The 56,884-nt window shown below is 36.2% G+C and carries 68 protein-coding genes (2 of these 68 running past the window's edge); 8 read left to right on the forward strand and 60 right to left on the reverse strand.

Translation table 11 applies throughout. The features are described from left to right. The 4 genes from cysS to LACWKB8_RS06495 form a co-directional block, all read right to left on the reverse strand. Window positions 1–1,335: the 5' portion of a cysteine--tRNA ligase gene (gene cysS, locus LACWKB8_RS06480; protein ID WP_038523594.1), read on the reverse strand. The gene continues 90 nt to the left of window position 1, outside the view; the window shows 1,335 of its 1,425 coding nt (coding positions 1–1,335); its start codon is at window positions 1,333–1,335; its stop codon lies off the left edge, out of view. Between the two features lie 165 nt (window positions 1,336–1,500). Beyond that, the gene (gltX, locus tag LACWKB8_RS06485) at window positions 1,501–3,000 is read right to left on the reverse strand and encodes a glutamate--tRNA ligase (protein WP_038523597.1); all 1,500 of its coding nucleotides are present in this window, start codon (window positions 2,998–3,000) and stop codon (window positions 1,501–1,503) included. A 74-nt stretch (window positions 3,001–3,074) separates the two neighbouring features. After that, window positions 3,075–4,451 carry a DNA repair protein RadA gene (gene radA, locus LACWKB8_RS06490; RefSeq protein ID WP_038523600.1) on the reverse strand — a complete coding sequence of 459 codons (1,377 nt, stop codon included), beginning with the start codon at window positions 4,449–4,451 and terminating at the stop codon, window positions 3,075–3,077. Further along, window positions 4,452–5,003 carry a dUTP diphosphatase gene (locus LACWKB8_RS06495; RefSeq protein WP_038523602.1) on the reverse strand — a complete coding sequence of 184 codons (552 nt, stop codon included), beginning with the start codon at window positions 5,001–5,003 and terminating at the stop codon, window positions 4,452–4,454. 114 nt (window positions 5,004–5,117) lie between these two features. On the opposite strand from LACWKB8_RS06495, the gene LACWKB8_RS06500 reads away from it, so the two are divergent. Then, entirely contained in the window at window positions 5,118–5,432 is a 315-nt protein-coding gene (locus LACWKB8_RS06500) for a hypothetical protein (protein WP_038523604.1), read from the forward strand. Window positions 5,433–5,561: 129 nt separating this feature from the next. Continuing rightward, entirely contained in the window at window positions 5,562–6,908 is a 1,347-nt protein-coding gene (gene pepC / locus LACWKB8_RS06505; protein ID WP_038523607.1) for an aminopeptidase C, read from the forward strand. A gap of 94 nt (window positions 6,909–7,002) precedes the next feature. On the opposite strand, the gene galT is transcribed toward pepC, so the two are convergent. The 9 genes from galT to LACWKB8_RS06545 all read right to left on the reverse strand — a co-directional run bounded on the left by galT (window position 7,003) and on the right by LACWKB8_RS06545 (window position 14,648). Then, complete coding sequence (gene galT / locus LACWKB8_RS06510; protein WP_038523610.1) at window positions 7,003–8,481, reverse strand: UDP-glucose--hexose-1-phosphate uridylyltransferase; 1,479 nt, start codon at window positions 8,479–8,481, stop codon at window positions 7,003–7,005. Between the two features lie 12 nt (window positions 8,482–8,493). Further along, entirely contained in the window at window positions 8,494–9,660 is a 1,167-nt protein-coding gene (locus LACWKB8_RS06515; protein ID WP_038523613.1) for a galactokinase, read from the reverse strand. A gap of 140 nt (window positions 9,661–9,800) precedes the next feature. Continuing rightward, a complete protein-coding gene (locus LACWKB8_RS06520) occupies window positions 9,801–10,736 on the reverse strand; it encodes an AAA family ATPase (RefSeq protein ID WP_038523616.1) in 936 nt (311 codons plus the stop codon). Window positions 10,737–10,825: 89 nt separating this feature from the next. After that, entirely contained in the window at window positions 10,826–11,500 is a 675-nt protein-coding gene (locus LACWKB8_RS06525; RefSeq protein ID WP_038523618.1) for a 2,3-diphosphoglycerate-dependent phosphoglycerate mutase, read from the reverse strand. Window position 11,501: 1 nt separating this feature from the next. Beyond that, on the reverse strand, window positions 11,502–11,678 hold the full coding sequence (locus tag LACWKB8_RS09280; protein ID WP_222711717.1) for a hypothetical protein: 177 nt from the start codon (window positions 11,676–11,678) through the stop codon (window positions 11,502–11,504). Between the two features lie 18 nt (window positions 11,679–11,696). Further along, the gene (locus LACWKB8_RS06530) at window positions 11,697–12,584 is read right to left on the reverse strand and encodes a cation diffusion facilitator family transporter (protein WP_038523621.1); all 888 of its coding nucleotides are present in this window, start codon (window positions 12,582–12,584) and stop codon (window positions 11,697–11,699) included. A gap of 54 nt (window positions 12,585–12,638) precedes the next feature. Next, entirely contained in the window at window positions 12,639–13,319 is a 681-nt protein-coding gene (locus LACWKB8_RS06535; protein ID WP_038523624.1) for a histidine phosphatase family protein, read from the reverse strand. A gap of 428 nt (window positions 13,320–13,747) precedes the next feature. Beyond that, window positions 13,748–14,383, reverse strand: coding sequence for an SdpI family protein (locus LACWKB8_RS06540; protein ID WP_038523627.1), 636 nt, complete (start codon window positions 14,381–14,383; stop codon window positions 13,748–13,750). Further along, window positions 14,370–14,648 carry an autorepressor SdpR family transcription factor gene (locus tag LACWKB8_RS06545; RefSeq protein WP_038523630.1) on the reverse strand — a complete coding sequence of 93 codons (279 nt, stop codon included), beginning with the start codon at window positions 14,646–14,648 and terminating at the stop codon, window positions 14,370–14,372. Before LACWKB8_RS06545 ends, LACWKB8_RS06540 begins: the two co-directional genes overlap by 14 nt. Before the next feature lie 319 nt (window positions 14,649–14,967). Here LACWKB8_RS06545 and LACWKB8_RS06550 point away from each other — a divergent pair, with 319 nt between their 5' ends. From LACWKB8_RS06550 to LACWKB8_RS06560, 3 genes are all read left to right on the forward strand, one after another. Next, on the forward strand, window positions 14,968–15,624 hold the full coding sequence (locus tag LACWKB8_RS06550) for an HAD family hydrolase (RefSeq protein WP_038523632.1): 657 nt from the start codon (window positions 14,968–14,970) through the stop codon (window positions 15,622–15,624). 36 nt (window positions 15,625–15,660) lie between these two features. Continuing rightward, complete coding sequence (locus tag LACWKB8_RS06555; RefSeq protein ID WP_038523635.1) at window positions 15,661–16,245, forward strand: DJ-1 family glyoxalase III; 585 nt, start codon at window positions 15,661–15,663, stop codon at window positions 16,243–16,245. Between the two features lie 660 nt (window positions 16,246–16,905). After that, entirely contained in the window at window positions 16,906–17,940 is a 1,035-nt protein-coding gene (locus LACWKB8_RS06560) for a linear amide C-N hydrolase (protein WP_052059670.1), read from the forward strand. 291 nt (window positions 17,941–18,231) lie between these two features. Here the strand turns inward: LACWKB8_RS06560 and LACWKB8_RS06565 are convergent, their stop codons facing one another. The 3 genes from LACWKB8_RS06565 to LACWKB8_RS06575 form a co-directional block, all read right to left on the reverse strand. After that, entirely contained in the window at window positions 18,232–20,829 is a 2,598-nt protein-coding gene (locus tag LACWKB8_RS06565) for a cation-translocating P-type ATPase (RefSeq protein ID WP_038523638.1), read from the reverse strand. Window positions 20,830–21,284: 455 nt separating this feature from the next. Beyond that, the gene (locus tag LACWKB8_RS06570; RefSeq protein WP_038523641.1) at window positions 21,285–22,616 is read right to left on the reverse strand and encodes a PTS sugar transporter subunit IIC; all 1,332 of its coding nucleotides are present in this window, start codon (window positions 22,614–22,616) and stop codon (window positions 21,285–21,287) included. 13 nt (window positions 22,617–22,629) lie between these two features. Beyond that, entirely contained in the window at window positions 22,630–23,991 is a 1,362-nt protein-coding gene (locus LACWKB8_RS06575; protein ID WP_038523644.1) for a glycoside hydrolase family 1 protein, read from the reverse strand. A 127-nt stretch (window positions 23,992–24,118) separates the two neighbouring features. Here LACWKB8_RS06575 and LACWKB8_RS06580 point away from each other — a divergent pair, with 127 nt between their 5' ends. Next, complete coding sequence (locus tag LACWKB8_RS06580) at window positions 24,119–24,832, forward strand: GntR family transcriptional regulator (protein ID WP_038523647.1); 714 nt, start codon at window positions 24,119–24,121, stop codon at window positions 24,830–24,832. Window positions 24,833–24,893: 61 nt separating this feature from the next. Here the strand turns inward: LACWKB8_RS06580 and LACWKB8_RS06585 are convergent, their stop codons facing one another. The 9 genes from LACWKB8_RS06585 to LACWKB8_RS06625 all read right to left on the reverse strand — a co-directional run bounded on the left by LACWKB8_RS06585 (window position 24,894) and on the right by LACWKB8_RS06625 (window position 36,195). Next, window positions 24,894–26,825, reverse strand: coding sequence for a BglG family transcription antiterminator (locus LACWKB8_RS06585; protein ID WP_038523650.1), 1,932 nt, complete (start codon window positions 26,823–26,825; stop codon window positions 24,894–24,896). 53 nt (window positions 26,826–26,878) lie between these two features. Then, entirely contained in the window at window positions 26,879–29,500 is a 2,622-nt protein-coding gene (locus LACWKB8_RS06590; protein WP_038523653.1) for a glycoside hydrolase family 38 C-terminal domain-containing protein, read from the reverse strand. A gap of 8 nt (window positions 29,501–29,508) precedes the next feature. Beyond that, complete coding sequence (locus LACWKB8_RS06595) at window positions 29,509–32,181, reverse strand: glycoside hydrolase family 38 C-terminal domain-containing protein (RefSeq protein WP_038523655.1); 2,673 nt, start codon at window positions 32,179–32,181, stop codon at window positions 29,509–29,511. A 63-nt stretch (window positions 32,182–32,244) separates the two neighbouring features. Beyond that, window positions 32,245–33,342 (reverse strand): PTS fructose transporter subunit IIC, encoded by a 1,098-nt coding sequence (locus LACWKB8_RS06600; protein WP_038523658.1) that lies wholly within the window; start codon window positions 33,340–33,342, stop codon window positions 32,245–32,247. Window position 33,343: 1 nt separating this feature from the next. Continuing rightward, entirely contained in the window at window positions 33,344–33,661 is a 318-nt protein-coding gene (locus LACWKB8_RS06605) for a PTS fructose transporter subunit IIB (protein ID WP_038523661.1), read from the reverse strand. 2 nt (window positions 33,662–33,663) lie between these two features. Beyond that, window positions 33,664–34,113 (reverse strand): PTS sugar transporter subunit IIA, encoded by a 450-nt coding sequence (locus tag LACWKB8_RS06610; protein ID WP_038523664.1) that lies wholly within the window; start codon window positions 34,111–34,113, stop codon window positions 33,664–33,666. Between the two features lie 264 nt (window positions 34,114–34,377). Continuing rightward, window positions 34,378–35,244 (reverse strand): DUF4097 family beta strand repeat-containing protein, encoded by an 867-nt coding sequence (locus tag LACWKB8_RS06615; protein ID WP_038523667.1) that lies wholly within the window; start codon window positions 35,242–35,244, stop codon window positions 34,378–34,380. Between the two features lie 20 nt (window positions 35,245–35,264). After that, on the reverse strand, window positions 35,265–35,888 hold the full coding sequence (locus LACWKB8_RS06620) for a DUF1700 domain-containing protein (protein WP_038523670.1): 624 nt from the start codon (window positions 35,886–35,888) through the stop codon (window positions 35,265–35,267). Beyond that, complete coding sequence (locus LACWKB8_RS06625; protein WP_038523673.1) at window positions 35,872–36,195, reverse strand: PadR family transcriptional regulator; 324 nt, start codon at window positions 36,193–36,195, stop codon at window positions 35,872–35,874. Before LACWKB8_RS06625 ends, LACWKB8_RS06620 begins: the two co-directional genes overlap by 17 nt. A 270-nt stretch (window positions 36,196–36,465) precedes the next feature. Here LACWKB8_RS06625 and LACWKB8_RS06630 point away from each other — a divergent pair, with 270 nt between their 5' ends. Further along, window positions 36,466–37,149 carry an ABC transporter ATP-binding protein gene (locus LACWKB8_RS06630; RefSeq protein WP_038523676.1) on the forward strand — a complete coding sequence of 228 codons (684 nt, stop codon included), beginning with the start codon at window positions 36,466–36,468 and terminating at the stop codon, window positions 37,147–37,149. Continuing rightward, on the forward strand, window positions 37,146–38,411 hold the full coding sequence (locus LACWKB8_RS06635; RefSeq protein WP_038523680.1) for an ABC transporter permease: 1,266 nt from the start codon (window positions 37,146–37,148) through the stop codon (window positions 38,409–38,411). Before LACWKB8_RS06630 ends, LACWKB8_RS06635 begins: the two co-directional genes overlap by 4 nt. 201 nt (window positions 38,412–38,612) lie before the next feature. Here LACWKB8_RS06635 and LACWKB8_RS06640 read toward each other — a convergent pair whose 3' ends face one another. The 35 genes from LACWKB8_RS06640 to rplC all read right to left on the reverse strand — a co-directional run. Then, window positions 38,613–38,969 (reverse strand): DUF6176 family protein, encoded by a 357-nt coding sequence (locus tag LACWKB8_RS06640; protein ID WP_038523682.1) that lies wholly within the window; start codon window positions 38,967–38,969, stop codon window positions 38,613–38,615. A gap of 97 nt (window positions 38,970–39,066) precedes the next feature. Then, on the reverse strand, window positions 39,067–39,462 hold the full coding sequence (rpsI, locus tag LACWKB8_RS06645; RefSeq protein ID WP_034980394.1) for a 30S ribosomal protein S9: 396 nt from the start codon (window positions 39,460–39,462) through the stop codon (window positions 39,067–39,069). Between the two features lie 11 nt (window positions 39,463–39,473). Beyond that, window positions 39,474–39,917 carry a 50S ribosomal protein L13 gene (gene rplM, locus LACWKB8_RS06650; RefSeq protein ID WP_038523686.1) on the reverse strand — a complete coding sequence of 148 codons (444 nt, stop codon included), beginning with the start codon at window positions 39,915–39,917 and terminating at the stop codon, window positions 39,474–39,476. A 106-nt stretch (window positions 39,918–40,023) separates the two neighbouring features. Further along, window positions 40,024–40,809 (reverse strand): tRNA pseudouridine(38-40) synthase TruA, encoded by a 786-nt coding sequence (gene truA / locus LACWKB8_RS06655; protein WP_038523688.1) that lies wholly within the window; start codon window positions 40,807–40,809, stop codon window positions 40,024–40,026. Next, window positions 40,809–41,606, reverse strand: a complete 798-nt coding sequence (locus LACWKB8_RS06660) for an energy-coupling factor transporter transmembrane protein EcfT (RefSeq protein WP_038523691.1) — start codon at window positions 41,604–41,606, stop codon at window positions 40,809–40,811. The genes truA and LACWKB8_RS06660 overlap by 1 nt, the downstream gene beginning before the upstream one ends. 4 nt (window positions 41,607–41,610) lie before the next feature. Further along, a complete protein-coding gene (locus LACWKB8_RS06665) occupies window positions 41,611–42,456 on the reverse strand; it encodes an energy-coupling factor transporter ATPase (protein ID WP_038523694.1) in 846 nt (281 codons plus the stop codon). Next, window positions 42,432–43,283 carry an energy-coupling factor ABC transporter ATP-binding protein gene (locus LACWKB8_RS06670; protein WP_038523696.1) on the reverse strand — a complete coding sequence of 284 codons (852 nt, stop codon included), beginning with the start codon at window positions 43,281–43,283 and terminating at the stop codon, window positions 42,432–42,434. The genes LACWKB8_RS06665 and LACWKB8_RS06670 overlap by 25 nt, the downstream gene beginning before the upstream one ends. 508 nt (window positions 43,284–43,791) lie before the next feature. After that, entirely contained in the window at window positions 43,792–44,175 is a 384-nt protein-coding gene (gene rplQ / locus LACWKB8_RS06675; RefSeq protein WP_038523699.1) for a 50S ribosomal protein L17, read from the reverse strand. A gap of 25 nt (window positions 44,176–44,200) precedes the next feature. Continuing rightward, window positions 44,201–45,139, reverse strand: coding sequence for a DNA-directed RNA polymerase subunit alpha (locus tag LACWKB8_RS06680; protein ID WP_038523702.1), 939 nt, complete (start codon window positions 45,137–45,139; stop codon window positions 44,201–44,203). 45 nt (window positions 45,140–45,184) lie between these two features. Then, on the reverse strand, window positions 45,185–45,568 hold the full coding sequence (gene rpsK / locus LACWKB8_RS06685) for a 30S ribosomal protein S11 (protein WP_038523704.1): 384 nt from the start codon (window positions 45,566–45,568) through the stop codon (window positions 45,185–45,187). A gap of 19 nt (window positions 45,569–45,587) precedes the next feature. Then, complete coding sequence (gene rpsM, locus LACWKB8_RS06690; protein WP_034980405.1) at window positions 45,588–45,938, reverse strand: 30S ribosomal protein S13; 351 nt, start codon at window positions 45,936–45,938, stop codon at window positions 45,588–45,590. Window positions 45,939–45,959: 21 nt separating this feature from the next. After that, window positions 45,960–46,076, reverse strand: coding sequence for a 50S ribosomal protein L36 (gene rpmJ / locus LACWKB8_RS06695; protein WP_003647815.1), 117 nt, complete (start codon window positions 46,074–46,076; stop codon window positions 45,960–45,962). A 14-nt stretch (window positions 46,077–46,090) separates the two neighbouring features. Continuing rightward, complete coding sequence (gene infA / locus LACWKB8_RS06700) at window positions 46,091–46,312, reverse strand: translation initiation factor IF-1 (RefSeq protein ID WP_034980408.1); 222 nt, start codon at window positions 46,310–46,312, stop codon at window positions 46,091–46,093. A gap of 65 nt (window positions 46,313–46,377) precedes the next feature. Further along, on the reverse strand, window positions 46,378–47,034 hold the full coding sequence (locus tag LACWKB8_RS06705) for an adenylate kinase (protein WP_038523710.1): 657 nt from the start codon (window positions 47,032–47,034) through the stop codon (window positions 46,378–46,380). Between the two features lie 10 nt (window positions 47,035–47,044). Next, window positions 47,045–48,340, reverse strand: coding sequence for a preprotein translocase subunit SecY (gene secY / locus LACWKB8_RS06710; protein WP_038523712.1), 1,296 nt, complete (start codon window positions 48,338–48,340; stop codon window positions 47,045–47,047). After that, on the reverse strand, window positions 48,340–48,780 hold the full coding sequence (gene rplO / locus LACWKB8_RS06715) for a 50S ribosomal protein L15 (RefSeq protein ID WP_038523715.1): 441 nt from the start codon (window positions 48,778–48,780) through the stop codon (window positions 48,340–48,342). Before rplO ends, secY begins: the two co-directional genes overlap by 1 nt. Window positions 48,781–48,803: 23 nt before the next feature. Beyond that, window positions 48,804–48,989, reverse strand: a complete 186-nt coding sequence (gene rpmD, locus LACWKB8_RS06720) for a 50S ribosomal protein L30 (RefSeq protein ID WP_038523718.1) — start codon at window positions 48,987–48,989, stop codon at window positions 48,804–48,806. Window positions 48,990–49,002: 13 nt separating this feature from the next. Continuing rightward, a complete protein-coding gene (rpsE, locus tag LACWKB8_RS06725; protein ID WP_038523721.1) occupies window positions 49,003–49,509 on the reverse strand; it encodes a 30S ribosomal protein S5 in 507 nt (168 codons plus the stop codon). Between the two features lie 16 nt (window positions 49,510–49,525). Then, on the reverse strand, window positions 49,526–49,885 hold the full coding sequence (gene rplR, locus LACWKB8_RS06730; protein WP_038523724.1) for a 50S ribosomal protein L18: 360 nt from the start codon (window positions 49,883–49,885) through the stop codon (window positions 49,526–49,528). Between the two features lie 23 nt (window positions 49,886–49,908). Continuing rightward, window positions 49,909–50,439, reverse strand: coding sequence for a 50S ribosomal protein L6 (gene rplF, locus LACWKB8_RS06735; protein WP_038523728.1), 531 nt, complete (start codon window positions 50,437–50,439; stop codon window positions 49,909–49,911). 24 nt (window positions 50,440–50,463) lie between these two features. Next, the gene (gene rpsH / locus LACWKB8_RS06740; protein ID WP_038523731.1) at window positions 50,464–50,862 is read right to left on the reverse strand and encodes a 30S ribosomal protein S8; all 399 of its coding nucleotides are present in this window, start codon (window positions 50,860–50,862) and stop codon (window positions 50,464–50,466) included. Window positions 50,863–50,884: 22 nt separating this feature from the next. Continuing rightward, complete coding sequence (locus LACWKB8_RS06745) at window positions 50,885–51,070, reverse strand: type Z 30S ribosomal protein S14 (RefSeq protein WP_038523734.1); 186 nt, start codon at window positions 51,068–51,070, stop codon at window positions 50,885–50,887. 12 nt (window positions 51,071–51,082) lie between these two features. Beyond that, the gene (gene rplE, locus LACWKB8_RS06750; protein WP_038523737.1) at window positions 51,083–51,625 is read right to left on the reverse strand and encodes a 50S ribosomal protein L5; all 543 of its coding nucleotides are present in this window, start codon (window positions 51,623–51,625) and stop codon (window positions 51,083–51,085) included. A gap of 14 nt (window positions 51,626–51,639) precedes the next feature. Beyond that, window positions 51,640–51,903 (reverse strand): 50S ribosomal protein L24, encoded by a 264-nt coding sequence (gene rplX / locus LACWKB8_RS06755; RefSeq protein ID WP_038523740.1) that lies wholly within the window; start codon window positions 51,901–51,903, stop codon window positions 51,640–51,642. Window positions 51,904–51,920: 17 nt separating this feature from the next. Next, window positions 51,921–52,289 carry a 50S ribosomal protein L14 gene (gene rplN / locus LACWKB8_RS06760; protein ID WP_034980437.1) on the reverse strand — a complete coding sequence of 123 codons (369 nt, stop codon included), beginning with the start codon at window positions 52,287–52,289 and terminating at the stop codon, window positions 51,921–51,923. A 32-nt stretch (window positions 52,290–52,321) separates the two neighbouring features. Beyond that, window positions 52,322–52,588 (reverse strand): 30S ribosomal protein S17, encoded by a 267-nt coding sequence (gene rpsQ, locus LACWKB8_RS06765; RefSeq protein ID WP_038523743.1) that lies wholly within the window; start codon window positions 52,586–52,588, stop codon window positions 52,322–52,324. Window positions 52,589–52,606: 18 nt separating this feature from the next. Further along, the gene (gene rpmC, locus LACWKB8_RS06770; RefSeq protein WP_034980443.1) at window positions 52,607–52,804 is read right to left on the reverse strand and encodes a 50S ribosomal protein L29; all 198 of its coding nucleotides are present in this window, start codon (window positions 52,802–52,804) and stop codon (window positions 52,607–52,609) included. Continuing rightward, on the reverse strand, window positions 52,794–53,234 hold the full coding sequence (rplP, locus tag LACWKB8_RS06775) for a 50S ribosomal protein L16 (RefSeq protein ID WP_038523747.1): 441 nt from the start codon (window positions 53,232–53,234) through the stop codon (window positions 52,794–52,796). The genes rpmC and rplP overlap by 11 nt, the downstream gene beginning before the upstream one ends. After that, a complete protein-coding gene (gene rpsC / locus LACWKB8_RS06780) occupies window positions 53,234–53,905 on the reverse strand; it encodes a 30S ribosomal protein S3 (RefSeq protein WP_038523750.1) in 672 nt (223 codons plus the stop codon). The genes rplP and rpsC overlap by 1 nt, the downstream gene beginning before the upstream one ends. A 13-nt stretch (window positions 53,906–53,918) precedes the next feature. Beyond that, window positions 53,919–54,272 (reverse strand): 50S ribosomal protein L22, encoded by a 354-nt coding sequence (gene rplV, locus LACWKB8_RS06785; protein ID WP_038523752.1) that lies wholly within the window; start codon window positions 54,270–54,272, stop codon window positions 53,919–53,921. Between the two features lie 19 nt (window positions 54,273–54,291). Beyond that, the gene (rpsS, locus tag LACWKB8_RS06790) at window positions 54,292–54,573 is read right to left on the reverse strand and encodes a 30S ribosomal protein S19 (RefSeq protein WP_038523755.1); all 282 of its coding nucleotides are present in this window, start codon (window positions 54,571–54,573) and stop codon (window positions 54,292–54,294) included. An 18-nt stretch (window positions 54,574–54,591) separates the two neighbouring features. Continuing rightward, window positions 54,592–55,428, reverse strand: a complete 837-nt coding sequence (rplB, locus tag LACWKB8_RS06795) for a 50S ribosomal protein L2 (protein ID WP_038523758.1) — start codon at window positions 55,426–55,428, stop codon at window positions 54,592–54,594. A gap of 15 nt (window positions 55,429–55,443) precedes the next feature. After that, window positions 55,444–55,755: a 50S ribosomal protein L23 gene (gene rplW / locus LACWKB8_RS06800; protein WP_038523761.1), complete on the reverse strand. Its 312-nt coding sequence runs from the start codon at window positions 55,753–55,755 to the stop codon at window positions 55,444–55,446. Continuing rightward, entirely contained in the window at window positions 55,752–56,384 is a 633-nt protein-coding gene (gene rplD / locus LACWKB8_RS06805; RefSeq protein ID WP_038523763.1) for a 50S ribosomal protein L4, read from the reverse strand. The genes rplW and rplD overlap by 4 nt, the downstream gene beginning before the upstream one ends. Before the next feature lie 14 nt (window positions 56,385–56,398). Beyond that, window positions 56,399–56,884, reverse strand: the 3' portion of a protein-coding gene (rplC, locus tag LACWKB8_RS06810; protein ID WP_034980468.1) for a 50S ribosomal protein L3. Its footprint extends 144 nt past the window's final position; the window shows 486 of its 630 coding nt (coding positions 145–630); the start codon falls outside the window, past its right edge; its stop codon occupies window positions 56,399–56,401.

The following is a 56,884-nucleotide window of genomic DNA, read 5'->3' on the forward strand; positions in this document are numbered from 1 at the left end:
CCAATCTTTATTTTTACGTGCTTCTTCTCGCTCTTGAATTAATTTTTCAACTTGACTATCATCATTTTGTTTATCAGAAATAGTTAACTTTTCAGTATCTATTCCAAAAATTGCCAGCCATTTGGTTAAATTTTTTTGAACTTGTTTAAGAGCGTTTTTATCAGAATTTTTAGCATTAACATTGTCATTGATTTTTGGCAGTAAATCATAGATTGCACTCAGCGCATTTTGTACATTAAAATCATCGTCCATAGCACTGATAAATTTTTGTTCAGTTTCCTTAATTGCGGCAATTAAATCTATTGAGGTCTGACTTTTGGAATTATCTTTTAGTCTATAAGCAACATTAATCAGAGTATTTTTGAACCTTTGCAAAATGACCTGCGCCTGCTTCAAATTATCAGAAGAATAATTAATTTGCCTTCTGTACTGCACACTCGCCATAAAGAAACGCAAAACCTGCGGGTCAATTTTTTGTAGTAGATCATGGACGGTTACAAAATTATGTAAGGACTTAGACATTTTCTCTTGACTTGTGCCCACGGTTACAAATCCATTGTGCATCCAATAATGAACGAACTTTTTCCCAGTTGCAGCTTCACTTTGGGCAATTTCATTTTCATGATGAGGAAATTCTAGATCTTGTCCACCACCATGAATATCAATTGTATCTCCTAAATATTTTGTTGCCATAACTGAACATTCAATATGCCAACCCGGGCGGCCTTTTCCCCAAGGTGAATCCCACGCAATTTCATCTGGCTCCTTTTGTCTTTTCCATAATGCAAAATCTATGGGATCTTCTTTGCGCTTTTGCTCCTCAACATTTATATGCTCAGAAGCGCCCTCCTCAAGTTCTGCCACATTTTGACTGCTGAGCTGACCGTAATTTTTAAACTTTTTAGTATGATAATAAACGTCACCGTCTGATTCATAAGCATAACCCTTAGCAATTAGTTTTTGGATAAACTTAATAATTGCACTAATTTCATGAGTAGCGCGGGGATTTGTAGTTGCCTGTTCAACATTTAATGCTTCAATATCTTCACAATAAGCCTTAATATAGCGTTCAGCTAAATCTGGGACAGTTACGTTTTCCGCCTTTGCCTCAGCAATCATTTTGTCATCAACGTCAGTAAAATTAGACACATAGTTGACCTTAAAGCCTTTAAACTCCAAATAGCGCCTTATTGTATCAAATGCAATAACACTTCTGGCATTACCGATATGAATGTAGTTATATACAGTAGGACCACAGACATACATAGTAATGTTACCAGGCGTTATCGGCTTAAATTCTTCCTTAGTTTTGGTTAAAGTATTGTATATTTTCACTGCGGCTAGCTTGCCTTTCTCAAAATATTTTTATCTTCATTCTAACAGAAACAAGAACAGATTCTAGTATATAAATAATCTGTTCTGATCATTTTAAGCGAGTTCATGATTCAATTTAAAATAAAAACGCATTATCCAATTAATTGAATAACACGTTGTTTTTTTCTATAAGCCGTTTGCGCTCATTTGCTTAAGAGTCAATTCCAAATGTTCCAGTACCCGCTTTTTGCCTAAAAGTTCCATTGCTTCTCCAATTCCGGGACCAACCATTGACCTGGTCGTAGCAATTCTGATTGGCATAAACAAACGTCTACCCTTAATTCCCGTTTCCTGACGAGTTGCTTGAACAGCGTTCATAATTTGCGGAGCCGTAAACCGGGGGATTAAATTAACTTGCTTTTTAAATTCTTCAATTACCGGTCTGGCATCATCGTTACGAATTTCTTCAATTTCCTTGTCACTTAAATCTTTAGGCGCAGCGAAAAATATTTTAGCCAGGTCAACAATTTGCTTTGTGTAAGACATCTGCACAGAATAAATATTCACTAATTGTCTAACCCATTCCATCTTTTCAGGGGTCGGATCGTTTTCAACCAAACCTGCTTCCTGCAAGTTATTAAGTGCCAAATCTAAGAGCGTATCACGATCAGCCTTTTTAATATACTGGTTATTAATCCACTCCAACTTCTTCTGGTCAAAAGCTGCTGGTGAATTTGACAGACGTGAAGGATCGAATTGCTTGATCAATTCTCTCTGGCTAAAAATTTCGTTTTCACCTACCGGTGACCAGCCAAGTAACGTAATAAAATTAAACATTGCATCAGGCAGATAGCCAAGGTCTCTGTATTGCTCGATAAACTGTAAAACAGATTCATCACGCTTAGAAAGTTTCTTACCAGTTTCAGCATTAATAATCAAAGTCATGTGACCAAATTTGGGTGGCTGCCAGCCCAAAGCTTCATAAACTGCTAATTGTTTGGGCGTATTTGAAACGTGATCATCCCCCCGCAAAACATGGGTAATTTCCATAAGGTGATCATCAATTACAACAGCAAAATTATAAGTTGGCATGCCATCCCGTTTTTGAATGACAAAATCGCCACCGATAGTGTCGGATTCAAAACTAAGATGTCCTTTAACAATATCATCCCAGGAATATGTTTCCATTTCTGGAATATGGATACGAACAACCGGTTTTAAGCCCTTCGCTTTTGCTTCTTCTTGCTTTTGCTCAATTTCAGCAGCAGTCATACCTTCATATTCATAAGTATAGTGCGGTGCGATTCCCATCGCACGTTGTTCTTCACGCTGTTCTTCTAGTTCTTCCTCAGTTTTATATGAATAGTAGGCTTTACCCTCATCAATTAGCTGCTTAATATACTTGTTGTATATATCTTTTCTTTCAGATTGACGATACGGACCATAGTCTCCGCCTTTATCAGGTCCTTCGTCCCAATCAATTCCCAACCAATGTAAGTTTTCCATTTGTGACTTTGAGCCACCTGCAACATTACGTTTCTGGTCAGTATCTTCAATTCTTAAAACAAAAGTCCCCTTATTATGACGCGCAAATAAGAAATTAAATAGCGCCGTCCGTGCATTACCAATGTGTAAGTGCCCTGTTGGACTTGGGGCATACCTTACTCGAATTTTTTGTTTAGCCAAAATTCATGCCTCTTTCAAAAAGTAAATATAAACAATTTAAGTTTACGCGTAATAGCAAAAAAGTTCAATATTCGTTACCCTAAAACCACTTTTAAGGCCTGCGGAATACTTGCTACTGGAATCACTTCAATTCCCGAGTTTTTAAGACTAGCACGCATATTATGTTTGGGAATAAAAATACGTTTGAAACCAGTCTTAACAGCTTCTTTAATACGCGCATCTATTTGATTGACTCTGCGCACCTCACCAGTTAAGCCGACTTCGCCCACAAAACAGTCTGTAGGCAAAATTTCCTGATTTTTATAACTTGAGGCAATTGCCATGACAACTGCCAAATCAACTGCCGGTTCGTTCAAACGAATTCCTCCAGTGGCAGTTAGATAAACGTCTTGATTTTGCAGCATCAAGTTGCCTCTTTTTTCCAAGACAGCTAGCAATAGTCCAGCTCTATTGTAGTCAATCCCCGAAGTGGTTCTTTTTGCATAACCAAAAGCAGTCGGTGTCACTAATGCCTGAATTTCCGCCAAAATTGGCCTTGTTCCTTCAAGCGATACGACTATCGCCGAACCGGTAGATTGGGGCAACCGTTCATCTAAGAATACGGCTGAAGGGTTAGTTACTTCTTGCAAACCTTTGTTAACCATTTCAAACATGCCGATTTCATTTGCAGCACCAAACCGATTTTTAACAGAATGTAAAATACGGTAGGCATGATGTTCATCACCTTCAAAATAAAGGACTGTATCTACCATGTGCTCCAGAATTTTAGGACCTGCAATCGCACCTTCTTTTGTCACGTGACCAATAACAAAAACGGTAATCGCATCCATTTTAGCGATTTTCATCAATTCGCTTGTGACTTCCCTTACTTGTGACGCCGAACCGGTCATCGAGTCAAGACTGGGTTCATTCATGGTCTGAATGGAGTCAATCACGACAAAATCGGGCTCTAAATCAGCAATTTGCTGACGAATATCTTCCATATCTGTTTCTGGATAAAGCATCATGTCATTAGCAGGAAGACCTAAGCGATCTGCACGGAGCTTGATTTGATTAGCAGATTCTTCCCCTGAAACATACAGCACTTTATATTGATCAGCCAATTCGCTCATGATTTGTAACATTAAAGTTGACTTACCGATTCCAGGGTCACCACCGATTAAAACCAGTGAACCGGGAACAATACCGCCGCCTAAAACCCTGTTCAGCTCCGCCATACTTGTTTTGATGCGCTCTTCTTTTTCAGCCTTCACATTCCCCAATTTAACCGGTTCGCTAATTCCGGTTTTCTTGATGAGCCTGCTGGGACTGCCTTTAGTTGAACGGTTTTGCACTGCTTCAGTTTCTTTTTCAAACTGATTCCAAGCACCACAATTAGGACAGCGTCCTAAATAGCTGGCAGAGATATAACCACAAGAACGGCATTTATATTTTGTTTTCAGTTTTGCCATTTAGCTTCCCTTCTTATTTGTTGAGCCAAAACCATTTATTCTTTGTCTATTAATAGGAAGATCATTATCTGACTTTAGATAATGAACGAAAATTCCTTGTCCTATTCGTTCACCCTTGCGAATTTGAATAGGTCTAACTCCATAATTAATTAATTGAACAAAAATTTCTCCTTCATTTTGATCATTATTATAATAATCTGAGTCAATGACTCCTATTCCGTTTGGTAGTGCCAGATTTCTTTTAAAAGTGTTAGAAGAACGATTTGCTAGTAATAATACTTCGTCTTCCGGCATGTATGCTTTTACACCAGTTGGAATTAGAAATGGCTTGAGAACGTGCTCTGCCATTTCATAGTCTTGTTCGTATAACTGGTGACCATTTCTGATTAGACGAAAAATACGCACAAAGTTAAGCCGCCAAATACTGGGAAGCAAAACATCTTTAGCCGCCTCTAAATCATAACCAGCACTGGCAATAGTCTGCCTTCTTGGCAAAGTAATATTTTTATTGTGGTATTTAGATACTACCTCAAAGCCCCTTATTTTATTCATGCTGTCTCCTTTAAAAATCTTCAAACACTATTTTACATTAATTTGCGGATTATATTTTAAATCTAATATAATTAGTTACGTAAAAATTATTCCATTTTTTTGAAGGGAGATTAAATGTTTAACATAGATGACCCCCACCAGTGTTTTCGAGAAGACGATGATCAGGGAGAAATGATCTGTCATTGGACGATGGATAAAATTGAGCGTAAAGATGCTACTGTCTGGATCATGAATCACCTTTTTATTAATCCCAATAAAGATAGTAAAAAGATTTTACACGATCAAATGCAAACAGTAATGAATATTGCTCAAAAATCGCAACTTCCTGTGTGGCCACTTGATCCAGTAGTTATCAATTATTTTGATGAACATCCTGAATTTGCTGGCATTTGGTATCATCGTCCAAATTCTGAAAACAAATCTATTTAGAAACTAGTTTAATGAAATTAGAAGCTTAGAAACAAATATTTTTTTAACGATAATTAAATTTTCAAGGATAGACTACTTTAAATATATAAGTTAAAATAATATTAATTTGTTTAAGGAGGACTTATTTACATGACAAAAGAAATCACAAATGCAGCCATTGATAATTTTACTAAAGACTTAGCAAATCATGCTGGGATTAACATTGCCAGCCACGCTGCGCAAGAAAATGGCATTTTCAAGGCCAGCCAGAATTTACAATCAAAAATTGATTTGACTCCAACTTTTTCTGTTGAAATTAACACGGGCAAGCCGGCAGACCAGAAACAATCAGGTCGTTGCTGGATGTTTTCCGCATTAAACACTATGCGTCACCCGTTACAAAAAGAATATAAGATTAAGGACTTTGAATTATCCCAAAATTACACTAACTTCTGGGATAAGTTTGAAAAGTCAAACTTCTTCTTTGAGAACGTTATCGCTTCCGCCAAGAAACCTCTTGGTGACCGTAAAGTAAGCTTCTTATTCGCTACCCCACAACAAGATGGTGGTCAATGGGATATGCTTTGTGGCTTGGTTGAAAAATACGGCATTGTACCTAAATCAGTTTATCCGGAAACTGCAAATTCAAATAGTTCTGGCGCTTTAAACGATACTCTGAATACTCTTTTACGTAAAGACGGTTTGGAACTACGTGCTTTAGTTAATGCTGGTAAAACAGAAGATGAAGTTGAACAACGTAAAGCTGAATTTTTAAATGATGTCTTCAGAATTTTGGCAATCTCATTAGGCGTGCCACCAAAGAAGTTTGACTTTGAATACAAAGATGATGATGGTAATTATCACCGTGAAGCTGGTATTACTCCTAAAGAATTCTTTGACAAATTCGTAGGCATGAACTTAGAAGACCATGTTTCAATTATTAATTCACCTACAGATGATAAGCCATACCACAAGGTATTTTCAGTTGAATATTTAGGTAACGTTGTTGGCGGTCGCCAAGTTCGTCACCTTAATGTCAAAATTTCAGAAATGAAAGATTTAATCATTAAACAACTTAAAGCGGGAGAAGTTGTTTGGTTTGGTTCAAATGTTGGTAAAGATTCAGAAAGACAGCTCGGCTTACTTGATACCAATATTTACAAGCGTGACGAGTTATTTGACGTTGATTTTTCAATGTCTAAGGGTGATAAACTTGATTCTAGCGAAAGCATGATGGATCATGCTATGGTTATTACCGGTGTTGACTTAGTAGATGACAAGCCAACTAAGTGGAAGATAGAAAATTCATGGGGAGAAAAGCCTGGCTTTAAGGGCTACTTTGTAATGAGTGACTCCTGGTTTGACCAATTTGTTTACCAAGCAGTTATCAACAAGAAATTCTTACCTGATGATTTAAGAACAGCCTTTGATGAAGGAGCTAAGGACCCGATCCAATTATTACCATGGGACCCAATGGGTGCTTTGGCTTTTAAATAAATTAATTACCGCTGAAAATTAATTAAAAAGCACTGAGAAAGTTTTCTCAGTGCTTTTTTATCTATTTTAAGATTAATACAGCCTGTATAAAAATTTAATTTAGCCCTACTTCATTAACAAAACGCATAAAGGCTGCTTCACCCTCTGTTGTTTGTTTGAAAACACCGGCATCTTCTAAGACTTGAGCAAAGACTAGTCCTAGTTCTCGTTGCAAAATTTGCTTAACGTTTGCGCTATTAATTTGATATTTTGTCTTAATATGACGGGCCCAGTCAAGATGCATTGGGGCAATATCATTAGGTTGGTCGAGTAAATACTTTTTGACCTCAAGTAATTCGGGTTTTAATCGTGGTGGAAAGATTGCCAGACCCATTACTTCAATCAAACCGATATTTTCCTTTTTGATATGTTGAACAGCGGGATGCGGGTGAAAAATGCCATCAGGATATTTGGCAGAAGTTTGATTATCACGTAAAACCAGATCAAGCTCATAAGTCTGACTATGTAAACGCGCAATTGGCGTGATTGTATGATGGGGAATGTGCTCTGTAAACGCCCGAATATCTACTTTTTCATCACTATAATTTTGCCATTTACGCAAGATCTTGTTTGCTAATTCGACTATGCTTTTTGGGTTTTGACCACGTAACCGAATCACAGACATAGGCCATTTGACTATGCCAGCTTCTATATCACTAAAACCAGCAAAACTTAGTTTTTTATTGATTGGCGCCTTTTCCATTGGGAAACTGTGTCTTCCCCCTTGGTAATGCTCATGCGCTAAAATCGAGCCTCCGACAATTGGCAGATCAGCATTGCTACCGGCAAAGTAACCAGGAAACTTGCTGACAATCTCCAGTAAGTTTACAAAAGTCTGTTCACTTATCTTCATTTTTTCATGAACAGGCGCCAAGAAAATGCAGTGCTCGTTAAAATAGGCATAAGGAGAATATTGAAAGCCCCAAGTTTCATTTCCGAGTTTAAAGCGGATAATACGGTGATTTGTCCGAGCAGGATAATTGCTATGTCCGAGATATCCCTCGTTTTCCATGCACAACTGACATTGAGGGTATGAAACAGCCTTTTTATATCTGGCAGCAGCAATGTCTTTAGGGTCTTTTTCTGGCTTAGACAGATTTATTGTGATTTCAAGATCACCGTATTTACTATCCGCAGTAAAATATATGTTTCTGGCAATGGCTCTAGTCTTAATGTAGTCACTTGCTTTACTCATTTGGTAAAAATCAGCGATCGCTTTTTGTGGCGAATGCTCGTAACTTTCCCAGAACTTTTGATTCACTATACTTGGTCTAGGTACAATAAAATTCAATAATTGTGCGCCCAAGATATCGTAAGCAGAATTGCTGTTTGCAATTAACCCATTATTCTGAGCAGCACCAATTAACTCGTCTTTCAGATCAAGCAAATTGTCACTCGTAGTTTCAACTTTCAGCGCTTCATCGCCTACGAGCGCCAAAATTCTGTTACGCAAATAAATACGATCAAGTTCAGTAAAATCGCTATTAGCAATTATTTGTGTGATAAATTCTTCAACTAAATTCTTTTTACCCATCTCAAATCCCGTTTATCGTAAAACTTTCGTACCGTCAGCAGTTTCTGCAATATAAAATGAAGGTAGATAGCCTATTTTTTCTTTATATACGTTTGCGACTTGTTTCTGAAAGTCTTCTACCTGATTCTTAGCAACTAGTGCGATGGCGCAACCACCGAAACCGGCTCCAGTCATACGTGCTCCTAGAACACCAGGTTGTTTCCATGCGGTATGCACTAACGTATCTAACTCTTTACCGGTTACTTCGTAATCATATTCCAAAGAAACGTGCGAAGCATTCATTAAGTGACCAAATTCAGTTAAGTCACCCTTTTGTAGTGCCTTTTCAGCGTTTAAAGTACGCTCATTTTCCCAGACGGCGTGACGGCAACGCTTAAGCAATTTTTCGTTTGGCAAAAGATAACTGTTTTCATCAAACACTAAATCATCCAACTCTCCCAATGATTTAATGTCTAGTTTTTCCTGCAAAAATCGCAGACCCTTTTCGCATTCAGTCCTGCGTTCATTGTACTTTGAGTCTGCCAGAGTACGTTTTTTGTTAGTGTTCATAATGACAATCACATTATTTTTCAGGTCTAAAGGTACTAATTCGGATTTTATTTTATCAGTATCAAGCAAAATGGCATGATCCTTTTTACTCATAGCCACCGTATATTGATCCATGATGCCAGAGTTAACACCGATAAATTCATTTTCGGTTTTAACACCCATTTTCACAATGTCTAATTTGGCAAAAGACAACTGGTATTGATCTTGCAATATGACACCAATTAACATTTCCAAGGCAGCAGAGGAAGATAGTCCCGCACCATCAGGGATGTTACCGTTAATATAGATATTTAAACCATGCTCAATTTTGGCGCCATTAGCAAGCATAAAGTGTAACATGCCTTTAGCATAATTAGCCCAAGAATCTTCTTTAACAAACTTCAATTCATGGAGGTCTGTTTCAATTACTCCCATATCGGCAAAGTTTGCTGAATAAAAACAAAATCTTTCATCATCACGAGGACTAGCAGCACCATAAATTCCTAAAGAAATGGCACATGGAAAAACGTGCCCACCATTATAATCAGTATGTTCGCCAATCAAGTTAATTCTTCCGGGAGAAAAATAACAGCCAGTAGGTGTCTGATGATAGATATTACTAAATTCTTGCTTAAGTTCTTCAATCTTCATTTGTATTCATTTCCTTCTAAAAGCGCTATCAAAATGCTGACAATTCAATTATACTTCATTATAATTCACCAGCAATGTTTGAAAAGAAATTCCCAATATTTAAAAAGAGTTTCGGTTTTCCGAAACTCTTTTCATAGTTGTTACCAAATATGCAATAACCTGTCAGGTTGTAATTTGCTTAGATTGAATTGGTGTACATGTTGCGGCTGACTTTGGGGAAATACCTCCAAAAAGTCAGCGGGATTGACTAGCCCCGTCGAATAGGACCAAACACTTTTTACTTTTTTAATTGGATCAAGCATTTCATTTCTAATAGGATATGCCGAAATTAAAAAGTGCTTGTGATGAAATTTAAATACAAAAAACGGTAACCGAAATTGATTAACAACTTCATCTTGAGTTTTACCAATTGTCACAACATTTCTGTAAGTACCATATTTTTCAGTAAAAAGATCGTTAAAAGAAAAATAAAAGTTAGAAATATGCACATGGGGAAAATCTTCTTCCGCAACCTTGTCTGGCACTGCTACTACATGTGCAAAATGATCTAAATTACTTTCCTTTTGCGAAAGTGCCTTACCTAATTGATTAGGTGTAATAACGTGTGCCCATTCCGGCAGTGTTAAATTTTCCTGATATGATAAATACATTTCTCTAATGACACCCGGCTTAACCCAATCGTATTGCCTGCGAATCTCATTGCGATTAAGCAAATTACGCAAACTCTTATGGTACATTAGATCAACAACAAATAATTCGTAACGATAACGTTCAATCCACGGCTGATAATGCTCAATATTCTCAGGAAAAATATGCGTACTATCTACTATGACCGTTTCGCCACGTTTCATCTTTTCTTCTACAAGGTAATCCACCACTTGCTCCGTGCGTTCATTCGCATAGCGCGGAATTACTTGATGTAAGCAATCGGTATCTTCTTCATAATAATAGGTTAAATTCGCCAATAACAATCTAATTTGATCACGACTAATCGCATATGGCTGTAAGTGATGACGAGAAATAAAAGAAGATTTACCGGAGCCTGGTGCGCCTCGTAATAAAAATATTTTACGCATTCCTCTACTCCAAACTAAGAATGATAATTCAAATGATATCGTAATAAATTTTAACATACATCTGAAAAATTCCTTACTAAGAACCAAAGTCAATGTAAAATCTTTTTATCAATTATTTCCAATTGCGGATTGAAGGTATAGATGATAGGCTCCGCATTGGGTACTTCTAATTTTATAATATCTTGATCATTGATATTTTCTAGTTTTTTGATTAATGCACGCAAGCTTGAACCATGTGCCACAATTAATTGATCTTCTCCCATTTTTAGTCTATTAGCAACATGATCCTGATAATAGGGCCACACTCTGAGTTGGGTTTGATAAAGACTTTCAGCACGTGGTAAAAGGCGATAGTCACAATTGGCATATCGTCTGGAGCTAACTTTTTTGCCTGCAGGTGGAATTGCATAAAAACCACGTCGCCACTCTAATACCTGCTCCTTACCAAAAATTTTTTTCGATTCTTCTTTATTAATTCCCCGTAAATTGCCATAATGTCTTTCATTTAGACGCCAGGTCTTGGTAAGCGGTAAATATAAAAAATGACAGGTGTCCGCCACGATATTTGCGGTGACAATCGCTCTCATTAAAACCGAAGTATGAATATGCGTAGGGTCATATTGTGGTATCAGATTTATTAAATTACCGGCTGCTTCAGCTTGGGCTCGGCCTTTTGCAGTCAAAGCAACATCATTCCAGCCAGTATAGACATTTGCCTTATTGGCAAGACTTTCTCCATGTCTCAAAAGCACCAACTTTACCATTTCACTTCACCCAGTGCATTACTATTAAGACCAATCCGCTAATTGTAAAAATTATGCCCAACACCATAAAGGGTGTAGCACCATGGTTATGATTGCGATATCGACGGTTGTAAGCATAAGCAATGTCATAAAGTCCAACTATCAACACGATCACTGCAGTAAAAATACTAACTCTCAAAATTATTTTTTCTCCTAGCTACTCACGACTACGATCAGTTACAATCATTTTATCATTTTTTCCACGGTTACACTCTGCTTGGAAGTTGATATGGTTAATTCCCAAATCTTTTAACTTAGAACTAATTTGTTGCGTTAATTGCTCGAATTTTCCAGCTGTTAAATCGGGATTAACATTGACATGTGCGTCAAGCATGACATAACGGTCGCTATAACGCCACACATGAACATGATGAATATTATTTATTTCAGGAAAAGACAAGACAATCCGATTTACTTCGTCTAAATCAATATCTGGATTAGATTCCATTAAAACATTGGCAGCTTTACCGGTTATTTCACAAGCTTCATGAAAGACAAAAATAGATACTAATAAAGTCATTAACGGATCAATCCAGCTGATGTGCCAATAGTAAATAAAAATGGCGCCAATAACAACTGCTACACTAGACAAAGCATCGCTTAACATATGGACGAAAGTAGAGCGGACATTTAAATTCTTTTGACCACTTTGTCTCATTACCAGCATTGAAACAACATTAGCAAGAAGTCCAATAATAGAAACAACAAGCATAATTCCGCCACTAATTTCGGTCGGTTGCCAAAACCGTTCAATTGCTTCAATAAATAAAGCAATACTGATTAAAATTAAAATTATACCGTTAGTAAAAGCTGCTAGTGTTTCTGCTCTATCATAACCGAAGGTCTTCTTCTTATTCCTGCTTCTATTGCTAATAACATGTGCAATAAATGAAATGACAATAGCACCTACATCACTCAGATTGTGGACCGCATCTGATAACAGCGACAATGAACCTGAAACAAAGCCACCAATAAATTCAGCGACTGTAATAATAATATTTAGTACTGTCACGTAAGCATACCGTTTTGTTGTATGATCCTTCATCTTTTTTCCCTTCAAATCTTAATAACAAAAAAAGTCCTACTATTAAGCAGGACTTCACATATTTTCAGCATCAACGTTATAATCTACAATCTCAAAATCACCATTCTCATGGAGTATACCACGGGTAACACTGCCATTATTAGGAAAAATGATGTCATGTAAACCATCGCTCTGGTTCCAGTATTTAATAGCCAATGTTTTAATAAAATCTCCGTGTGAAACTAACAAAATTCTTTTGTCACCTACTGCTAACTCATGTAACACGCTAATTGCCCGTACCATTCGTTCATCAAGCTCTTTTTTATTTTCAGCCAAATGACGAGGATCAGCTTTTTTAGTAGCTTCCCGAAATTCATATATTCCAACTTGATTGATAATCTTCGTTACATCTGTTTCAGGACCAATACCTGCTGCCAAGGCAATCTGCTTCCAGGTTTCTTCAATGTCATCACCTTCAAAGGAGCCAAAAAATACTTCTCGGAATTCCGGTAACTTTTTAATTTTACCTATTTCTGATACCTGATTAGCAGCTTTCATTAGGTGTACAGTATCTATGGCACGCTTTAAATCGGAAGAATACATATCGTCAAAATGCACCTGGCTTAACGCCTGTGCAGTTATCTTCAAGTCATTAATGCCCTTGACAGTCAAAGGAGAATCACACCATCCTTGAACTTTGTTTAGTTGGTTAAACATTGTTTCACCGTGGCGTACAAAATAAACTTCTGTTGCCAATTTGCATTCCCCTTTCTATTATAACGTGCTTTAAACTATAACATATATGCCTTATAAATGAAATACCCTGCTTAAATAAAAGCTAGAGCCGCAATAGAAACATGGATGCAGCAAAAAAGAAGTGTATGTAAAATATCCATACCAAAATGACTAGTATACATACCCATGACTATGTTGCAGCGCAAAAAGTTTTTGTGATAAAGCTTTTATCGTATTTATCTAAAACAGTTAACCTATCTTATTTGCCATTCCAGAAAGTGGTGACACATACAAAAAACAACAGTGCTTCTTACTTAGAACTTTATTACCAGCTTTAGTTTTACTACCTTTACACCTATTTTAAAATGATTAAGAAACATAAAACCCCACAATATAGATTTCAGTCTCTCATTGTGGAGCTTTTTCATATTTAAATTATGCTACGCGTTTTAATAACCGTTTTTACTAAGCGAATAAGAATAACAAGTTATTAACAAAATATCTATAATTACGACAGCGATAACAATCCAATACATTTCCCAATAAGAGGTCAAAAGCAAAACAATGCCACTGATGAAAAAGAGCCATCCAGCAAAATGTTGCGTTCTGTGCCAATTAGTCGAGTTACGCAAAGTCCATGGTAGTCTAATGCCAACGGAACGATTGGGACTAACTTTAGGTAAATAATTACCAAAAATAATAAAGAACAGGCCCAAAAAAGCACTAAGTATAAAGGAACCTTTTACTTTATGACCCAGTGCATAGGCATAAAGTGACAGATTTACGATATTAGTAATAACAGGAACAAGCCAAAGTGTAATATTAACTATCTTAAAATCAAGATTTTTGGTTTCTTTTTGATTGCGTAAGATCAAAAATACCATTACTTGAAGGATAATTCCCAAAAAAGGCAGACCAATAATGACCCATAATTTATTGCTAAAAGCATTTGGCATATTAGTCATCCCAAAGTGTGTAGCCATTTTTTGCGGCAAACGATTATATAAAAATATTCCGGTCAAAACTGGAAATAAAATTAGCAGAAGCGAGATTAGTTCAGTTTGACGAATACTATTCTTTTTCATCATGATCTCCTTTCAGATCAACCAGCCAACTCATAATTTCTTCTATAATAGAAGTGTTTAGCGAATAATAAATAAAGTTTTTTTCATGTTCTTCTTCAATTAAATCAGCCTTTTTCAGCATATTAAGATGGTAGGAAATAGTAGCTTTTGTCATATTAAAATGATTAGCAATGTCTCCTGCCGACATTGGTCCATTTTTTAAAAGCTGCAATATTTTGCGACGCACTGGATCGGACAATGCTTTAAAACTAGTTTCAAAACTCACATTAGTTCCTCTTCCTTTCTATTTAGATAAAGTTCTAATTAGATGTTTATCTAAATAGTATCATATTTGTATAAAAAAGCAATGACTAACTATTATAAAATTATGTTTTTTTAGTGATGTTTGAAGTAAAAAACAGGTTTGGCGGTTTTTTATTTAGAACACATAAATGATATAGATTAATCCTCAGCTGATGTTTTAAATAACGGTTTGTTCGCAAAAGTATCATTAAACCCTGTAAGTTTGATTTTAATGAGCTACTTTAAATCGCTATAGTAGATCGCTATAATGCAGATAGGTATTGGGAGAAAGGAAATTAAAATTGGCAAAATTTCAAACATTAATTTTTATTCTTGAGGGCAGTTTATTAGATGAAAAGATTGCTGAACAAAATGCATTAAAGCAAACTTTAAAGTCAACTGGCAGAGATTTTGGTCCCAGTGAACGTTTAAAATATAATTCTGTACGAGAAAACAATAAGTTGCTTGGCTTTGAAGACCGCATACAGTTAATTTTACAAACATTTTTTCATGAAAATTGGCAAGATGCAGGGCAGATTTTTATCAAAGAGTTACAAAAGCAAAATCGCTTGAATAAAGAAGTTTTGCCATTTTTAGATAAAGTTAACGGTAAGGTTAAACTAATTCTGCTGGCAAAAGAGAACAAAAAAATAGCATTGCAGCGCATGAAGAACACAGAACTGGTTGATTATTTTCCGCGTGCTTATTTTAAAGATGACTTTACGGAAAAATTGCCACATAAAAAAGTTTTGACCAGCATATTGCAGAAACAAAACTTGGCGTTCGCAACTAGTCTAGTAATTGGAACAGACTTAGCAGATGAAATTCAGGCTGCAGAAAATGCTAAAATACAGTCACTCTGGCTAGCGCCTAAGAAAGTAAAAATGCCGATTAGCCCGCACCCAACTTTACATTTAAATAAATTAAGCGATTTATTATTTTACCTAGAATTAAGCTAGTTTATAATAAAAGAAAAGGATTGTGAGGTAAAGCAAATGAAAAAAGTAGCTGTAGTTTTTGCCGATGGCTGTGAAGAAGTTGAAGGACTAAGTATCATAGATGTGTTGCGCCGTCTTGGCGTTCAAGCTGATATGGTCGGATTAAATAGCACTGCTGTTAATGGTGCTCATAAAATCAAACTTACCTGTGACAAAACAGTTGATGAAAGTTTACTTGACTATGATATAGTGGCGTTCCCTGGTGGCGCGACTGGCGCAGAAAATTTGCGTGATAATGAAAAGCTCGCAGATTTAATGGTTAAGCGGAACGAAGAAGGCAAATGGGATGCTGCAATGTGTGCCGCTCCTATTGCTCTGGCCCGTTATGGCGTTATAACCGATGCCGATTACACCTGTTACCCTGGCTTTGACAAACAAACAAAAAAGGATGCTCCCAGCGGACACTTTAAAGAAAACATAACTGTTACAGATGATCAGCATAAGATCATTACCAGTCGCGGCCCCGCAACTGCTTGGGCGTTTGCTTATGCAATTGCTGAGGCGCTTGGCATTAATACCAAAGATTTAAAGGCTGGAATGTTATATGATTATCTGGCTGAGAATATTCAAGACAGTTTGTAAAGTCAAATCTGTGATCATAAAGAGGTGAAGCATTTTGCTTCACCTTTTTATTTTGCCATTATTATTGCTCAGAACTCAGACTACTATCTGAGTTAATATTAGGAACAGAATAATTCCCCCACTAACTACCAAAATTCAATTATGAAAAGTGTATTGGGACATTTTATGCAAATAAATCAAGTTCCCTGTGGATACTTCAACTGCAATAAGATACGTAAAATTATGCAAAATAGGTTGCTGGTTTGCTATAGCTAAATTTTTGCCAGTTGTCATATCATTCTTCTTCATATCAGAAAGTAGAACGAAATTTTTAATAAAAACTCCGTTCTTTTTCTACATTAAGGCGTATATTAGTTAGCTTAACCAGCAGGGAGAGATTTTTGCAATAAATTATCATTTGCTAAAACTTTCTTCTTTTAAATAACAAAATCTTCTTAATTTCACATTTTCCAAACTATGCAGCAGTAATAATGTAAATTACCAGCTTTTTACAGTCTTTGCATTATTTAACTGGCAGTCAAACCGAGAATAATTCACATAAATTTTTACTTCATTAACTATAAGATTATTCATAAATAAAGGTATTTTTTTAAGCAACATATTAAATACATGATAAAATTAAATTACGCTTAAAAAGGAAAGATTATAGGAGGTATGATTATGTGTACGACTATTGCGATTAAATCAGATAGTGGTGACGTTTTTTGGGGACGCACAATGGATTTTACGTTTGACCCGTTTAAACCCAGTGCAGATAGTAAAATGACTACTTTTCCTGCTAATTATGAATTGAATGGACTGCATCAAAGCTGGACTACCAAATATCCTTTTATGGGGATTAATGTTAATGACTCACTTTTCTTTAACGATGGTATAAATAGCGCTGGCATTGTCGGAGATGCTCAATTCTTAGAAGAAGCTTCTTGGGATTCAGTAGCCAATCTTAAAAAGCGCGGATTAAAACCGATAATTGGTGAAGAAGTTGTTGCTTACGTCTTAAGTAATTTTGGCAGTATTGCTGAAATTAAAGAAGCATTTAAGCATTTGGGTCAAGAAAAGACCAACTATCCTGATTGGGAGGATGCAGACACCGGCATCCCTACACCAATTCCAATGCATTATACTTTTAGTGACGCCAGTGGTAAGAGTGTAATTTTAGAACCGGTTAATAATGGCGCATTCAAAATTTACGACGGTATAGGCGTAATGACCAATAGTCCGGAATATCCTTGGCATCTTGACAATCTGCGTAATTACCTGCAATTAACTAATCATAATTTAGGTCATCACCAGATTACCGATCAACTAGACATTAAACAAATAGAAAGTGGGTCAGGTTTATTAGGATTGCCTGGAGATTATACCGCACCATCGCGTTTTGTTCGGGGAACATTTATTTCTAAATTCCTAGCACCATTTCATTCTGATCAAGGAATTCCGCAATTATATAACGTCTTTAAATCAGTCATGATTCCACGAGGATTAGAGCATCTTCACGAAGGTGAGGATAAATGTGATTATTCTGGTTACTGGGCAGGATATGATGTTTCCAATAGAAGTTTATATATTCAACCTGAAGATTGTCCAACAATGACAAAATTTGTTCTGGATTCTGATACAACCACTAAAATCACACAGCCTATTCAGCATGACTTTAAAGTTTTGGAAACTAAGAAACAAAAGACCTTAGCTTAAATCTATTTAGCAACCAATAACAATAGGTATAATAATCATAGTATTTTTTACCTGATTTACTGCTAGCGGTTGATCATTAGCAAAATTTTCAGCTTTGGTAACGGTTTTAAAAGAAAAAAGACTACAAAGCATAAAGCTGGATTTAAATAGTTCTGTTCCAGTTTTTAAACCTCAAAAAACAAACTGTAATAATTATTTGCGGAAATTAAAAATATAAAGCTAAAATAAAAAACAGAGATTACCTATAGTAGTTAGTCTCTGTTTTTTTAATATGTATTACAAAAATATTATTTAACTATTTTCAAAATTTAACTGCAAATTACCAGTCAGCCGCTTATTTAGTTCTAGGATAAAAATCGGTATTAAACTTCCAAACAGAACAACAAGCCAGCCTTGAATAGGCAATAAAGTTAGATGCAAGAATTGTCTCAGATGCGGTAAAACAGTTAGTGATATAACTAGTATCATACTTAATAATAAGCCCCAATTAAGCATTCTATTCGTTTTAAAAGTTTGCCAAGATATTGGTTGCGAATCTTTAATCGCATAAATATCAATCATTGAGCCAAGAGCTAAAACTAAGAAGACTAAAGTCATCCCTACTTGCGGATTGTTAGCTGAAATAACAAATCTACCGTAAGCGTAAACGCCCAGAGTTAAAATTGTGAAAGTAATTGCGCGGATAATCATTCTTTGCATTAACCCCCGCCCAAGAAGACTTTCGTCATTACCTATTGGATCTTGAGCCATAATATTTGGTTCGCTAGGCTCTTTACTGATAAAGAATCCTGGTATTCCGTCAGCAAGAACATTAATAATTAACAATTGTTCTGCTAATAACGGCGCGCCCCAGCCAAAAATTGTGCTAATAACCATTAGGAAAATTTGGGCAAAATTGACACCTATTAAGAATTCTACAGCCTTAATAATGTTTTGGTAAACTGTTCTACCTTCTGCTACAGCTTTAATAATTGTAGCAAAATTATCATCAGTCAAAATCATGTCTGCCGCTTCTTTTGCTACCTCAGTACCTGTGACTCCCATCGCAATACCAACATCAGCGGCTTTTAACGCTGGTGCATCATTAACACCATCACCTGTCATAGCAACAGTTTTATTAAGCTCTTGCCACATTTGAACTATTCTAATTTTGTCACTCGGCGATACCCGGGCATAAACACTGATATTTTGAATCCTTTGTTTCAGCTCAGTGTCTGACATTTTACTCAATTCAGTACCAGTTATTGCCGTTTGACCTGAGTCCAAAATGCCAATTTCTTCTGCTATAGCTTTGGCAGTAACCAGGTGATCCCCAGTAATCATTACCGTTTTAATACCAGCTTGTCTAGCGTTGGCAATTGCTGCAGCTACCTCTGGTCGCGGAGGATCAATTAAGCCAATCAGACCCGCAAGTTTTAAGTCTGAATTAATTTCTTTCCAAGCAGTTGGATCTGCATCTTCTGGCAATACTTTATAGCCAACGGCAAGTACTCGTAAAGCTGCAGCAGCCAGGTCATCATGAGCCTTTTGACCAGCTTCAATTACCTTACTTTGCTTCAAAGGCAGTCGATCTAAGGCACCTTTTGCAATCACCAACAAGTGACCATTAGGTAAACGATGAACAGTTGTCATCATTTTTTTAGCGGAATCGAAAGGATCTTCTGCAATTCGGGGAGCTTTTTCTTCTAGCTGCTGGCGCGAACTCCCCTGCGTTTTTAACCAGTTAACAATCGCAATTTCAGTGGCATCCCCAACGACTTCTTTTGACCCGTCCTTTTCCATAATTTTAGCGTTATTAGCTAAACCTAACATCTTTAATAAATTTTGACCAGCCTCCGGTAAATCAGCCGCTTTTTTGATATCAGTTTCTGGAGTCCAATACTTAGTGATGGTCATTTTATTTTGAGTTAAGGTGCCTGTTTTATCAGTAGCAATCACGTCAACATTACCAATCGTTTCAACGGCGCCAATGTGTCTAATAATAGCGTTACGGTCAGCCATTCTTTTGACACCACGTGACAGACTGATTGTCACAATAATTGGCAAAGTTTCAGGGACGGCTGCAACTGCTAAAGATAGTCCGATCATCAGGCTATCCGCTAAAGCCTTATTTTGCATTCCCATACTTAAAGCAAAAATTACCACTCCGCCTAATGCAGCAAAAAGAGTCATCCATTTAGATAAACTATCCAATTTGCCCTGCAAAGGAGTTTGTCTTTTCTGAGTTTTATTCAAAAGATTCGCAATTTTACCAAGCTCGGTTGCCATCCCGATTGCAGTAACTTGAGCTAGCGCACTACCACCTACAACAGCAGTTCCAGAAAAAATACGCTCATCGTCAGTTAAATTAGTTTCTGCATTAAAGTTTGTTTTGGAAACTGCTAAACTTTCTCCAGTTAAAATCGCTTCATCGACAGTTAAGTTAGTTTCTTCTATTATTACCGCATCTGCCGGAACCTGATCACCAGTATTTAGATAGATTAAATCACCAGGCACCAATTCGGAAGCTGCTAAGGTAATATCTCGACCATTGCGTCGACCCTTAGCTGTTGGCAAACTCATTGCTTTTAAAGCAGCTAGAGATTTTTCAGCTGAAGCCTCTTGATATAAGCCGATTACAACATTAATTATTAAAATCAGGCTAATTACAATTGTCTTGGTCCAGCCACCGTTTTGAAAAATAGCCATATATGTTGCTAAGACTACTGCCAGCAATAGTACTAACGACGAAATGTCCTTGAGGTGATGCCATATTTTTCTATATAACGGTACCGGCCGCTGTTCCAGCAGCTCATTAATGCCAAACTCAACACGCTTTTGTTCTACCTCAGCATCAGTTAAACCGGACTTGGGGGTTATTTTGAATAGTAGTTCTGACTTTTGGGACATGCTATCTCCTCCATTATTCGATTAAATTAAATTTACAATTAAGCTGTTTGAATAGAAAAGCAATATTTATCGTAATTAAGCCGATTTTATAAAAAGCTAAACTTGATTAATGCAGTAAAGACAATATTTCTTTTATTTTTTAAAAAAGCAGAAAGCCTCTGATATTTATCCGAAGTTTTCTGCTTACATGATTATTAAAGTTGTTGTTAATTAACAACGTTTTTTCTAAAATTGCCTTTAGTTTAAAAAATTATTTCTAAACTAAACATCCTCTTTCCCATAAAAGCTTAATAATAGTATACAGGAACTGACATTTTTTGGCTATTTTTATGCTTATAATGTTTGCATTATATGATTTAAATTGCTTCTTCTCTTTTGCTAAAACACTCTTTTTGTTATTTAAATTCTGGCAGCAAAATCTATTTACAGTCTAGTTAAAATCAAATATTTTTAAATCAATTAGTTGTGATTTCAGCTTGTTTTCTTGCGACACGTTCTGAAATCTTAATGAATGGTATATAAAAGACTGTACATACAGCCAGTATTAATATTTGCACTAAAACAACTTTCCAATCTCCACCACTAGATAAAATACCACTTAAAATTGGTGGTGTAGTCCATGGAACCATATATGCTAAGGGCCTCACAAATCCAATAGCCGTGGCAAAGTATCCAATAAGTGACCCAATGACTGGACTTAAAACAAATGGAATAATCATTGGTATATTAAAGACAATCGGAAAGCCAAAGATAATAGGCTCATTAATTTCAAATATACCTGGTATTGCCGCCAATTTGACAACATCTTTATAAGGCTGATAATGAGATACTAATAAAACAGCTATTATCAAAGAAATTGTCAAACCTGTTCCACCCATTTGCGAATAAACAGTTACAAAGTCTGTATTTATAATGTGAGTAGGTAATTTATGTGCTGTTACAGCTGCCATATTCTCGTTCATATTCACTAGATTTAGGGGATCTAAAAGGGATCCATTAATGACAGTTTGATGAATTCCTAAGGTATATAAGAAATTACCTGAAGAATATATTAATAAAAACCCTGGTAATGAGGTGTTAATTGATCGTAAAGGTTCTTGAATTAGCTTTGATATTAACGTTACCAAATCAGTATTAAAATAGGCAAATATAGCGGCAAAAATTCCAAACAAACTAAGAGTTAATAAAGAAGGAAATAATACCGTAAAACTCTGTCCCACAGCCGGTGGTACCTGATCTCCCAGATTAACTTTTAAAGCCTTAATTTTAGAAAATTTCATGTAAATTTCAGTCGCAAGTAAACCTATTATTATGCCAGCAAACATTCCTTTAGTGCCGACTTGTGAATATAAAACTGCTCCAGTAATATTAACTGTTTTTTTAGCTCCGTTCGGGATGATACTAACATTAATTGCCAGCATAATGAAAACAGCTGATAGTGCTATGACAGTAGCAGAAATCGGATTTTCAAAGGATTTGTTTTTGGCCAGAAAATAAGCAATCATGGGTGCTACCAAAATGCTGGCAACGTTCAAAGTACCATTTGTTAATGCGGTCCCGAAAACCTGAAATTTTGCTAAAGTCGCTCCTTTAAAAAGCCAAGTAAAAACAACATTATTAAAAAGAGCTGCTACACCAGCTAAAATAAACATGGGCATTAAAGTGGCAAAGGCATCTCTTAATGACCGCAGGTGAACCTGATTACCAATTTTTACAGAAATATTAGTAAATTCATCCAAAAATTTTTGTAATTTTGGGTGATTCTGTGTACTAGCTGAATTATTCATTTTTACTTCCCTTCTAACTTAAATCTTGCCCATTAGAATGGATAACCTTTTTGAGCCAATAATAACTTTTTTTGGGTATTCTCTTCATATCTCGCAAATCATGATTAGTTCGATTTACATAAACCACACCGTACCGTTTATCCATATCACCTTGAGAACTTAAAATGTCAATTAGACCCCAGCCAAGGTAACCCATAACTTCAACCCCATCTTCTCTTACTGCTTTTTGCAAAGCTTTGATATGAGCTCTGTGGTAGTCAATGCGATAATCATCTTCTATCTGATGGTGACCATCCCATTTTTCACGTACGCCAATTCCATTCTCAATTGGAAATACTGGTAAATGATAGCGTTGATAAATCTTATTTAATACATCTCTAAATCCCAATGGATCAATTTGCCAGCCCCATTCTGTTGATTTCAAATGAGGATTTTTTTCTCTACCATAATCTTGGTACATGTTTGGTGCTGTACCCGCTGGAATTTTACTTGAATTTATAGTGCTTGAAGCATAGTAACTGAAACTCAAAAAATCACTCCGTAACTTTGAAATTTCATTTTTCTCCTCATCAGTTACTGTAATATTGACCTCGTTATTGTGAACAAAATTAATTACTGCGTCTGAATACTTGCCGTAACTAAAAGCATCTAAAAGATTAAAATTTAAAAATTCATCTATTTGATGGGCAGCAAAGGCATCTGCAGGACTGGATGTTGCCGGATAAACTTGATTATAAGCAAGCATGCCACCCACTTTAGCATCCGTTGTTTCATGGATATAGTTAGCAATTGCAGCATGGCAATACATGACATTATGAGATATTTGATATAGTTCAGTTAGTGTTTTTTCTCCGTGAACGTAGCCAGAAACTGCAAATGCACCAGAAGTATGATATATATTTTGCTCATTAAATGTTATCCAATATTTAACTTTGGGTGAAAAATGGTCAACGATTAACTTGCCATAACGAATAAAATCAGCACAAACTTTTTTACTTATAAATCCATTAAAGTTCTCTGCTAAATGCAACGGCATATCAAAATGGTAAAGACAAATCATTGGTTGAATATTGCGTTTAAGAAGTGCGTCTACCAATTTGTCGTAATATTTGAGACCCTCATCATTAACTTCACCATCGCCATTCTTGATAATGCGTGACCATGAAATTTGAAAGCGATACATGTTCATTCCCAAATCTTGCATATAATCAAAATCTTCTTTAAAATGGTGATAATTGTCATTGGCAAAATGCCAATCACTAGTATGTGGTCCAGACTTACGAATGTCGTATACAGATAGGCTTTTACCCCCTTCATTCCAACCACCTTCTGTCTGCATACTTGATGTAGAATTGCCCCAGAAAAATTTAGTCATATTGATTCTTCTTTCTAATAATTAAAAGCGCTTTCACGAAATATGGTATTGCAAATTTATTTTTATGTAAATAATGATTAAACTATAAGTAAAGTGTTTTATTTACTTATAGATTTGAGGTGAGGATATGACTCAAAAGCCTAAATATATTAAAATTGCTGATTTAATTGAGCAAGATATATTGACCCACAAATATCAAAAAAAGTTACCCAAAATTAATAGATTGTCTAGTTTGTATAAGACAAGTAAAGTAACAATAGTTAAATCTTTACATTTTCTGGAATATAAAGGTATTGTCAAACCGATTAGAGGACATGGAACCTTGATACTAGCAGATAATGAAACTGAAATTTCAAAAAAGGACAATGCTACTGCACATGTTGGTTTTACTGAGCGTATCATGAACAATAAACTGTTAACTAGTCATGTTATTTCGTTTGACGTGAGAGAGCCTACCGATAAGGAAGTAGTTTTCCTTAAGTTGAATACAAAGGATTTAGTCTACGACATTATTAGGCAAAGACTTTTAAATAACTTTCCTGTAAGACTTGAATATACTGTAATGCCAATTAAAGTTATTCCGGGAATCACAATGGCAGTTCTGCAAAAATCGATTTATGGCTATATAGAAAAGACGTTAAAGTTAAAAATTGGCAAAGCAAATCGTATTTTTAGAGCTGATAAACCAGATGCTTATGATCAGCTTTATTTAAAGTGTTCGGCTACCGATCCTGTATTTGAAGTAGAACAAACTTGTCTTTTGGATGATGGCACACCTTTTGAATACTCACAAACTCGAAATAGATATGATCAAGGCGAATTGATATTAAACCAAGTCTAAATTACAAAAGCATGCAAAAAGAGCACAAGTTTGGCAACAAATCTTGTGCTCTTTTCAATTTTTAATAACTATTTTGAATTAATTTACTGATCGCTGTCTTAATATCATCAGCGGTAGAACTTTTATCAATAATTTCTCTGAATGTAGAATTAGTCTGTAAATCAACAATAAAATCGAATAATTTTTGCACACTTAAATAGTCTTGGCGTGCAATTGCCAATAAAAAAACGTATTTCACTTCATTTTTTTCATCCCACATAATGGGTTGTGCAAGACGGGCAAAACAAACTTTTGATTTATTAGTGGCATAGCCTAAAGAGTGTGGTATTGCAATTTTGCCACCGACTGCTGTTGAATACATTTTCTCTCTTTCATATACTTTTTCTTTAAAATCTTTATTAACTATCTTTTTTTGCTCTAATTTTTTAATTAACATATCCAAAAGTTCATTTTTAGACATTTTTTCTTTTAACAAGTAAATATTTTCTTCATCAAATAATTTATCAATTGCCCTGTAAGGATTATTTAGAGATCTTAAATATTCTGATAATTGTAAAATATCATTGTGAAAATTTGCCAAATCTATTTGTATCACTGGAACTTTGGCATTGATAATAGGCACCATCGAAATCAAAAAGTTATTATTATTCGCTTTACCTTCTAAGTATTCATCATAGGTATAAGTGCCGGTAATGTTCAAAAATGAAGCAAACTGTGTTTCCAGTTTAGCCCGCACTAGGGCAGCTGTAGAAACTCCTGAGCCACATATCAAAGCAGCATTTTTCTTTGAAGAACGACTGCCTTGCCGCTCAATTGAAGCACCAATGTGAAGGGTTATAAAAGATAATTCATCGTCATCTAATTTAAGATTTAGCATGTGTTCCAAAATTGGGGCAGAATAGGCAGTTATTTCATAAGCATACGGGAAGGTCGACAAAATTACATTTAATAGCGGATTTTTACGTTTGCCATTTACTTTTTTGATCTTAACCAAGTTGGTTAAATGCTGAATCAAATTAACACGCAATTCCTGATCATTTAAGAGATTAATAGCAAATTCTCTTTTGATATTTTGTAGAAAAAAAGTGACCGCTTTTGCAATACTTTCTTTAGAATTGGTTTTATTGGTATCAATAACGCATTCAGGAAAGTTTAATGCAAAATGATATACTAAATCATCCTTTTCCTGTTGGTTTAGTTCAATTTCATATTCCCTTTCAATCTTGGCAAATAGTTCTATTAGATTGTTCAATACACTCTTTTTGATATTCGCATGTGTACTAGTTTCCAAGTGAAAGTTTAATTTAATCCGTGAAATAGTTAGCGCAAAATGTAAAATGATATTTTTAGTGTTAATGTCAGAAATATGATAATTATAATGTCTTAGAAATGCATGAATTAGTTTTTTTAATTTGTCTAAATTAACATTAGCTAATATAGATCTTTCTTTTTCAGTAAAATCAACGATATAATTATCAGATTTTTTATTAATTAACTTTGAAATAATGAAATTGCGTTTATCTGTTTCTGAGCCTTTCACCTTATAGTAATCCTTCGCTTTATTTACCTTAAGATTAAATTCGTTAAATTCTTTTTTGATAGTTACCAGATATGAAAAAAAGGTATTGTCACTAATAAAGAAATTTTCCACTAAATCGGATAGTTTTACCCGATCATTTAATAGTAAATATTGCTCAACTGCAGCAATACGTTCTTCTGATCTGGTCGCAGGCAGATCACTTTTTGCAGCTTGGAGTAATTTAACCTTTGTTTCAGCATCTACATTAGTTAAATAAAAACCAGCACTACGTTTATTTTTGATTTTGGCTTTAAAAGCAGTTAATTCTTTATTTAAAGCTTGAATATCAGACCTAATAGTCCTTGTGCTTACATTAAACTTTTGTGCTAAAAAGGAGGTTGAAACGTAGCGATTGGCGGAATTATTCAACAAAAGTTCAAGAATTTGTCCTAATCGTTTATACGGCAGTTTCAAATTATCACCTCATTTTCATTTGCACTTCTTTCAGTATATATTTGCGCTTAAACCTAAATCTTTTTTACTAAAGTGATCATGTCATAAGGCGCAATTTTAAAATCTTGTGCAATAGTTTTTTCTAAACCGTCAACTTCAATAAATTCCTTATCTTGGAGATATGAAACATCTTTTTCTGTGTTAGTCATATTAGACAGACGCAAAACCAAGCAATTTTTTATTGTATATGACAAATAAAAAGCAGAAACCTCAATGTCACTTTTAATATTTAACCAAGTTTCTTTTTGTTTTAATTGCGGTAGATTTTGTGGAAATTCGATATCCCACAATTTGTTATCTAACCTGTTGACGAACAAATTATGTTTCTGCATTTGATAACTGACTGAAGGTGAATACCAATTGGCAATCACCTGAGAAATTTTTTCTTCGTTCAACTGGCTTCCACTCGGAACATATAAGCCAAACTCAAACTCATTAAAGCCCATTTCTTGAGCCATTGGTGTGGGCATCATTACATGACCAACAGAAGTGGTGTCACCAGAAGCCCTGCCAGGCCTCCATAATAAGTTTGGCTTTCCTAATTGACCAGTTGTAGCCATTAATGTAATAAAGAGAGAATCATCCTTTTTTTCATATTCCTTTTGACCTTTTCCTAAAAAGTACAATCCTACCTTTGAATCATTCAAACCGACACAACGATCAAAAATATAAATATTGACCGGTTTTTCAACAAATTCATCGTTCCAATTTGCTGCAATTTTTTCATTAGTAGTTTTTCTGAATCCACCTTGAATTTGTGCATGTACGTTATCTGTTTTAAGACCAGTCTTTAATCTTAGCCTTAGTCGATGAGAAAGGGCCTGATTGTCAACTATTAATTTGGCTGACACTACTGGAGAATTAGCGAAAAGGGTTAAGGTGAGCTGGAAACTTACTGCAACTTTTTGTGAATTCTGACTATTAGCTCTGTCTGTTAAATCGTGTGGTAATGTCCATGAACCACTTAATTGGATTTTCTCAATATCTTCAGTTTTTGCAGTCTGAATTTTTCCTGTCCATGGTAGGCGCACCTCATGATCATTTCTTAATGGTGAAAAATCGTATGTATCACCATCATTTGCCTGATCATAGACACTAATGACATCTGCAAAAGTTTTATTTTTAGTAACTAAACTAAATTTTCCATCCAAATATTTGATTGAAACTAAATTATTTGCTATTGAATTTCCCTGTTGTAGAGTTAGTTTGGGCATGAGGCTGTCACTATCATCAAAATGAATGACCTGATAACCCAAGCCTTTCATTTCCACATATAAACTAACTTTTAATTTGAAATAACCAGGTTCATCTTTAAATTCATAACCATTAGGAGTTAACTGCATAATATGAGGTCTGGATTTAACTTCTTTACAATCCACAATGATTGCTCTATTTTGAGCTGGAAACTTAACATTGGCCGAACTAGAAATAATTTCCACATTTTTTCGTCCTTTAAAATTATAAGGATCAGTATTAAAAACTAAGATATCATGATCTGATAATGAAAGCCGTTGAGCCAGCCTTTTCTTAATATAATTTTCTAAGCCGTCTGCTATTTCAAATGCCTGCTTGTAGCGTTCATTGATATCTACTGCCACGTTATCAGTAACACTACCGCCCATCGTATCGTGTGGTTGAACTTTAAATAGCAATTTCCATAACTTGATAACTATGCCGTTTGAAATTGGTATTCCTGCATATTGAGCAATTACCATTAAAGGTTCCAAACGACGAGTTATAACTTGTTCAAGTTTAAAGTTTTTACGTTTATTTCTAGATCTGACAGAACAAATAGTGCGATGAACTCTTGAATAGGTTGGATATCTCAGTTCTCCCTGAAATTCAGGCAATGCTTTCATTCGCAGTTTTTGCATAAATTCTGGATATGAGCTAATAACAATATTGTTCTTAGAATACTGATTTACTTGAGTGATTGTTTTAGAAAGGTCATGAATAATATTCATTTGATCTATACCAGAGGGTACAAGAACTTCAGAATTATTTCCGTGTATAGCTTCAAACTCTATTCCTTTATCCAGTCGGTTTTTGACAAAATCATTTAAATTGCGCTTGGATTCCAAATCAATTTGCCCGGTAAAGTAACCTAAGGGAAAATTGGCAGCAAAGACTGCTTTCCCGCCTAATGCTTTCCATTTAAAATAGACGGATTTAGTCTGTCTTTTAAAATTCGTACCACGCCATGATAGAAAATCATGAATTCCTACCTGATTTAATATCATAGGTAAATTAGCATTGAAGCCAAAGGTATCAGGTAAATAGCCTAATAGCATCGGTTCACCAAAATTTTTTCTTGCATCCAAGATTCCAATAATTAGATTTCTCAATAAAGATTCAGCGTTAGGAACAAGCGCATCTGTTTGGGTGTACCAAGGCCCAATGAAAAGTTGTTTGCGATTGACTAATTTATGAATTCTATCCCTGGCTTCCGGATGAATCTCAACATATTCATCCACAATAGACATTTGTCCATCAAGGGTAAAATTAGCTTCCGGATGTTCTTCAAGTTCATCCAAGACTTCTGTGAATAATTGGTCGCTTAATACTTGTGCGTCTTGTGTAGTAAAGTACCATTCACGATCCCAATGAGTGTGATTAACAAAATATGCTTTAACCATAATATCTCCTAAAATTCAAAATAAATTGTGATAAATTTGGCGTGTCCAATTTCTGGTAAAGTTACTTTTTTATTTATAACGGTTAAATCTTGTAAAACATGGTCTCTTAAATCAACTACTTGAACCATTTTTGGCTTTTTAGCAAACGTGATCTGTTCCCTTACCTGATGAAAGGTAGGATTATAGAGCCGTAAATTATATCCATGATCATACCTAGATTTTTCAATTGTACTTACGGTTAACTTGTTTTCAGTTTTAAATAAACTAAATTGCGATTCTAAAAACTGCTTACTGGGATTAAGCGGGAAAGTTAATCTGCCATTTAAAAATTCCGCATACTCATAGACTTGCAAAGGGGTTTCATAATCTTTAATTTCATTAGCTAAATTTGACTGATCATACCCAGACTGTCCTGTAGTCAGGGCAAATTTAAATTCAAGTTTACGATTTAACTGTGCATCAGGTGTTGCTACTGTTTCATCTCCTGAAGCCCGACCAGGGCGATATAATAAATCACTTTTGCCTAACATACCAAAAGAACGAAAGAGGGTGAGTCTTATGACGGAATTTTTTGCGCCGACACACTCATATTCTCTAACTGCTTGAGGAACCACCGCTATATTTCTTTTAGTATTAGACAAACATACAAAGCTTTGCATAGTATTGATAGAAATTGGTTTTTCTTGCCATTTGTCTTGATTTTGTTCCCAATCTGCTAAGTCTTTCTCTTTTACGAGAGGGCGTTTGATTGTACCAAACTGAATATCTGCAATACTAAAATTAGTATTAAGTTGACTGGCAAAATCAACACAAAGTCTGTGACTAAGCGGATTAGTGTTGTCAACTAAGACTTTAAACTTGATCATCTTATCGGACTTGGTTAATTTAATAACCATTTTTACCGGCATTTCAGTGTCGGTTATTCCACGGCTTCTCATTTCTAAATTTTTAGGTACTTTATAATTAAAAAGAATAATTAATTTATCTTGCAATTTGCCATGTAATACCTGCACCTGATGTGTTTGTCCTGTCGAATATATTATTAAATCTTTTTTTGCGGGTGAATAATTATATGAATCTCCTCCATCACCGTTTTCTTCAAGAATTGCCTGGTTTGGGTAAAGCTTTCCATTCAGTTTATCTAATATATTCAAACTACCGTCAGCATTAACAGAAATCTGATAATACTCATTTTCAATTTGCGTATCAGTTGTAGTTAATTTGTTTAACTCTACTTCTTTGTTCTCAAGTGGTATTAGGTTAAATTGCTTATAGCCATAAGGTGGAATTTCTCCAAAATCAAGATTCAAGTTGATACGATAAACTTTTTCCGGACTGTAAATTTTCTCTCCTGGATTTAGTTGGATAGTGGCAGCCTTTATCAAATTAGTGTCATCTTCGATTGAATTAATTTCGTATGCCACTTCATTTTTTTCAGAATCAACAATTTTAAAGCTACGACTTGGACTATACAGAGTTTTAGTGATTATTTTCTTTCTTACAAAGGGCAATGTATTAAATACCGTCAATGTTATCGGATGCTTTTTATCTTTGATTCGGGTTGAAATGAACCGTAAAGTAGAATCAACTAAGCTTCTAGCAGTATCATCTACTTCTAGGTAACGCATCTTTATTACACTATTGACTTGATCAGATACACAATTGCCCATTGAATCATGCGCCGCATTTTTACCCATTTTTTGCCACAAACTTTTTATTGCTGCAAAGGGATAATCTAAACCAAAATAACTACCCATAGACAAAACTGGCTGCATAATATTGGTAAGGTAATTTTGCAATTCTGTATTTAACTTTTTTATATCTGCACGTGACGAATAAATCGACTTATGAACACGCATATCCTTGCCACTATCCTGCTCGCCTTTGACAAGCATCATATCAGGCTGATCTTTTTTTACTGCAGCAATATACTCTGGAAGTGATGCTGCTTTGAATTGGTATTTTTTTTCATAAGTATTATTTAGTTTAGCAATTAATTCTGGTAAATCACTCCTTAAGGGAGCCATATCTGAACCATTAGGAAACAAAATATTATTTGTTGTTGCTTGTTGAACTACAGTTTTGAATGGTTCAGTTGTCATTAATTCTGCTAATTTAGTTTCATCAACCACTCCACCAATAAAGTAGCCACAGGCCATGCGAAATACTTTGACTTGTGTTCCATCTTCACCTTGCCAAACAAATTCCGACTTTTTAGTGTCGGCCATTGAAAAGCCACGATACAAAACAGCATCTTTGATGCCCAAGTTAGAATATATTTGTGGCATACTTGACTCTTGACCAAATGAATCTGGCACGTAAGCTACATTCATGTACCCGCCTAAATCAGATGCTGAATTCATCCCAATTCTAAGGTTATTAATGATACTTTCACCAGACGTCACAAACTGATCAGTTTGTGTATACCAAGGTCCTAAGAAAAGCTTCTTTTCTTTAACTAATTTTTTTACACGATCTAGATCCTGCGGACGCCAAGACAAGTAATCTTCAATCAAAGAAGTTTGGCCGTCTAATAAAAAACTGCCGTAATTTTTGTTCCTTTCTAAATGATCAATAATGTCTTTCAAATCTTGAACTAAATAAGCTTTAGCTCTTTCAGAAGTAAAAAACCACTCTCTGTCCCAGTGAGTATGTGGGATTACAAAAACTTTTTTTATCATTCCAACTCCTAAATAAAAAACTATAGTTTAAAATCTTTTTTCTTAAACTATAGTTTTTATTTCCTATTGAATATTTAATTCGATGTCGTCGTCACTCATTGATTCTTCGCCAGAGGAATCTTTATCGGTGAAGTCTGCAATCAGTGGTGCAACTATAGCTATAAATAAGGCACAAACAAAAATACCAGCTAAATAAGCAAAAATATTATCCGCAGTTAAAATACCAGGTAACCCACCTAATGGAGGAATATGGGATTTCACTCCTAAAAATGCACCTGTAGCTGAGCCTAATGCTCCACCAAGAACGTTAACAATTATCAGTTGTGGTGCTTTCATCATGAATGGAATTGCTCCTTCAGTGATGCCAAAGGTTCCCATAATTAGATTGTTGTGTCCCATTTCTAATAATTCGGCAGAAAAGCGCTTCTTAGGCCAAATGAAACTCATAAGTGCATAACCCATTGGGATAGCACAAATAGCAATATTCGTATACAAACATGGTTGATAGATACCCTCTATAAAGAAGAAGTTTCCTACTCCCCATGCGGCTTTATTAACAGGTCCACCCAGGTCGACACCAATCATGCCGCCCATAATAGCTGCTAATAAAACAGCATTTGTCTTTTGCTCAACCATATACTTAACCCAAGATGTTAAGCCATTATTAATCCAAGCTAGCGGTGGCGTTAAAACAACACCTACAAAGACCGCCACTGAACCAACAGTTAAAAGGGGCATAACTATTAATTCAATCGCTGAATTCCATTTATCTGGAACTTTAATTTTGCGACACCAGCGTGCCACATATCCAGCAATAAGGCCGGCAGCAATGGCGCCAATAAAGCCAAGTTGATTATTAGTAGCTAGTTGACCGCCGATGAAACCGGCACCTAAAGCTGGCTTATCACCTAAAGCGTAAGCGATATAGCCACCAATTACCAAGTTAACCAAGCCAATACCAATCCAACCTACTGAGTTTATTTGATAAAGAATATGGAAAAAGCCACCCGTTTTTGCAAACTTAGATAAATTACCATACCCAAAGCACATGCCAATTAATTGTGGTACACCTACAACAAGTGCACCACCAATGACAGTTGGGATCATGTATGAGATCCCACTCATGATTGCTCCTTCCCACTCTTTCAAAATTCTTTTCATATTAATCCTCCTTCTTAATTGCAGCAGCACATTTCTTCAAAACTGCTTTAGGTGCTTTAATGCAAGTGTTGATATCTACTCGAATAACTGGTTTGCCTTTAAATCTGTCCATACTAGTAATTTTTTGATCAGAAGCAATTAAAACAAAATCAGCCGCATTTGCTTCTTCCTGGGAAATAGCGTTGACTGGCCCCATCATTCCCTGTTGCTCAATTTTGACATTCCAATTTAATTCCTTACCTGCTTTTTCCAAAGCCTTAGCAGCCATTGGTGTATGGGCTAAGCCAGCTGGGCAAGCAGAAACTCCTACCACATTCATTTTTATTCTCCAATCTTTTCATTAATAAATTGTGCAATTTTTTCTTTAGAAGAAAGGTTGCGTAACCTTTCTTTAAAATCTTTTTCTAATAGTGCCGTGGATAAATTAGCCAGCATTTGCAAATGCTTGTCACCCGCATTTTCTGGTGGAACCATCAGAGCAAATACATCAGTAACTGGCTTTTTATCATAAGTTTTCCAATTTAAAGGTTGACTTAATCTAAAATAGAGAAAACCCGGTTTTTTAACTACCGGTGTCTTGGCATGAGGAATTGCAAAACCGTCTTCAAGTCCGGTAGAAAATTCTTTCTCTCTTGCCAAAAAACTCTGATCTAATTTTTTTATGTCAGTAGTATAACCAGTATCGTACGCGGCTTTTGCAACATATTTTAAAAAGGAATTTACACTAGTCTCGTTGACATTTAAAAAAACATCGTCAGTAGAAAATTTCATTTATGTCCTCACTTCTTTTCTTTCTTGAAAGCCTTTTCAATAAATAATATTATCTTTTAATTATTAATTTGTAAGTACCGGTATTTTCCATTTGAATTGGAAAAAGCACATTTAATGTAGTCACACTAGATTAAGCCGCTGATATTAAATTCGAGCCGCCTTATCAGTTAAGTATTTTCCTTTCAAAAATTTAACTATAAAAATAGCCCTGAAAGTTTTCTAACTTTCAGGGCTATCGATTATAGCTAGCACTTATGATAGATCTTATTTAATAGTAATAGTTCCCTCTGTTGAATCAGCTAAAAGAAAATTTTTCTTCGAATTCTTTTTGGTGAAATTTTCATAAGGCTTTGAATTTTTGTACCTAATTGCTTTTCCATCCGCTGTGAGCTGGTAACTCAGATTAGGTGCATTTTTAATAACTAAGTTACTACTTTGTAAAGTAAAAGAATTTTTATTGCTGAGTTGTGAATTGGTAATTTTAATATCTGAGTCGGAAGCATCAAGGGTCATTGATGAACGAGAATTTAAAAGCTTGCACCAGCCTCCTTCTATCTTAATAACTGCCTCTCCCAGATCAGAGTTATTAAGTGTTGATCTATGGCTGCCCCCAGCTGATAAATTTGTGCTTTTGGCATCAATATTGTCAATATCCAGATAACCGTCTGCACAACTTATAAAATATGCCTTAGCTTTCAGGTCTTTTAACCTGATATTTCCGTGATCACTGTTGCTATCGAATTCAGTATAGTGAACATTTTGAGGAACAGTTACATCAATTCTAGAGCTAATTTTACGCCAATTGATTGCAACAGGTCTGGGCTCATATATATCCAAACGGTTATTGGCTAATTTTACTTGTACTGCGTCTGGATTAACACCTGTAACTGTAACTTGGTATTTTTTACCTGAATGCAGAAAAACGTCTGAGGAATCAGTTTGAACAAAAACTTTATTAAATTTGTGGTTTGAGACGTATGTACGTGTGAGCTCAGTATTATCAATAGCTTTTAAGGTAAAGTGGTTATGGTTAGCGATTATTGGTTTTACACCATTATTAGACCAACCAACGAGCATCATAACCAGACCAACAATTAAAGCCAATCCACATATGCGATAAAACTTTCTCATATTTAATCCTCCTTTACCATCTAAGCATTAACTTTATAGTAACGCTGCTTGAAAATTTTTCTGCCAATATGTTGAAAAAAAGCAGCACATTCTGCAGTTAAGAAACGGATAAACTTCATAATTATTGGAAATAGCATTAAGCTGACACATGTTAAAACCATGCCTCCTCCGACGTAGAAAAAGCCTGATGCCCAGTTGCCGCCAAAAACCAGTCCAAACGACCTAACCAATATAAAAACACCAGAGACAAATAGAGACGTAATAACGATAGCAAGAGCAATAAAGACTGCCGCTAAAGCGATCAATACAGCTACCATCACTACTACTGCCGCCAAAGCTAGTGGTATGCCAATTGGCGCTGCCAGAATTCCTAATAAAATAACCCAAATAGTTTTTAAACTAGACTTGGAAGATGTTTTTTGTGTTTCTTCTTTTTCCGGGACCGAAACAGAATAGTCTGCCATGATTTTTCGAGCTAATTGTTTAGGCGTTCCTAGCTCAGTAATTATGTCTGCTTCATTGTGGTAATTTCCATCAAGTAAAAATTCTTGATAAAATTGCACAACGTCTTTTAAATCTGAATTAGGCAGATCAATCAGATATTGTTTTAATTGCAAAATATAATTATCAATTATTCTGTTCATTTTCTTCCCCCATAACTTGATTCATTTTAGTGCTGAAAAATTGCCATTCTTTTTTGATTATTTTTAATTCTGACTTACCAGAGGATGTAATCTGATAATAATTTCTAGTTCTTCCTTGAAAAGGCCTTGAATAAACTGATAAAAATCTGTTATTCCTTAATCTCCTGAGAACTGGATAGATCGTAGGCTCGGAAATACCAAAGGCCGCTTTAGCTTGCTCTGTAATAACACGGCTATAGAGATTATTTCTTTTGATAAAAGATAAAATGATGCCATCTAATAGACGATTGGGAATTACTATTGCCATAATTATTTCCTCCCATATTATATTATATATAATATTGTAGAGCTTAATTAAGGAGCTTTCAAGTCATTATCACAAGTTTTTAATTTAAGTTGACATAGTTACCATTAATTATTTTAAAAAAGCATTAGTCCAATATTTTTCTAAAACTAAAATCTACAGTTATGGAATCATGGTTTACTTATGTTGAAAAATTTTTAAAAAATATTTGCCTTTTTTTAATCATGGTGTATTATATATGTATTACAGTAATACATGAAAGAAGGAAAATCTATGAGTTTACTTGAAACTCGTGAGGTAACTCGCACCTATGGCAAAGGCGCAACTAAGTTTGATGCCTTACGTGGAATTAATTTACAAATTAATCGGGGAGATTCAGTTGCTATCATTGGCAAAAGTGGTTCGGGTAAGTCTACTTTGATGCACATCCTGGCTCTCCTTGACCACCCTACTAGCGGTGATGTCTTTCTAAATAATGAACTCACAAGTAAAATTAAAAATAAAGCATTATATAAGCTGCGCAATCAGACATTTGGCTTTGTTTTCCAACAGTTTTTCTTAAATGCTCAAGACAGTGTATTAGAAAATGTGATGCTTCCTCTAAAAATAGCTGGCATCACGGGCAGAGAACGCCGTGCAAAAGCTCTGGCAGCCATCAAGGCAGTTGGCTTAGAAAGCAAAGTCAAAAATAAAGCCAGTGCTTTATCAGGTGGACAAAAACAGCGGGTCTGTATTGCGCGTGCCTTAGTCAATGATCCCCAAATAATTTTTGCAGATGAGCCCACAGGAAACTTAGATTCAGCTACTAGCGAAAATATTGAAAATATTTTATTTAAACTACATCAAGAAAAAAATATTACCTTATTAATTGTTACTCACGATCCTGATTTAGCCAAAAAATGTGAACGTCAGATTCAGATTAAAGATGGTCAAGTAGTAGGAGGAACCCAGCAATGAGATTTCATGATATTCTAAATTCTGCGGCTACAAACTTATGGCACAATAAAGGGAGAACATTCCTAACCATTATTGCTGTTTTCATTGGCTCCTTAACTATTGCCATTACTATGGGTATTAATAATGGTGTTAATGATTATTTGAAAAAGCAGGTCGGCAATATTGGTAAAACTGAGCAAATGTCTATTTTGCCTGGGAGTTCCAGTCAAGACACGGATGAGCCTCAAAAATATAATACCAAGAAGAGCAGTCAAAACGCTGATGGTATGATGGACAAAAACGACATTAAAAAAATCAAATCAGTTAAAGGCTTAAAAGATTTTAAAGCGTTAAAGGACTGTGATGTTGACTATGTCCAGGGCCCTAATAAAACTAAATATCTTATAATTGCGCAAATAACGGAAGGAATCAATTATGATTTGGAAGTTGGTCACCAAGTTGCAACTAGCGGAGAAAAAGCACAGATTTTAATCACTAAACCAATGGTTAAATCTTATGGCTTCAAAAATGCACAAGATGCTCTGGGTAAAAAAGTAACTTTAGTGACAAAATCACCTGTGACTAAGAAAAAAACAAAAATATCTGCTACTGTTGTTGGAGTTAGAAATGATAGTATAGTATCAAAAGGTTTTGCCATTTACAGCAATGAATTAGGACGAAAAATAGTTGCAGCCAACCAAAAAGGTCTTCCGCAAGCATTAAAAGATAAATATGTTAGTGTCATTGCTACCCCTATTAACAAGAGTGCCAGCAGCATTAAGCAAGTTGAGGACAATTTGACTAAAAAAGGATATTCCGGTATGACTCTTAAGGAAGCCGTGAATGAACTTTTCCTAACATTCAACGCAGTCACTGGAGTTTTAATAGTTTTTGGAGCCATCGCATTGGTAGCTGCCAGCTTTGGAGTAATCAATACTCTGTACATGTCAGTGAGAGATCGTACAAAAGAAATTGGTCTTATGAAGGCATTAGGACTCAGCAAGGGTAAAGTATTTTCTATATTCAGCTGCGAAGCAATCTTAATTGGTTTGTTTGGTTCTTCATTGGGATTATTACTGGCAATGGGTTTAGGCAATGCCTTAAACAATTTTGCTGCTAAGTCATTCTTAAAAGGACTGGACGGTTTTACTTTAATTCAATTCAACTGGTCAAGCAGTTTACTAATTATTGGCATTATCTGTCTAATTACCTTTTTAGCAGGTACGCTACCAGCCAAACGAGCAGCAAAACTAGATCCGATCACTGCTTTAAGATATGAGTAAAAAAAAAAAAACATCAGACAAAATCTGATGTTTTTTTGCTATAGTTTTAATTTACGCTAAATACTAATGAAAAAGACAAGTGTGAACCAATCGTTCTGCCAGATTAGTAGCTACTTAAATAATAACAATCTGAAGATATTCATTTTTTGACTCACTAAATTGATAAAATAATACCAGTAGTTTGCTATTCTAATTTCTGCTTTAGTCACTTTGGATAATCTTATTAATTTTAGGAGCTATTAAATCTTCTATTACTTTCATATCAACCGGTCTATAAGCATTATCAATACACTCATTCCAATATTCTAAGTGCTTTTGATCAATATAACTGTCTGATTCTTCAACCGCTTTACCTCCTTCTCCTTGTAGAGAGTACCAGTAAAAATATGTATAGCCATCAGAACATTCTTCTTTAAAAACTGTTTCCACAAACATTTTTTCTCCAGCCATAGTAGCGACTGTGTCTTGATGATGATTATTAAGAAAATCCATCCATTCTTGTGCTTTTTCTTCCTTACCCTTTTTAATACGAAAACGGGTTAATTCAATTTTTGACATTACTTATTCCTCATACCTACTTAAACAAAAAGGCATCAACTTTGTGTTGATGCCTTTTTTATATTAGTAATTAAAACTTATACGTAATAAGTATAGATTAACGCTTACTAAATTGTGAAGCTTTACGAGCTTTCTTAAGACCTGGTTTCTTACGTTCAACCATTCTTGGGTCACGAGTCAAGAAACCAGCCTTCTTTAGTGGTCCACGGAAATCAGGATCTACTTCAAGAAGAGCACGTGCAATTCCTAAACGAATTGCTCCAGCTTGACCTGAGAAGCCACCACCATTAACGTTAACCTTAACATCGTATTGATTTTCTGTTTCAGTCAAAGTTAATGGTTGTTTCAAATCCTTAACTAAGTTAGGAAAAGGAATGTATTGATCAATATCTTTGTTATTAGCAGTAATCTTACCGCTACCTGGTACTAAACGAACACGAGCAACTGAATTCTTGCGCCGACCGGTACCTGCATATGCAACTTGTTGTGCCATTATTTAACCTCCTAGATTAATTTATTAATGTCTAATTCTTCAGGTTTTTGTGCTTCGTGCTTATGATCAGCATCTGCATAAACATGCATCTTCATGAATTCTTGATGACCAAGAGTATTTTTAGGAAGCATACCTTTAACTGACAATTCAACTAATCTAACTGGATTATTAGCCAGCAAGTCTCCAGCAGGAGTGGCCTTGATGCCACCACGGTAATCAGAGTGATGGTAGTATATCTTGTCAGTAGCTTTCTTACCAGTTAACTTAAGCTTAGCAGCGTTAATTACGATAACGTTGTCGCCGGTGTCAACATTTGGCGTATATTGAGGCTTGTTCTTACCTCTTAAGATAGTTGCTACTGCTGTGGACAAACGACCTAGAGATACGTCTGTTGCGTCAATAACATACCACTTACGTTCAATTTCATTAGGTTTTGCTAATTGTGTAGTACGCAATTTTATTTCCTCCGTTTTTACGTTGTTTGAATACAATAAGATTCCGGGGCCTATCGTGGACAAACATACTTTAATATAATAAGTCTTTTTAACTCAAAAGTCAATATTATTCCCTGTCAAGACGATATTTTTCTGGCACATCTTCATAAAAAACATGGTATAGAAATAAACCGCTTGCCTGTGCTGTCTCTCTTACCTGCTCACGATCTTTAGTCATTATTACCCGGGGAATATCATCTACAGGGCGTTTGCCTCTACCAATTTCTAGTAGCGTTGCCACTAAAATACGAACCATATTATATAAAAATCCTGAGCAAATAAAGTCAAAAACAATCTCATTAGCTTGCTCATTTTTAGCAACGTTTACGTAATACATAGTACGTACTTTATTCTTTATTTGTCCGCCACTTGCAGCAAAGCTAGTAAAATCATGTGTACCTAATAAATCACGGGCTGCCACTTTCATTTTGTCAATATCAACTGGATAAGGATAATGTCCCGTATAAAAGCGTTTAAATGGATCAACAAAACGATCCAAACTAACATAATAACGATACCATTTACCTTTTGCACTGTAGCGCACATGAAAATCGCTGTTAACGATCTCACATTCTTTAAAAACTATGTCTAACGGCATCATTGAATTTAAAGCACATATCATTCTTTCGGGTGGAATTTCTTTATCAGGATAGTCAAAGTGAATGACTTGTCCTAAGGCATGAACACCTGCATCGGTCCGTCCTGAACCTTCAACAATAATGTTTTTACCTTTTGTCATCTTTTTTAATGCAGCTTCAACAGTACCTTGTACTGTTCTTTGATGGGGTTGGGACTGAAAGCCGTGAAATAGATGACCATCATAAGCAATTGTCATTTTATATCTTGTTGTCATTAATGCGTCCTGAATACTAAAAGAAGTATCAATAATAAAATAAAATAGGCTAAGTTGATTAGATCGAGATATGACCAACGTAATACTCTAAATTTTGTTCTACCTTGATCCCCACGATAACCACGTGATTCCATTGCTGTTGACAAATCTATCGCGGTTTCTAATGAATTGATAAATAAGGGAACAAGCAGTGGCGTAATTGCCTTTGCTCTGGTGATTAATCCCCCATTGTTAAAATCGGCTCCCCGAGAACGTTGAGCATTCATAATTTTAAGAGTTTCATCAAATAAAGTAGGAACAAATCGTAATGCAATTGACATTACTAATGCGATCTTATCAACTGGTACACGAACTATCTTCAGTGGCTTTAGCAACCATTCTATAGCATCAGCAATTTCAAGCGGCTTAGTTGTCACTGTCATCACAGTTGAAATTAAAATTATTACTGTGAAACGAATAAAAATAAACACCGCATTAGTAATACCATAACTTGACAAAGCAAATATCGTCCACTGCCAGTATACTGTTCCACCAACCGTGAAAAATAGTTGCAAAAAAGAGGTAAATAAAATTAACCAAATTAGTGGTTTGACCCCATCCCAAAAAATCTTGGGCTTCAATTTAGTCGCAACAACTGCAACAAAACTAAAAATAGTGACAATTACATAGGAAACAGGATTATTAGCCAGAAAGACAAATAAAATAAAAAGAATAGTTGCAAGTAATTTTCCCCGCGGATCCATTCGGTAAATTATTGAATCGCCAGCCACATAACGACCGATTAAAATTTTACTCACATACTCACCTCTTCAAGTTATTTTCAATTCCGGTAATTAATTCATCAATAGTTAATGGTAACTTTTTAAATTTGTAATTGGTTAGTTTAGCAGCAAACAAAGAAGACTTTGGTTCTTCTAAATGATGCTCCTGCAACCACTTGCGATCTTTGAAAATTTCTTTTGGACTGTCTTCTTTAATCAACTTGCCGTGTTCCATTACTAGAACATTGTCAGCATAATCAGCTACATCGTCCATATTATGTGTAACTAATATTACAGTATGACCTTCCTTTTGATATTCAGAAAAAAGGGCCATCATTTGTTTACGAGCAAGTGGATCAAGCCCAGCTGCCGGTTCATCTAAACACAAAATATCTGGCTCATAGGCCATAACACCAGCAATTGCTACACGCCTCATTTGACCGCCAGAGAGTTCAAACGGTGACCTGCCACCTATTTCCTCGGGTAAACCAACTTTTTTCAACCAATACTTAGCGCTGGTCAGGGCCTTTTCTTTATCATAACCAAAATTTTTGGGACCGAAGGCAATATCTTCCAGTACTGTGTTTTCAAACAATTGCATTTCGGGAAACTGAAAAACTAAGCTTACGTGTCGCCTTAAATTTTTGAGATTTTTATTGGGAGTATCAGCAGTAATAGTCATTCCCGCTATCTCAATTTGACCATTTGTTGGTTTAAGGAGAGCATTAAAATGTTGCATCAAAGTTGATTTCCCACTACCAGTATGACCGATAATTGCATTAAAAGAGCCATCTTTTAGTTCAAAATTGACTTTATCTAAACCTTTTTTAGCAAGAGGTGTATCAGGAGAATAGGTATAACTTACATTTTCGAATTTAATTGGCATAGGAAATTAATCAACTCTTTTTCTGAATCTACACTAGCAGGAATTTTCATAGAATCATTTAGCAACTTAGCTTTTATTTGCTCAAAAAATGGCACATCTAGTCCTAACTTTTTAAGAAGTTCAACTTGACTAAAAACGGTTTTTGTACTTCCCTCTGTTATCAATTTACCGTCATTCATTACCAAAACCTGGTCAGCCATATTAGCTTCATCAATATCGTGAGTAATAGAAATAACGGTTAAATTATACTCGTCCTTCATTTGTCGCACAATTTTTAATATTTTATCTCTACCTTCAGGATCAAGCATTGAAGTTGCTTCATCTAATACAATTATTTTGGGCCTAATAGCAAGAATTCCGGCAATTGCGACTCTTTGCTTCTGCCCGCCAGATAGATTGGCTGGTTCAGAATTGGCATATTCGCTCATGCCCACTGCTTTGATAGCTTCAGCAACAGTTTTAACCATTTGCTCATGGGGTACACCACGATTTTCAAGTCCAAATGCTACATCATCAGCGACTGTAGCTCCTACAAATTGATTATCTGGGTTTTGAAACACAACTCCAACTTTATCACGTATATCCCAAACTGTATCATCATTCAGTTTAATGCCGTCTACTTCAATTAATGAATTTTCTTTTTCATCTGGTACCAATAAGCCATTAATTAGGCGAATTATTGTAGATTTTCCACTACCATTATGACCGATAATTGAAGTCCATGAACCCCGCTCTACTTCGAAACTAATGTTGTCGATAGCGGGCTTATCAGACTCTGGATATGAAAAGCTCACATTTTTAATTTTAATAATGCTATCAGTTGCCATTTTCTCACCATCCTAAAAAGTCTGACTCAATTGTACCAAAAATTCCAAAAATTCTGAACACCGATCGTTAACGTTATGCCGTTTAATTTGGCATATCAAAGTGTCTATCAAGAACTGATAAGCTATTTTACGTTTAGTTGCTAATCTATTTCCAAAAAATTTAAAAAACGTTTTATGAATTATATTCTGCAACAGCAACATTATCTGCCGCAATAACTAACTAATTTGTTCGTTATTAGCCATTTCAACATAGATAGTACCAATTTTACTATTATCTAAAAATTTTACCTATCATAATAATTCATACTAAATCTAAAAATTAAGTATTTATGTATTTCAAAAATCAGTTTTTATCCAAACAGATAAAAAGTTCTCAAAGCAAAAAAAATCACCCATGAGGAGGGATAATCGACATTATCTAAGCTAGACTAAACTTTCGTCATCATCTTAACGCTTATTCTCACTCTCACGGATAATTCTTAATAGCTATTAAGTTTGATTATTTGAATTAAACTAATTCTAAAATAACCATTGGAGCTCCATCACCTTTACGGGCGGTAGCAAGCTTCATAATTCTGGTGTAACCACCATTACGGTCTTTATAACGAGGTGCAACGTCGCTAAAAAGCTTTTGTAATGCAGATTTTACAACAACTGCATCTTTTTCTTCATGAATATCTGCAACTTCATCACGTACAAAAGCAGCAGCTTGTCTTCTAGCAGCTAAATCACCGCGTTTGCCTAAAGTAATCATCTTTTCGGCGGTTTTACGAACTTCTTTAGCACGAGCTTCAGTTGTAGTAATGCGTTCCTTCATGATTAATTGAGTAGTCATTTCTCTGAGCATTGCTTTTCTATGTGCGCTATCGCGACCCAATTTACGGTATGCCATCAGTTTACCTCCTTTATTGTTTTAATTAATCTTCTTGACGAAGTGATAATCCCAAGTCAGCTAATTTGTTTTTAACTTCTTCCAATGATTTACGTCCTAAATTGCGTACACGCATCATATCTGCTTCTGTCTTATCAGTTAATTCCTGCAGAGTATTAATGCCAGCACGTTTAAGACAGTTATAAGAACGAACAGAAAGATCAAGCTCTTCAATTGTCATTTCGAGCTTCTTTTCAGCTGTGTCATCCTCTTTTTCAACCATCACATCATTGAACTTAGTATTTGCATCAGCAGTTTCAAACACTTTAAAGTGTGCAACTAAAATTTTAGCTGCGAAACTAAGGGCATCGTTAGGCTTGATTGAACCATCTGTCCAAATCTCTAAAGTGAGCTTATCAAAATCGTCTCTTTTACCAACACGAGTAGATTCAACTTGGTAATTTACTTTATCTATTGGTGAAAATAAAGAATCAACAGGAATGACACCAATTGGCATATCTTCACTCTTATTGTCACTTGCTGCAACATAGCCGCGACCATTTTTAACAGCAATTTGCATGTGCAAGTGTCCACCTTCAGCAATAGTACAAATATATTGGTCAGGATTCAGGATTTGAATATCTGCGTCAGCTTTAAGATCATCAGCGGTTACAGTAGCCGGACCCTCAACGTCTATTTCAATAATTTTTTGTTCATCTGAAAAAGACTTTAATTCAAGTTTCTTAAGGTTCAGGATTATCTTAGCGACATCTTCTCTTACGCCTGGAACGGTTGAGAATTCGTGTAAGACATCATCTATTTGAACGTAAACAAGTCCTGTACCTGGGATAGATGTCAGTAAAACTCTACGTAATGAGTTACCTAAAGTAGTACCAAAGCCTCGTTCAAGTGGTTCAATAACAAATTTACCATATGACTTCTCTTGGTCCACAACGGTAATATTTGGTTTTTCAAATTCAATCATTACTAGGCCCCTTTCAAAACGCAATGTCCTTCATTAAGAACAAAATTAAACACGACGACGTTTTGGTGGTCTAGAACCATTGTGAGGAACTGGGGTAACATCACGAATAGCTGTGATTTCAAGCCCAGTCGCTTGAAGCGATCTAATAGCAGATTCACGGCCAGCACCAGGACCCTTGACAGAAACTTCAATATGTTTCATACCTTGATCCATTGCACTCTTAGCTGCTGCTTCAGCTGCCATTTGCGCTGCAAATGGTGTAGACTTACGACTACCTTTAAAGCCTAATGCACCGGCTGAAGACCAAGCAATTGCATTGCCTTGAACGTCAGTAATCATGACTAAAGTATTGTTAAACGTAGAATGAATATGAGCAACGCCTTTTTCAACATGCTTCTTCACACGGCGTTTACGTGCTGTTTTAGGCATCAATAAACCTCCTTAAATTTTATTTATTTTTCTTACTACCCTTACGAGTACGGGCATTATTCTTGGTATTTTGACCACGAACTGGAAGTCCGCGACGGTGACGAATACCACGGTAAGAACCAATATCAATTAACCGTTTAATGTTCATGCTGACTTCTCTACGTAAGTCACCTTCAACACGGTACTTGTCTACTTCCGCACGGAGCTTTTCTTGGTCATCTGGAGTCAAATCTTTTGAACGTATGTCTTCAGAAACACCTGCATCCGCACAAATCTTTTGTGCTGTTGGTTCACCAATACCATAAATATAGGTTAATGCAACAACTATTCTTTTATCTCTTGGTAAGTCAACACCAGCAATACGTGCCATAAATTGCACCTCCTATTTATTTTAACCTTGACGTTGCTTGTGCTTTGGATTTGCAGAACAAATAACCATTACACGACCATGTCTTTTAATAATTTTACAATGTTCACACATTGGTTTAACAGATGGTCTAACCTTCATGTTTCCCTCCGTTATTACTTTATAAACCGATAAGTTATTCTACCTTTAGTTAAATCATAAGGAGAAAGTTCCACAGTAACACGGTCTCCGGGCAAAATTCGAATATAGTGCATCCTAATCTTACCGGAAACATGTGCTAAAATCACAGCTCCATTTTCCAATTCAACTTTAAACATAGCATTAGGCAGGGTATCAACTACCTTACCTTTTACTTCAATGACATCATCTTTTGCCAAAGCCGTTCCTCCGCATTTAAACAGTCATACTTTGAAATTATAACACGGAAAAGTAATTATACAAATTATTGCTTTTTACTTAAAACCGCATCAACACTCTTGAAGACTTCTTCAGGAGTTCGTTCACCATCAACTACAGTCAGTAAACTCTTATTTTGATAATAGTCTTTCAGCGGTGCATTCATTTTTTCGTTAACTTCTAAACGATTTTTAACTACTTCAGGCTTGTCATCTTCACGTTGATAGAAGTCGTGACCACCACAACGATCACAGGTATCCTTAACTTTAGGCATCTTGGTAATCTTATTGTAAGTGGCACCACATTTTCTGCACATAAAGCGCGCTGACAAGCGTTTTACTAAAGTTTCTTCTTTAACTTCAAGTGAGATGACATTTGTTAAGGGCTTATTCAAACGTTCGGTAATACCTTCTAGCAGTTCCGCTTGAACTAGTGTCCGCGGAAAACCGTCTAAAATGTAACCTTCTTTAATATCAGGTTGGCCCAAACGTTCCTCAACCAACTTAGCTGTAACTTCATCCGGTACCAGATCACCCTTATCAATGTAGCTTTTAGCTTCAAGACCAACTTTAGTCTCATTAGCCATTGCATCTCTAAACATATCCCCAGTTGAAATATGAGTTAGATGATATTTATCTACGATCTGTTCTGATACCGTTCCCTTGCCAGCACCTGGCAAGCCTAAAAGAAATATATTAATCATTTATCTGTTCCTATCTGATGAATCCAACGTATTCTCTCTTCATTAACAATCCGTTAATTTGACGAGATAATTCTAAGACAACCCCAATTACAATCAGAAGGCTAGTACCGCCTAAACCAATCGAACTTGGCAAATCCCAAAAATTAGTAGCTAACTGTGGCAATAACGCAACAAGACCTAAAAATACGGATCCAACAGTTGATAATCTAATCAACACTTTAGATACATAGTCTTGTGTATCTTTACCCGGCCAAACACTTGGAATATAAGCACCTTGTTTTTGTAAATTCTTTGACAGCTTCTCAGGATTAACTTGAACAAAAGCATAAAAGAACGTAAACAAAATGATTAAAACAGTATAAATTATGACTCCAGGTGTAGTTTGCATACTAAAGATATTAGTCATTACCTTGTACCATTGCTGGTCACCTTGAGATCTTTGAAAGGCCATTAAAATAGTCGCTGGTGTAATGATAAATGAACTAGCAAAAATAACTGGAATAACACCAGAAACATTAACTTTTAACGGCAAAAAGCTTTCGGAGCCACTTATTGTTGCTCTTCTTGTATATTGTATTGGAATTCGGCGATCTGCCTGTTCTACCCAGGTAACTAACTGGGTTACGATGAGTATTGCAATGATAATCGCGATGAAGAACAAAATCCCTTGCCAACGATCACTAGCATTATTATTAATTACGCTGTCCTTATATAGCTGCCAGAGGCCGCGAGGAAGACGTGCAATAATACCAGCAAAGATAATTACTGATACACCATTACCTAGGCCCTTATCAGTAATTTCATCACCAAGCCAAGTTAGAAGCATTGTTCCAGCAGTCATAATTATTGCAATTTCACAATAAGACTGCCAAGTTTGAGACTTAACTAAGCCCATTTGCGTTAAAGCATTGAAGCCAAGCGTAATTCCGATACTCTGAATGAATGCCACAAACAAGGCAAGCCAACGAGTTACGTTATTAGTCTTACGACGTCCTACTTCACCTTGTTTGCCCCACTCTACTAATGTTGGAACAATGTCCATCTGCAAAAGTTGAATAACAATTTGTGCAGTAATGTAAGGTGAAACACCCAAAGAGAAAATTGAATAATTATCGAGTCCACCACCAGACACAGTATCCAGCATTGGCACTAGACCGGTTTGTGCAACTTGAGTAATCGCTTTTGCGTTGACACCTGGAACAGTAATATTAGCTCCAATTCGGTATATCAAAAGAATAAAGAGAGTGAAATAAATTTTATTTCTAATTTCTTTATCCTTAAAGGCGTTCTTCAAGGTCGAAAACATTAGATCACCTCAACAGATCCGCCTGCATCTTCAACTGCTTTCTTCGCAGCGGCGGAAACTTTGTTAATCTTTACGTTTAACTTAACTTTTAACTCACCTTTTGCAAGCAATTTAACGCCTGATAATTCTTTCTTTACCAAACCTTTTTCTTTGAGACTAGCAACAGTAACATCGCTGTTATTCTCAAACTTGTTTAAGTCGTCTAAGTTAATGATTGCATACTCTTTGCGGTTAATGTTCTTAAAACCACGTTTAGGCATAGTTCTGAATAATGGCATCTGACCACCTTCAAAACCTAAACGGGTATGACCGCCTTGACGTGACAATTGTCCCTTTTGTCCACGGCCAGAAGTTTTTCCAAAACCACTTGAAGTACCACGACCAACACGTTTTCTAGCATTGCGTGAACCTTCAGCAGCATGTAATTCATGAAGCTTCATTAATTTGGCACCTCCTCAATTAACTATTTATTTATCTCTTCAACTGAAATCAAGTGGGCAATTTTCATTAATGCACCACGAGTAGCAGCATTGTCTGGTAGAGTTGTTGTACTATTAATTCTACCTAAGCCTAGAGCTTTCACAACTTTTCTTTGGTTAGGTAGACGGTGTGCAGCACTTCTAATTAAAGTAACTTTTAATTCAGTCATTTTTCCAGTCTCCCTAATCCAATTCAGCGTGACGAAGCTTTTCAATATCTTCACTTGTTCTAAGCTTCTTTAATCCATCAATTGTTGCACGAACAACATTGATAGGAGTGTTTGAGCCTAGTGACTTAGAAGTAACATCAGCAATACCAGCCATATCCATAACGATACGAACGGCACCACCTGCAGCAACACCTGAACCGGCTGGGGCAGGCTTAATTAAAATGTTACCTGAACCATAGTGACCAATTACCTCATGAGGAATGGTAGTACCAACCTTAGGAACCTTGATCATGTTCTTTTTACCAGCTTCAACAGCCTTACGGATTGCTTCTGGAACTTCTTGAGCTTTACCAGTACCAAAGCCTACACGACCTTTTTTGTCACCAACAATTACCAAGGCAGCAAATCTCATTCTTTGTCCACCCTTGACAACCTTAGTAACACGATTAATTGCGACTAACTGATCTTCAATATCGTCCTTATTTCTGCGATTATTACGAGAATCGTTGCGGTTTGCCATGTATTTTTCTCCTTTCCTAGAAATCTAATCCGTTTTCACGAGCGGCATCTGCCAATGCTGAAATACGGCCGTGGTATAGGTAACCACTTCTATCAAAAACAACATTTGTAATGCTCTTAGCTTTTGCTGCTTCAGCAATTGCCTTGCCAACAGCTTGAGCTTGTTCTACTTTAGTTTGATCTTTTGATACATTATCATCTAAAGTTGAGGCACTTGCTAGCGTTACACCCGCTACGTCATCAATTAATTGAGCGTAGATGTTTTTGTTTGAACGGAAAACGCTTAAGCGTGGGCGCTCAGCAGTACCAGAAATTTTGCTACGAATACGTTTATGACGCTTTAAGCGCAATTTGTTCTTATCTGGTTTTGAAATCACAATTTCACCTCAAAAATTTTTTACTATTTACCTGTCTTACCTTCCTTACGACGTACGTATTCATCAGTATAACGAATACCTTTACCCTTATATGGCTCAGGTGGACGTACATCGCGAATTTCAGCAGCAAATTGACCAACATTTTGCTTTGAAATTCCTTCTACTTCAATATCTGTAGCTGAAGTAGCCTTAACTGAAACACCTTCTGGTGCAGTCATTACAACTGGGTGAGAATAGCCAACATTCAAAGTCAATTTGTTACCTTGTGCTGTTGCTCGGTAACCAACACCAATTAACTTTAAAGTCTTTTTATAACCATTAACTACGCCTTCGACCATTGAAGCTAGGTTAGCTCTTTCAGTTCCGTGAAGTGCTTTATCACTTTCACTTGAACGTGAAAAGTTAATCTTGCCATCTTCTTGTTTAAAAGTAATTTTTGGATCGAAGTATCTAGTTAATTCACCTTTAGGTCCTTTAACAGTGATGTTGTCACCCGTCTTGGTAACAGTGACACTATCTGGGACTTCAATTGTTTTTAAACCGATACGGCTCATTGATTGTTCTCCTTTCTGTCAGAATTACCATACATAGGCAATAACTTCGCCACCAACGTCTTTTTGTCTTGCTTCTTTATCGGTAATCACACCGGCAGAAGTAGAAACGATGGCAATACCTAAACCATTTAATACCTTAGGTAAGTTTTCAGCACTAACGTAATTTCTAAGACCTGGCTTAGAAATTCTCTTTAAGCCTGAAATGACACGTTCTCCGTCAGGACCGTATTTCAAAAAGATTTTAATCATGCCTTGCTTGTTATCATCAGTAACTTCGTAATCACGGATGAAGCCTTCACGTTTCAAAATTTCTGAAATAGATTTTTTAATATTTGATGCAGGAATTTCAACAGAATTATGTTTTGCCATGTTGGCGTTTCTAATCCTAGTCAAATAATCTGCAATCGGATCTGTCATGACCATTTATGCTATCCTCCTATCCGTATTACCAACTAGCCTTTTTAAGGCCTGGGATTTGACCCTTGTGAGCTAAATCCTTCAAGCAAATACGACATAAGCCAAACTTGCGGTATACAGAGCGTGGACGACCACATCTCTCGCAACGACTGTATTCACGTGAAGAAAATTTAGCAGGACGATGATTTCTAATTTTTTGTGATGTCTTAGCCATTAATGTCCTCCATTATTTTGCAAACGGCATACCAAACTGACCTAGAAGCTCACGTGCTTCTTCATCTGTGTTGGCAGTAGTAACGATAACAACATCTAAACCCCTAGTCCTATTAACCTTATCAAAGTCAATTTCTGGGAAAATCAATTGTTCCTTAATACCTAAAGTGTAGTTACCACGACCATCAAATGAACGGCTTGAAACACCGCGGAAGTCGCGAACACGAGGAAGTGAAACACTGATTAACTTATATAAGAAATCGTACATTCTATCTCCTCTAAGTGTTACCTTAGCACCGATAGACATGCCTTCACGTAAGCGGAAATTGGCAATTGACTTTTTGGCTTTAGTTACCAAAGGCTTTTGACCTGAAATTAAAGTCAATTCTTCAACAGCTTCATCCAAGTTCTTAGCATTAGAAACGGCATCACCGACACCCATGTTCAATACTATTTTTTCGATTTTTGGTACTTGCATAACTGAGCTGTAGCCAAATTTTTCTTGCAACGCAGGAACAATTTTTTCTTTATATTCTTGAGCTAAATAATTTGCCATATGTGTCCTCCCTCCTACTTCTTAGTTTCTTCTTTTTTATCTTTTGCTTTGCTTTCAGACTTAGCAATTACTTTAACATTTGATGCGTGAATTGAACCCTCTGACTCAACTACACCACCATTTGCATTAGTCTGTGAAGGCTTTTGGTGTTTCTTAATCTTATTAACGCCCTTTACAACCACACGGTTTTTCTTGACATTAACAGAAAGAACAGTACCTTCTTTACCTTTGTCTTTTCCGGCAATAACTTTTACTTTGTCACCAGTTTTAACAAACATCAGTGCACCTCACTTAATTATAAGACTTCAGGAGCAAGAGAGACGATTTTCATAAAGTCGTGCTCACGTAGCTCACGTGCAACAGGCCCAAAGATACGAGTACCACGTGGGCTCTTATCTGCATTAATAACTACACCAGCATTTTCATCAAACTTGATGTATGAACCATCTTCACGACGTGCGCCTGATTTTGTTCTAACAATAACTGCTTTGACAACGTCACCTTTTTTGACAACGCCACCTGGTGTTGCTTGTTTGACAGTTGCAACCACAATATCACCAATGTTACCAGTCTTACGTCTTGATCCACCTAAGACTCTAATAACTAAAAGTTCTCTGGCACCTGAGTTATCAGCAACCTTCAAACGGGATTCATTTTGAATCACTATATAATCCTCCCCTCACTAAATCCGCAGTATTAAACAGATTTTTTGACAATTTCAACTAAACGAAAGCGTTTTGTACGAGATAATGGACGAGTTTCCATGATACGAACAGTATCGCCAACTTTAGCTTCATTTTTTTCATCTTGTGCGTAGTATTTCTTTGAATATCTAATACGCTTCTTGTAAACAGGGTGATTCTTATAAGTATCAACAACTACAGTGATAGTTTTGTCGTTCTTATCAGAAATTACTTGGCCTTGATATACATGACGATGATTTCTTTCGATTGATTCGCTCAAGTTAATAACTCCCTTCCACTAATCTTTTTCCAATGCTTTTTCGCTGAGAATTGTTTTAATTCTAGCAATATTTTTGCGGACTTTACCTAGGCGAGCGGTATTTTCTAATTGACCCGTTGCTTGTTGAAAGCGCAAGTTGAAAAGCTCTTCTTTGTATTGCTTTTCCTTGTCTAACATTTGATCAGTGGTTAATGCTCTGATATCTTTAGCCTTCATTAGAATTGCCACCTACTTCCGAACTTTTAGTCACAAACTTACATTTAATCGGTAACTTAGTTGCAGCTAATCTTAAAGCTTCACGTGCTGTAGCTTCATTAACGCCACCGATTTCAAACATAATCTTTTCTCTCTTGACTACAGCTACCCAGCCTGCAGGTGCACCTTTACCAGAACCCATACGTACACCAACACCTTTAGCAGTGTATGACTTTTGAGGGAAAATTCTAATCCAAACTTTACCACCACGCTTCATGTAACGAGTCATCGCAACACGAGCAGCTTCAATTTGTTGAGTAGTAATCCAGTGGGACTCTAAGGCTTGTAAACCATATTCACCAAAAGCAATGGTTCTACCACCCTTAGCAGCGCCACGCATTTTACCACGAAATTCACGACGGTGCTTTACCCTTTTTGGTACTAGAGGCATTATTTGTTTCCTCCCTTCGCAGCTTTTTCGGGCTTCTTACTTTTAGAAGGTAAGATTTCACCCCGGTTAATCCATACTTGAACACCAATTTCACCGTAAGTGGTGAAGGCATTTACCCAAGCATAATCAATGTCAGCTCTTAAAGTTTGTAGCGGTACACGACCTTCTGTGTGCCACTCTCTTCTTGCCATGTCAGCACCGTTTAAACGACCAGAAGTTTGCACTCTGATTCCTTTAGCACCGGCACGCATAGTTCTTTGAGTAGCTTGACGAGTAGCACGTCTAAAAGCAATACGGGCTTCAAGTTGACTTGCAATACTTTCGGCTACTAATTTAGCATCAAGATCTGGCTTTTTGATTTCAACAATATTAACGTGTACTTGCTTCTTAGTCAAAGCATTTAATTCTTTTCTTAATGCTTCAACTTCAGAACCACCTTTACCAATTACCATACCTGGTTTAGAAGTATTGATTGATACGTTGATTCTATTGGCTGCACGTTCAATTTCAACAGTAGAAACAGAGGCATTCTTCAATTTCTTATCGATGAATTTTCTGATGCGCAGATCTTCATTTAAGGTTTCTTTGTATCCTCTGTCAGCATACCATTTTGATTCCCAGTCACGAATCACGCCGAGACGAAAACCATTTGGGTTAATTTTCTGACCCATTAATATACCTCCCTTAATCGTTCTTTTCTGACACTACTACAACTACGTGACTAGTTCTCTTATTAATAGGAGAAGCCATACCTTTGGCACGTGGTCTAAATCTCTTCAAAGTAGCTCCTTCATTTACATATGCTTCTGATACGTAAAGATTGGCACTTTCAAGATCGTAATTGTGTTCTGCATTTGCAATTGCTGAGCGTAAAACTTTTTCAACGATTGGGGAAGCAGCTCTAGGCGTAAATTGCAAGATTGCCAATGCTTCAGCTACGTCTTTGCCACGAATCAAATCAACGACCAAACGTGCTTTTCTGGGAGCAATGCGAACTGTTCTTGCTTCTGCCCTAGCTGAACTAATTTGTTCTGCCATTTAAGTGTTTCTCCTTTCTTTATTTTGAAGTAGCCTTATCGTCAGATGTCTTGTGTCCACGGAAAGTTCTCGTTGGAACAAATTCACCTAACTTATGACCAACCATGTCCTCGGTAATATAAACTGGAACATGCTTTCTACCATCGTAAACAGCTATAGTCAAACCAACAAAGGAAGGAAAAATAGTTGAACGACGTGACCAAGTCTTAATAACCTGCTTTTTATCTGTATCAGCCTGTGCATCAACCTTCTTTAACAAAGATGCATCAGCAAAAGGCCCTTTTTTAATACTACGGCTCATTAATTTACCCTCCTTTTACTATTTGCTGCCTTTACGGTGACGTACAATTAACTTCTCGCTGGCTCTCTTACTATTTCTAGTCTTAATACCGCGAGCTTTCTTACCCCATGGAGTCATTGGTTGTGGACGACCTACTGGAGCCTTACCTTCACCACCACCATGTGGGTGATCGTTAGGGTTCATTACGGAACCACGAGATTGTGGGCGTCTGCCTAACCAGCGGCTGCGGCCGGCTTTACCTAATTGGATTAATGAATGTTGTTCATTACCCACAACACCGATAGTTGCACGACAAACTGATAAAATCTTACGAACTTCACCACTTTGTAATTTAACTAAAGTGTACTTACCGTCGCTACCTAAAACTTGAGCACTGGCTCCAGCACTCCTTACGAGCTGACCACCTTTTCCTGGTCTTAATTCAATGTTGTGAATTGAAGTACCGGTTGGAATATTCTTTAATGGTAAGGCATTACCTGGCTTAATATCAGCATTTGCACCAGATTCAACTACATCACCAACATTCAAGCCCTTTGGTGCCAAAATATAAGTTTTGATACCATCAGTATAATGAAGAAGTGCAATATTAGCAGTTCTATTTGGATCGTACTCGATAGCCTTAACAACAGCCTTTGCGTTGTCTTTGTTACGCTTGAAATCGATGATACGGTATTTTTGCTTATGTCCACCACCACGGTGTCTACTGGTAATATGACCATAAGAGTTACGACCTGCTGTATGTGATTGTGACTCAAGTAATGTACGTTCTGGCTTGCTCTTAGTAATTTCCGCAAAGTCAGAAGTAGTCATATTACGGCGACCATTTGTGGTTGGCTTATAAATTTTAATAGCCAATTGACTGACCTCCTATTACTTATTTTCTTCTTTATTTTCGTTATCGTCTTTGAAAATTTTGATGTCGTTTGAATCTTCAGTTAAAGTGACAATTGCCTTACGAGTACGAGCTGTTTTACCAGTATAACGGCCAACACGCTTGTCCTTACCACGAACATTCATGATATTAACTTTCTTAACCTTAACATCAAAAATTTCTTCAACGGCGTCACGAACTTGAGTCTTGGTTGCAGTTAAAAGCACGTTGAAAGTGTACTTCTTATCATCCATTAAGTTCGTTGACTTTTCAGTAATGACAGGTCTTAAAATGATATCATGTGCACTCATTTCGTCGAAGCCCCCTCAACATTCTTTTCAATCTTTTCAATAGCTTCTTTAGTCAAAACTAACTTGTCATAATTGACAACATCTTCAACGTTCAAGCCATTAGCAGTAATCACTTTAACGTTTGGCAAGTTTTTAGCTGAAAGCTGTACGTTCTTGTCTTCAGAAACAACCAGAACCTTACCTTCAATCTTTAAGCTGTCCAATAATGACTTGAATTCTTTTGTTTTAGGAGCAGACATTGTTAACTGGTCTAAAACAATCAAATCTTCATCAAGCAATTTTTGGGAAAGAACTGACTTGATAGCCAAGCGCCGTTGCTTTCTCGGCATTGAGTAAGCGTATGAGCGAGGAGTTGGTCCGAAAACTACACCACCGCCACGCCATTGTGGTGAACGGATAGAACCTTGACGAGCACGACCTGTACCCTTTTGCTTCCAAGGCTTTTTACCACCACCACGAACAGCGGATCTATTCTTAACCTTTGAGGTTCCTTGACGCTTGCCAGCTCTTTGTCTGATAATTGCGTCGAAAACAACGCTCTCATTTGGCTTAATACCAAATACTTCATCATTTAAAGTAACTTCACCAGCATCTTTGCCTTTTTGATCAATAACTTTAAAATTAGCCATTCTAGTCCTCCTTCCTATTTATTATTCTTAACAGCAGATCTAACAGTAAGCAATGAATTCTTAGCACCAGGTACGTTACCCTTAATTAATAATACATTCTTATCTGCTACAACTTTTTCAATTACTAGGTTTTCAATGGTAACTTTCTTCATTCCCATGTGACCTGGCAAACGCTTGCCTTTAGGTACACGGTTAATGATGGAACCCATTGAGCCAGGAATTCTGTGGTATCTTGAACCATGAGTTTCTGGTCCACGTGATTGGCCCCAACGTTTGATGTTACCTTGGTATCCATGACCTCTTGTAGTACCAGTGACGTCAACAACGTCACCTTCCTTAAATGTGTCCACAGTAACTTCTGAGCCGACTTCGTAGTCCTTAAGCTCAACTCCGCGGATTTCACGTATGAAGCGCTTAGGCGAAGTCTTTGCTTTTGCAGCATGACCTTTTTCCGGTTTGTTGCTCAAAACTTCACGCTTATCTTGATATCCTAATTGAAC

The organism is Lactobacillus sp. wkB8 (assembly GCF_000761135.1).
GTDB lineage: Bacteria > Bacillota > Bacilli > Lactobacillales > Lactobacillaceae > Lactobacillus > Lactobacillus helsingborgensis.

Excerpts from the sequence above, each read along its gene's own strand:
- rplV (WP_038523752.1), bottom strand. The coding sequence starts at position 54,272 with ATGGCAGAACAAATTAGTTCAGCTAGGGCAGAAGCAAGAACAGTTCGC.
- LACWKB8_RS06540 (WP_038523627.1), bottom strand. The coding sequence starts at position 14,383 with ATGAAAAAGAATAGTATTCGTCAAACTGAACTAATCTCGCTTCTGCTA.
- LACWKB8_RS06665 (WP_038523694.1), bottom strand. The coding sequence starts at position 42,456 with ATGCCAATTAAATTCGAAAATGTAAGTTATACCTATTCTCCTGATACA.
- LACWKB8_RS06610 (WP_038523664.1), bottom strand. The coding sequence starts at position 34,113 with ATGAAATTTTCTACTGACGATGTTTTTTTAAATGTCAACGAGACTAGT.
- LACWKB8_RS06670 (WP_038523696.1), bottom strand. The coding sequence starts at position 43,283 with ATGGCAACTGATAGCATTATTAAAATTAAAAATGTGAGCTTTTCATAT.
- LACWKB8_RS06630 (WP_038523676.1), top strand. The coding sequence starts at position 36,466 with ATGAGTTTACTTGAAACTCGTGAGGTAACTCGCACCTATGGCAAAGGC.
- LACWKB8_RS06745 (WP_038523734.1), bottom strand. The coding sequence starts at position 51,070 with ATGGCTAAGACATCACAAAAAATTAGAAATCATCGTCCTGCTAAATTT.
- LACWKB8_RS06520 (WP_038523616.1), bottom strand. The coding sequence starts at position 10,736 with ATGCGTAAAATATTTTTATTACGAGGCGCACCAGGCTCCGGTAAATCT.
- rplO (WP_038523715.1), bottom strand. The coding sequence starts at position 48,780 with ATGAAGCTTCATGAATTACATGCTGCTGAAGGTTCACGCAATGCTAGA.
- rplF (WP_038523728.1), bottom strand. The coding sequence starts at position 50,439 with ATGAGCCGTATCGGTTTAAAAACAATTGAAGTCCCAGATAGTGTCACT.
- rpsC (WP_038523750.1), bottom strand. The coding sequence starts at position 53,905 with ATGGGTCAGAAAATTAACCCAAATGGTTTTCGTCTCGGCGTGATTCGT.
- rpmJ (WP_003647815.1), bottom strand. The coding sequence starts at position 46,076 with ATGAAGGTTAGACCATCTGTTAAACCAATGTGTGAACATTGTAAAATT.
- LACWKB8_RS06530 (WP_038523621.1), bottom strand. The coding sequence starts at position 12,584 with ATGAAGGATCATACAACAAAACGGTATGCTTACGTGACAGTACTAAAT.
- rplD (WP_038523763.1), bottom strand. The coding sequence starts at position 56,384 with ATGGCTAATTTTAAAGTTATTGATCAAAAAGGCAAAGATGCTGGTGAA.
- rpsK (WP_038523704.1), bottom strand. The coding sequence starts at position 45,568 with ATGCCTAAAACAGCACGTAAACGCCGTGTGAAGAAGCATGTTGAAAAA.
- LACWKB8_RS06495 (WP_038523602.1), bottom strand. The coding sequence starts at position 5,003 with ATGAATAAAATAAGGGGCTTTGAGGTAGTATCTAAATACCACAATAAA.
- rplQ (WP_038523699.1), bottom strand. The coding sequence starts at position 44,175 with ATGGCATACCGTAAATTGGGTCGCGATAGCGCACATAGAAAAGCAATG.
- LACWKB8_RS06560 (WP_052059670.1), top strand. The coding sequence starts at position 16,906 with ATGTGTACGACTATTGCGATTAAATCAGATAGTGGTGACGTTTTTTGG.
- LACWKB8_RS06635 (WP_038523680.1), top strand. The coding sequence starts at position 37,146 with ATGAGATTTCATGATATTCTAAATTCTGCGGCTACAAACTTATGGCAC.
- LACWKB8_RS06605 (WP_038523661.1), bottom strand. The coding sequence starts at position 33,661 with ATGAATGTGGTAGGAGTTTCTGCTTGCCCAGCTGGCTTAGCCCATACA.
- rpsM (WP_034980405.1), bottom strand. The coding sequence starts at position 45,938 with ATGGCACGTATTGCTGGTGTTGACTTACCAAGAGATAAAAGAATAGTT.
- LACWKB8_RS06575 (WP_038523644.1), bottom strand. The coding sequence starts at position 23,991 with ATGACTAAATTTTTCTGGGGCAATTCTACATCAAGTATGCAGACAGAA.
- LACWKB8_RS06570 (WP_038523641.1), bottom strand. The coding sequence starts at position 22,616 with ATGAATAATTCAGCTAGTACACAGAATCACCCAAAATTACAAAAATTT.
- rpsI (WP_034980394.1), bottom strand. The coding sequence starts at position 39,462 with ATGGCACAACAAGTTGCATATGCAGGTACCGGTCGGCGCAAGAATTCA.
- radA (WP_038523600.1), bottom strand. The coding sequence starts at position 4,451 with ATGGCAAAACTGAAAACAAAATATAAATGCCGTTCTTGTGGTTATATC.
- LACWKB8_RS06525 (WP_038523618.1), bottom strand. The coding sequence starts at position 11,500 with ATGGTAAAGTTGGTGCTTTTGAGACATGGAGAAAGTCTTGCCAATAAG.
- secY (WP_038523712.1), bottom strand. The coding sequence starts at position 48,340 with ATGTTTTCGACCTTGAAGAACGCCTTTAAGGATAAAGAAATTAGAAAT.
- pepC (WP_038523607.1), top strand. The coding sequence starts at position 5,562 with ATGACAAAAGAAATCACAAATGCAGCCATTGATAATTTTACTAAAGAC.
- rplE (WP_038523737.1), bottom strand. The coding sequence starts at position 51,625 with ATGGCAAATTATTTAGCTCAAGAATATAAAGAAAAAATTGTTCCTGCG.
- rplX (WP_038523740.1), bottom strand. The coding sequence starts at position 51,903 with ATGTTTGTTAAAACTGGTGACAAAGTAAAAGTTATTGCCGGAAAAGAC.
- galT (WP_038523610.1), bottom strand. The coding sequence starts at position 8,481 with ATGGGTAAAAAGAATTTAGTTGAAGAATTTATCACACAAATAATTGCT.
- LACWKB8_RS06625 (WP_038523673.1), bottom strand. The coding sequence starts at position 36,195 with ATGGCAATAGTAATTCCCAATCGTCTATTAGATGGCATCATTTTATCT.
- rpsE (WP_038523721.1), bottom strand. The coding sequence starts at position 49,509 with ATGGCAAACCGCAACGATTCTCGTAATAATCGCAGAAATAAGGACGAT.
- LACWKB8_RS06565 (WP_038523638.1), bottom strand. The coding sequence starts at position 20,829 with ATGTCCCAAAAGTCAGAACTACTATTCAAAATAACCCCCAAGTCCGGT.
- LACWKB8_RS06620 (WP_038523670.1), bottom strand. The coding sequence starts at position 35,888 with ATGAACAGAATAATTGATAATTATATTTTGCAATTAAAACAATATCTG.
- rpsS (WP_038523755.1), bottom strand. The coding sequence starts at position 54,573 with ATGAGCCGTAGTATTAAAAAAGGGCCTTTTGCTGATGCATCTTTGTTA.
- LACWKB8_RS06500 (WP_038523604.1), top strand. The coding sequence starts at position 5,118 with ATGTTTAACATAGATGACCCCCACCAGTGTTTTCGAGAAGACGATGAT.
- rplP (WP_038523747.1), bottom strand. The coding sequence starts at position 53,234 with ATGCCTCTAGTACCAAAAAGGGTAAAGCACCGTCGTGAATTTCGTGGT.
- rpmD (WP_038523718.1), bottom strand. The coding sequence starts at position 48,989 with ATGACTGAATTAAAAGTTACTTTAATTAGAAGTGCTGCACACCGTCTA.
- LACWKB8_RS06640 (WP_038523682.1), bottom strand. The coding sequence starts at position 38,969 with ATGTCAAAAATTGAATTAACCCGTTTTCGTATTAAAAAGGGTAAGGAA.
- LACWKB8_RS06555 (WP_038523635.1), top strand. The coding sequence starts at position 15,661 with ATGAAAAAAGTAGCTGTAGTTTTTGCCGATGGCTGTGAAGAAGTTGAA.
- rpsH (WP_038523731.1), bottom strand. The coding sequence starts at position 50,862 with ATGGTCATGACAGATCCGATTGCAGATTATTTGACTAGGATTAGAAAC.
- LACWKB8_RS06615 (WP_038523667.1), bottom strand. The coding sequence starts at position 35,244 with ATGAGAAAGTTTTATCGCATATGTGGATTGGCTTTAATTGTTGGTCTG.
- LACWKB8_RS06705 (WP_038523710.1), bottom strand. The coding sequence starts at position 47,034 with ATGATTAATATATTTCTTTTAGGCTTGCCAGGTGCTGGCAAGGGAACG.
- LACWKB8_RS06680 (WP_038523702.1), bottom strand. The coding sequence starts at position 45,139 with ATGATTGAATTTGAAAAACCAAATATTACCGTTGTGGACCAAGAGAAG.
- truA (WP_038523688.1), bottom strand. The coding sequence starts at position 40,809 with ATGACAACAAGATATAAAATGACAATTGCTTATGATGGTCATCTATTT.
- rpmC (WP_034980443.1), bottom strand. The coding sequence starts at position 52,804 with ATGAAGGCTAAAGATATCAGAGCATTAACCACTGATCAAATGTTAGAC.
- LACWKB8_RS06595 (WP_038523655.1), bottom strand. The coding sequence starts at position 32,181 with ATGATAAAAAAAGTTTTTGTAATCCCACATACTCACTGGGACAGAGAG.
- LACWKB8_RS06600 (WP_038523658.1), bottom strand. The coding sequence starts at position 33,342 with ATGAAAAGAATTTTGAAAGAGTGGGAAGGAGCAATCATGAGTGGGATC.
- LACWKB8_RS06580 (WP_038523647.1), top strand. The coding sequence starts at position 24,119 with ATGACTCAAAAGCCTAAATATATTAAAATTGCTGATTTAATTGAGCAA.
- rplW (WP_038523761.1), bottom strand. The coding sequence starts at position 55,755 with ATGAGTGCACATGATATCATTTTAAGACCTGTCATTACTGAAAAGTCA.
- LACWKB8_RS06515 (WP_038523613.1), bottom strand. The coding sequence starts at position 9,660 with ATGAAGATTGAAGAACTTAAGCAAGAATTTAGTAATATCTATCATCAG.
- LACWKB8_RS06590 (WP_038523653.1), bottom strand. The coding sequence starts at position 29,500 with ATGGTTAAAGCATATTTTGTTAATCACACTCATTGGGATCGTGAATGG.